Origin of the sequence: Mycobacterium kyogaense, from assembly GCF_003254575.1 — a bacterium.
GTDB classification, from domain to species: Bacteria; Actinomycetota; Actinomycetes; order Mycobacteriales; family Mycobacteriaceae; genus Mycobacterium; species Mycobacterium kyogaense.
Map to the genome: position 1 here is coordinate 1 of NZ_QJUA01000029.1, position 56,683 is coordinate 56,683.

At 67.1% G+C, this 56,683-nt stretch carries 55 protein-coding genes and 2 pseudogenes (1 of these 57 cut by a window edge); 31 read left to right on the top strand and 26 right to left on the bottom strand.

Annotated elements, in window-relative coordinates; translation table 11 throughout:
- The 5 genes from DMB80_RS18725 to DMB80_RS18745 all read right to left on the bottom strand — a co-directional run.
- On the bottom strand, positions 1 to 1,246 hold a 1,246-nt coding region (locus DMB80_RS18725; RefSeq protein WP_240431264.1), incomplete at its 3' end, for a cell division protein PerM.
- 96 nt (positions 1,247 to 1,342) lie between these two features.
- Positions 1,343 to 2,287, bottom strand: coding sequence for a DUF5336 domain-containing protein (locus tag DMB80_RS18730; RefSeq protein WP_111511241.1), 945 nt, complete (start codon positions 2,285 to 2,287; stop codon positions 1,343 to 1,345).
- Positions 2,288 to 2,430: 143 nt separating this feature from the next.
- Entirely contained in the window at positions 2,431 to 3,561 is a 1,131-nt protein-coding gene (gene sfnG / locus DMB80_RS18735; protein WP_111511242.1) for a dimethylsulfone monooxygenase SfnG, read from the bottom strand.
- A gap of 62 nt (positions 3,562 to 3,623) precedes the next feature.
- Positions 3,624 to 4,784 carry a type III PLP-dependent enzyme gene (locus tag DMB80_RS18740; RefSeq protein WP_111511243.1) on the bottom strand — a complete coding sequence of 387 codons (1,161 nt, stop codon included), beginning with the start codon at positions 4,782 to 4,784 and terminating at the stop codon, positions 3,624 to 3,626.
- Positions 4,753 to 5,280 carry a hypothetical protein gene (locus DMB80_RS18745; RefSeq protein ID WP_111511244.1) on the bottom strand — a complete coding sequence of 176 codons (528 nt, stop codon included), beginning with the start codon at positions 5,278 to 5,280 and terminating at the stop codon, positions 4,753 to 4,755. The genes DMB80_RS18740 and DMB80_RS18745 overlap by 32 nt, the downstream gene beginning before the upstream one ends.
- 133 nt (positions 5,281 to 5,413) lie before the next feature.
- Between DMB80_RS18745 and DMB80_RS18750 the strand changes: the two genes are divergently transcribed.
- The 3 genes from DMB80_RS18750 (at position 5,414) to DMB80_RS18760 (ending at position 8,392) form a co-directional block, all read left to right on the top strand.
- Positions 5,414 to 6,262 carry an LLM class F420-dependent oxidoreductase gene (locus DMB80_RS18750; RefSeq protein ID WP_048423992.1) on the top strand — a complete coding sequence of 283 codons (849 nt, stop codon included), beginning with the start codon at positions 5,414 to 5,416 and terminating at the stop codon, positions 6,260 to 6,262.
- 64 nt (positions 6,263 to 6,326) lie between these two features.
- The gene (locus tag DMB80_RS18755) at positions 6,327 to 7,826 is read left to right on the top strand and encodes a DUF4185 domain-containing protein (protein ID WP_111511245.1); all 1,500 of its coding nucleotides are present in this window, start codon (positions 6,327 to 6,329) and stop codon (positions 7,824 to 7,826) included.
- Entirely contained in the window at positions 7,826 to 8,392 is a 567-nt protein-coding gene (locus tag DMB80_RS18760; protein WP_162938610.1) for a hypothetical protein, read from the top strand. The genes DMB80_RS18755 and DMB80_RS18760 overlap by 1 nt, the downstream gene beginning before the upstream one ends.
- Here DMB80_RS18760 and DMB80_RS18765 read toward each other — a convergent pair.
- The 3 genes from DMB80_RS18765 to DMB80_RS18775 form a co-directional block, all read right to left on the bottom strand.
- Positions 8,389 to 9,918, bottom strand: coding sequence for an acetyl-CoA acetyltransferase (locus DMB80_RS18765; protein ID WP_111511247.1), 1,530 nt, complete (start codon positions 9,916 to 9,918; stop codon positions 8,389 to 8,391). The two genes, DMB80_RS18760 and DMB80_RS18765, sit on opposite strands and share 4 nt — an antisense overlap.
- A 92-nt stretch (positions 9,919 to 10,010) precedes the next feature.
- Positions 10,011 to 10,829, bottom strand: a complete 819-nt coding sequence (locus DMB80_RS18770) for an IclR family transcriptional regulator (protein WP_048424025.1) — start codon at positions 10,827 to 10,829, stop codon at positions 10,011 to 10,013.
- A gap of 87 nt (positions 10,830 to 10,916) precedes the next feature.
- Entirely contained in the window at positions 10,917 to 12,137 is a 1,221-nt protein-coding gene (locus tag DMB80_RS18775; RefSeq protein WP_111511248.1) for a M24 family metallopeptidase, read from the bottom strand.
- Positions 12,138 to 12,486: 349 nt separating this feature from the next.
- Between DMB80_RS18775 and DMB80_RS18780 the strand changes: the two genes are divergently transcribed.
- Genes DMB80_RS18780 through speB form a run of 3 tightly spaced genes read left to right on the top strand, consistent with a single transcriptional unit; the run spans position 12,487 to position 15,838 of the window.
- Positions 12,487 to 13,950 (top strand): purine-cytosine permease family protein, encoded by a 1,464-nt coding sequence (locus DMB80_RS18780; RefSeq protein ID WP_111511292.1) that lies wholly within the window; start codon positions 12,487 to 12,489, stop codon positions 13,948 to 13,950.
- A complete protein-coding gene (locus DMB80_RS18785; protein ID WP_205538779.1) occupies positions 13,947 to 14,876 on the top strand; it encodes a polysaccharide deacetylase family protein in 930 nt (309 codons plus the stop codon). The genes DMB80_RS18780 and DMB80_RS18785 overlap by 4 nt, the downstream gene beginning before the upstream one ends.
- Entirely contained in the window at positions 14,873 to 15,838 is a 966-nt protein-coding gene (speB, locus tag DMB80_RS18790) for an agmatinase (RefSeq protein ID WP_111511250.1), read from the top strand. The genes DMB80_RS18785 and speB overlap by 4 nt, the downstream gene beginning before the upstream one ends.
- Before the next feature lie 76 nt (positions 15,839 to 15,914).
- Here speB and sucD read toward each other — a convergent pair whose 3' ends face one another.
- Together sucD and sucC are read right to left on the bottom strand one after the other, a co-directional pair.
- A complete protein-coding gene (gene sucD, locus DMB80_RS18795; protein ID WP_111511251.1) occupies positions 15,915 to 16,817 on the bottom strand; it encodes a succinate--CoA ligase subunit alpha in 903 nt (300 codons plus the stop codon).
- A 12-nt stretch (positions 16,818 to 16,829) separates the two neighbouring features.
- On the bottom strand, positions 16,830 to 17,993 hold the full coding sequence (sucC, locus tag DMB80_RS18800; protein WP_046364471.1) for an ADP-forming succinate--CoA ligase subunit beta: 1,164 nt from the start codon (positions 17,991 to 17,993) through the stop codon (positions 16,830 to 16,832).
- Positions 17,994 to 18,260: 267 nt separating this feature from the next.
- On the opposite strand from sucC, the gene DMB80_RS18805 reads away from it, so the two are divergent.
- Together DMB80_RS18805 and DMB80_RS18810 are read left to right on the top strand one after the other, a co-directional pair.
- The gene (locus tag DMB80_RS18805) at positions 18,261 to 19,331 is read left to right on the top strand and encodes a M23 family metallopeptidase (protein ID WP_046364470.1); all 1,071 of its coding nucleotides are present in this window, start codon (positions 18,261 to 18,263) and stop codon (positions 19,329 to 19,331) included.
- Positions 19,332 to 19,931, top strand: a complete 600-nt coding sequence (locus DMB80_RS18810; RefSeq protein ID WP_111511252.1) for a hypothetical protein — start codon at positions 19,332 to 19,334, stop codon at positions 19,929 to 19,931.
- On the opposite strand, the gene pcrA is transcribed toward DMB80_RS18810, so the two are convergent.
- On the bottom strand, positions 19,928 to 22,240 hold the full coding sequence (gene pcrA, locus DMB80_RS18815) for a DNA helicase PcrA (protein ID WP_111511253.1): 2,313 nt from the start codon (positions 22,238 to 22,240) through the stop codon (positions 19,928 to 19,930). The genes DMB80_RS18810 and pcrA overlap by 4 nt on opposite strands.
- A gap of 199 nt (positions 22,241 to 22,439) precedes the next feature.
- Between pcrA and DMB80_RS18825 the strand changes: the two genes are divergently transcribed.
- Positions 22,440 to 22,760, top strand: a complete 321-nt coding sequence (locus DMB80_RS18825) for a chorismate mutase (RefSeq protein ID WP_111511254.1) — start codon at positions 22,440 to 22,442, stop codon at positions 22,758 to 22,760.
- Positions 22,761 to 22,815: 55 nt separating this feature from the next.
- Here the strand turns inward: DMB80_RS18825 and DMB80_RS18830 are convergent, their stop codons facing one another.
- Positions 22,816 to 24,831, bottom strand: a complete 2,016-nt coding sequence (locus tag DMB80_RS18830; protein ID WP_240431266.1) for an SGNH/GDSL hydrolase family protein — start codon at positions 24,829 to 24,831, stop codon at positions 22,816 to 22,818.
- A 72-nt stretch (positions 24,832 to 24,903) separates the two neighbouring features.
- Positions 24,904 to 26,361 (bottom strand): NAD-dependent succinate-semialdehyde dehydrogenase, encoded by a 1,458-nt coding sequence (locus DMB80_RS18835; RefSeq protein ID WP_111511256.1) that lies wholly within the window; start codon positions 26,359 to 26,361, stop codon positions 24,904 to 24,906.
- A 49-nt stretch (positions 26,362 to 26,410) separates the two neighbouring features.
- On the opposite strand from DMB80_RS18835, the gene pgi reads away from it, so the two are divergent.
- Complete coding sequence (gene pgi / locus DMB80_RS18840; protein WP_111511257.1) at positions 26,411 to 28,063, top strand: glucose-6-phosphate isomerase; 1,653 nt, start codon at positions 26,411 to 26,413, stop codon at positions 28,061 to 28,063.
- 49 nt (positions 28,064 to 28,112) lie between these two features.
- On the opposite strand, the gene DMB80_RS18845 is transcribed toward pgi, so the two are convergent.
- The 7 genes and pseudogenes from DMB80_RS18845 to DMB80_RS18870 all read right to left on the bottom strand — a co-directional run bounded on the left by DMB80_RS18845 (position 28,113) and on the right by DMB80_RS18870 (position 31,879).
- Positions 28,113 to 28,946, bottom strand: coding sequence for a glycoside hydrolase family 16 protein (locus DMB80_RS18845; RefSeq protein WP_162938611.1), 834 nt, complete (start codon positions 28,944 to 28,946; stop codon positions 28,113 to 28,115).
- Positions 28,947 to 28,984: 38 nt separating this feature from the next.
- On the bottom strand, positions 28,985 to 29,512 hold the full coding sequence (locus tag DMB80_RS18850) for a hypothetical protein (RefSeq protein WP_111511258.1): 528 nt from the start codon (positions 29,510 to 29,512) through the stop codon (positions 28,985 to 28,987).
- Positions 29,505 to 29,795 carry a helix-turn-helix transcriptional regulator gene (locus DMB80_RS18855; protein ID WP_111511259.1) on the bottom strand — a complete coding sequence of 97 codons (291 nt, stop codon included), beginning with the start codon at positions 29,793 to 29,795 and terminating at the stop codon, positions 29,505 to 29,507. Before DMB80_RS18855 ends, DMB80_RS18850 begins: the two co-directional genes overlap by 8 nt.
- A gap of 41 nt (positions 29,796 to 29,836) precedes the next feature.
- Complete coding sequence (locus DMB80_RS18860; protein WP_111511260.1) at positions 29,837 to 30,586, bottom strand: SDR family oxidoreductase; 750 nt, start codon at positions 30,584 to 30,586, stop codon at positions 29,837 to 29,839.
- Between the two features lie 47 nt (positions 30,587 to 30,633).
- The gene (locus DMB80_RS28655) at positions 30,634 to 31,107 is read right to left on the bottom strand and encodes a zinc finger domain-containing protein (protein WP_240431269.1); all 474 of its coding nucleotides are present in this window, start codon (positions 31,105 to 31,107) and stop codon (positions 30,634 to 30,636) included.
- A gap of 141 nt (positions 31,108 to 31,248) precedes the next feature.
- Positions 31,249 to 31,491 (bottom strand): annotated as a pseudogene (locus tag DMB80_RS28660) (DNA-formamidopyrimidine glycosylase family protein); the annotation flags it as partial.
- 4 nt (positions 31,492 to 31,495) lie between these two features.
- Positions 31,496 to 31,879 carry a phage holin family protein gene (locus tag DMB80_RS18870; protein ID WP_046364482.1) on the bottom strand — a complete coding sequence of 128 codons (384 nt, stop codon included), beginning with the start codon at positions 31,877 to 31,879 and terminating at the stop codon, positions 31,496 to 31,498.
- Positions 31,880 to 31,998: 119 nt separating this feature from the next.
- On the opposite strand from DMB80_RS18870, the gene DMB80_RS18875 reads away from it, so the two are divergent.
- The 5 genes from DMB80_RS18875 (at position 31,999) to DMB80_RS18895 (ending at position 36,161) form a co-directional block, all read left to right on the top strand.
- The gene (locus DMB80_RS18875) at positions 31,999 to 32,871 is read left to right on the top strand and encodes an LLM class flavin-dependent oxidoreductase (RefSeq protein WP_111511261.1); all 873 of its coding nucleotides are present in this window, start codon (positions 31,999 to 32,001) and stop codon (positions 32,869 to 32,871) included.
- Positions 32,872 to 32,895: 24 nt separating this feature from the next.
- Entirely contained in the window at positions 32,896 to 33,606 is a 711-nt protein-coding gene (locus DMB80_RS18880) for a class I SAM-dependent DNA methyltransferase (protein ID WP_111511262.1), read from the top strand.
- A gap of 67 nt (positions 33,607 to 33,673) precedes the next feature.
- On the top strand, positions 33,674 to 34,000 hold the full coding sequence (locus DMB80_RS18885) for a hypothetical protein (protein ID WP_111511263.1): 327 nt from the start codon (positions 33,674 to 33,676) through the stop codon (positions 33,998 to 34,000).
- A gap of 69 nt (positions 34,001 to 34,069) precedes the next feature.
- A complete protein-coding gene (locus tag DMB80_RS18890) occupies positions 34,070 to 35,488 on the top strand; it encodes a sugar porter family MFS transporter (RefSeq protein ID WP_111511264.1) in 1,419 nt (472 codons plus the stop codon).
- 34 nt (positions 35,489 to 35,522) lie between these two features.
- Positions 35,523 to 36,161, top strand: a complete 639-nt coding sequence (locus tag DMB80_RS18895) for a VOC family protein (RefSeq protein WP_111511265.1) — start codon at positions 35,523 to 35,525, stop codon at positions 36,159 to 36,161.
- A 7-nt stretch (positions 36,162 to 36,168) separates the two neighbouring features.
- Here the strand turns inward: DMB80_RS18895 and DMB80_RS18900 are convergent, their stop codons facing one another.
- Positions 36,169 to 37,341 carry an aromatic ring-hydroxylating oxygenase subunit alpha gene (locus DMB80_RS18900; RefSeq protein WP_111511294.1) on the bottom strand — a complete coding sequence of 391 codons (1,173 nt, stop codon included), beginning with the start codon at positions 37,339 to 37,341 and terminating at the stop codon, positions 36,169 to 36,171.
- 70 nt (positions 37,342 to 37,411) lie between these two features.
- Between DMB80_RS18900 and DMB80_RS18905 the strand changes: the two genes are divergently transcribed.
- Both DMB80_RS18905 and rnhA read left to right on the top strand, forming a co-directional pair.
- Positions 37,412 to 38,026, top strand: a complete 615-nt coding sequence (locus DMB80_RS18905; RefSeq protein WP_111511266.1) for a TetR/AcrR family transcriptional regulator — start codon at positions 37,412 to 37,414, stop codon at positions 38,024 to 38,026.
- Positions 38,027 to 38,076: 50 nt separating this feature from the next.
- Positions 38,077 to 38,550: a ribonuclease HI gene (gene rnhA, locus DMB80_RS18910; protein ID WP_111511295.1), complete on the top strand. Its 474-nt coding sequence runs from the start codon at positions 38,077 to 38,079 to the stop codon at positions 38,548 to 38,550.
- Between the two features lie 10 nt (positions 38,551 to 38,560).
- Here rnhA and DMB80_RS18915 read toward each other — a convergent pair.
- A pseudogene (locus DMB80_RS18915) lies at positions 38,561 to 40,002 on the bottom strand (HNH endonuclease signature motif containing protein).
- Between the two features lie 67 nt (positions 40,003 to 40,069).
- Here DMB80_RS18915 and DMB80_RS18920 point away from each other — a divergent pair.
- The gene (locus DMB80_RS18920; protein ID WP_111511267.1) at positions 40,070 to 41,254 is read left to right on the top strand and encodes an alpha/beta hydrolase family protein; all 1,185 of its coding nucleotides are present in this window, start codon (positions 40,070 to 40,072) and stop codon (positions 41,252 to 41,254) included.
- A gap of 6 nt (positions 41,255 to 41,260) precedes the next feature.
- On the opposite strand, the gene DMB80_RS18925 is transcribed toward DMB80_RS18920, so the two are convergent.
- Positions 41,261 to 43,540 carry an ATP-dependent DNA ligase gene (locus tag DMB80_RS18925; protein WP_111511268.1) on the bottom strand — a complete coding sequence of 760 codons (2,280 nt, stop codon included), beginning with the start codon at positions 43,538 to 43,540 and terminating at the stop codon, positions 41,261 to 41,263.
- 75 nt (positions 43,541 to 43,615) lie between these two features.
- On the opposite strand from DMB80_RS18925, the gene DMB80_RS18930 reads away from it, so the two are divergent.
- The 12 genes from DMB80_RS18930 (at position 43,616) to DMB80_RS18985 (ending at position 53,929) form a co-directional block, all read left to right on the top strand.
- Positions 43,616 to 45,031: a mannitol dehydrogenase family protein gene (locus DMB80_RS18930; RefSeq protein WP_111511269.1), complete on the top strand. Its 1,416-nt coding sequence runs from the start codon at positions 43,616 to 43,618 to the stop codon at positions 45,029 to 45,031.
- Positions 45,028 to 45,984, top strand: coding sequence for a carbohydrate kinase family protein (locus tag DMB80_RS18935; protein ID WP_240431267.1), 957 nt, complete (start codon positions 45,028 to 45,030; stop codon positions 45,982 to 45,984). Before DMB80_RS18930 ends, DMB80_RS18935 begins: the two co-directional genes overlap by 4 nt.
- A 9-nt stretch (positions 45,985 to 45,993) precedes the next feature.
- Entirely contained in the window at positions 45,994 to 46,944 is a 951-nt protein-coding gene (gene ku, locus DMB80_RS18940) for a non-homologous end joining protein Ku (RefSeq protein ID WP_111511271.1), read from the top strand.
- 55 nt (positions 46,945 to 46,999) lie between these two features.
- Complete coding sequence (locus DMB80_RS18945) at positions 47,000 to 47,791, top strand: SDR family oxidoreductase (RefSeq protein ID WP_046364373.1); 792 nt, start codon at positions 47,000 to 47,002, stop codon at positions 47,789 to 47,791.
- 8 nt (positions 47,792 to 47,799) lie between these two features.
- Entirely contained in the window at positions 47,800 to 48,876 is a 1,077-nt protein-coding gene (locus tag DMB80_RS18950; protein WP_111511296.1) for an NAD(P)H-dependent amine dehydrogenase family protein, read from the top strand.
- Positions 48,877 to 48,896: 20 nt separating this feature from the next.
- Entirely contained in the window at positions 48,897 to 49,145 is a 249-nt protein-coding gene (locus DMB80_RS18955; RefSeq protein WP_046364374.1) for a hypothetical protein, read from the top strand.
- Between the two features lie 31 nt (positions 49,146 to 49,176).
- On the top strand, positions 49,177 to 49,386 hold the full coding sequence (locus DMB80_RS18960; RefSeq protein WP_046364375.1) for a hypothetical protein: 210 nt from the start codon (positions 49,177 to 49,179) through the stop codon (positions 49,384 to 49,386).
- A 93-nt stretch (positions 49,387 to 49,479) separates the two neighbouring features.
- Positions 49,480 to 50,706, top strand: a complete 1,227-nt coding sequence (locus DMB80_RS18965; protein WP_111511272.1) for an Nramp family divalent metal transporter — start codon at positions 49,480 to 49,482, stop codon at positions 50,704 to 50,706.
- Positions 50,707 to 51,771, top strand: a complete 1,065-nt coding sequence (locus DMB80_RS18970) for a poly-gamma-glutamate hydrolase family protein (protein ID WP_111511273.1) — start codon at positions 50,707 to 50,709, stop codon at positions 51,769 to 51,771.
- Positions 51,772 to 51,826: 55 nt separating this feature from the next.
- Entirely contained in the window at positions 51,827 to 52,585 is a 759-nt protein-coding gene (locus DMB80_RS18975; protein WP_162938612.1) for a DUF1365 domain-containing protein, read from the top strand.
- Positions 52,586 to 52,601: 16 nt separating this feature from the next.
- Entirely contained in the window at positions 52,602 to 53,210 is a 609-nt protein-coding gene (locus DMB80_RS18980) for a sigma-70 family RNA polymerase sigma factor (RefSeq protein WP_111511274.1), read from the top strand.
- Complete coding sequence (locus tag DMB80_RS18985; RefSeq protein ID WP_111511275.1) at positions 53,207 to 53,929, top strand: anti-sigma factor; 723 nt, start codon at positions 53,207 to 53,209, stop codon at positions 53,927 to 53,929. Before DMB80_RS18980 ends, DMB80_RS18985 begins: the two co-directional genes overlap by 4 nt.
- Here the strand turns inward: DMB80_RS18985 and DMB80_RS18990 are convergent.
- Positions 53,926 to 55,020 (bottom strand): glutamate--cysteine ligase 2, encoded by a 1,095-nt coding sequence (locus DMB80_RS18990; RefSeq protein ID WP_111511276.1) that lies wholly within the window; start codon positions 55,018 to 55,020, stop codon positions 53,926 to 53,928. The two genes, DMB80_RS18985 and DMB80_RS18990, sit on opposite strands and share 4 nt — an antisense overlap.
- 134 nt (positions 55,021 to 55,154) lie before the next feature.
- Between DMB80_RS18990 and DMB80_RS18995 the strand changes: the two genes are divergently transcribed.
- A complete protein-coding gene (locus DMB80_RS18995) occupies positions 55,155 to 55,979 on the top strand; it encodes an LLM class F420-dependent oxidoreductase (RefSeq protein WP_111511298.1) in 825 nt (274 codons plus the stop codon).
- Positions 55,980 to 55,983: 4 nt separating this feature from the next.
- On the opposite strand, the gene DMB80_RS19000 is transcribed toward DMB80_RS18995, so the two are convergent.
- Together DMB80_RS19000 and DMB80_RS19005 are read right to left on the bottom strand one after the other, a co-directional pair.
- Entirely contained in the window at positions 55,984 to 56,253 is a 270-nt protein-coding gene (locus DMB80_RS19000) for a cytochrome C oxidase subunit IV family protein (protein WP_111511277.1), read from the bottom strand.
- A 2-nt stretch (positions 56,254 to 56,255) separates the two neighbouring features.
- Positions 56,256 to 56,683, bottom strand: partial view of a cytochrome c oxidase subunit 3 gene (locus tag DMB80_RS19005; protein WP_111511278.1) — the 3' portion only. The gene runs 139 nt beyond the window's last position; the window shows 428 of its 567 coding nt (coding positions 140–567); its start codon lies off the right edge, out of view; its stop codon occupies positions 56,256 to 56,258.

A 56,683-nucleotide genomic window follows, 5' to 3' on the forward strand; every position in this document is an offset into this window, starting at 1 on the left:
GGACGGGGGCGGCGTCGATGCTCTCGGGCGGGAGCACGACGGTGTCGGGCGGCTCCAGATCGTCGTCGAGATCCTCCGCAGGTGGCGCCGGTCTGGGCGTGCGGACACGGGGCGCGAAGCCGCCTGACATGGCGACCGTCAGCGCGCCGATGCCGGCGAACCACACGAAGACAGCGGGACCGAAGGTGGCCTGGTCCACCTTCACATCGCCGAAGTTGCCCAGGGGCCCACCACCGGCGTAGCCCAGCAGCGCCATCGCCGCAGCGCCAAGAGTCGCGGCGACCAGCACCTTCGCCAGCGCCTGCACCGGCGGCAGCGCCCGGCGCGCACACTGCTGGCCCAGCGCGACCCCAGACACCGCACCGACGATCAGCAGCGCCACCCAGACCGGGCCCAGCGGCGGAGTGGGCGCGGCGGCCAACACGGGCAGCGCGGGCACGTCTCCGCCCAGCACCGTGAACGCGCTGAAGGTGGCCAGGCCGACGTGCGCGCTCGAGCCGACGGCGACGGCGGCGGCGCCGACCACCACGTTGGGCAGGTACAGCAGCGAGAGCACCGTCAGGCTCAGCTGCCCGAACAACGAATCGGTGATCGAGTAGAGGTCGTGCATCGTCGACCAGTGCACGACCAGCGAGCCCGCCACCACCGCCGCCGACAACGCGGTCAGCGCCAGCACACCGACCGCTGCGGCACGGAACGCGTCGGGCAGCCAGGCAGGTAGCGGGGGCCGGATCAGTCGCCTGCCCAGCCGCGACCCGACACCGAGCACCGCCCCCAGCAGGTGCACAGTCAGCACGCTGGCGAAGGCGCGCGAGGCGTCCGGTGTCTGCAGCTGCGTCAGCACCGAGGCGGCGTCGTGGATCACCGCCAGGCACAGCGCCGCGATCAGCAGGGGTCCACCCAACGCCGAGGCCACCACCCAGCGGGTCACGAACCACGACGTGTGCGTCACCGCGGCCGCGGTGGTGCGCGCCGTGCCGTAGACCATCGCCAACGCGGGCAGCAGCGGCATCACTCCCAGTGCGCTGCCCGCGATCGACACCGGCACCTGGTGCACACCCAGCCACATGCTCGCGATGGCGCCGAGCGCGCCCGTCATGTCGCTGTTGGCGATCACCAGCTGCAGCAGCACCACCGCCGCGATGACGACCAACGCGACCAGCGACGGCCCGAACGCCACCCGGAGCAGCTCACGCGCCTGGCGTGGGGCCGCTGGCGTACTACCCGCGCGTGGGGCTGTGTTCACGGGTCGGGCCGCTCCTGGAAAGACGCTCTCGGACGCGCGACGGTCACGCACGCGCGGTTGAGACTACGACGCGCTTCAACTACGACGCGCTCGACACTACGACGAGGACTGGCCCGACTGCGAGGACGGCGACGACGGCGACGACGGGTGCTGCGTGGGGACCTGCGTCGTCGGAGTGTTGCTCGACGGAGGCTGTCCGTAGGTCGGGTAGCCGGTGGGCGGCGTCGGGGAACCCGACTGCGCGCCGGAGGGCTGCTGCCCCGACGTGGCGCCCGATGACTGCTGGCCCGACGGCTGCTGTCCGGACGGGGACGTGGCGGGGAACCCGCCGGTGGAGGGACCCGAGCCGGGGTAGCCGCCGTAGGGCGTCGGGTAGCCGGGGCGCTGCTGCTGAGGTTGGCCGTGCTGCGGCTGCCCCTGCTGGCCCGGCTGACCGTAGTAGGAGCCGGGGTACTGGCCGTACTGCGGCTGATCGTATGGCTGCTCGTACTTGGGTCGCGGCGTCGGCGCGGTGAGGATTCCCGAGTCGAACAGCAGCACCACGACGGCGACGGCGGCCTGCAGCAGCGTGAAGGCGGTCACCAGCCACAGGCCCCAGGCGACGCTGGTACCGCTGGGCTTGTTCAGCACCTCCGAGATCACCAGCAGGAAGCCCAGCACCGATGCGACGGCGGCCAGGGCGACGCGGCTCTTCTGCTTGGGCAGCAGACCGACCCCGGCGACGAGCGCACCGACGAGCGACGCGACGACGGCGATGCCGAGGCCGACGGAGCTGCCGCTGAGCTCGCCGAGACCCGGGAAGTCGGAGGACTCCACGGTGAACTGCGGCGCGAAGTACGACAGGTACGCGAGCAGGCCGAGACCTGCGGTGGCGGCGCTCAGGTACTCGGGGAGCTTGCTCGGACCCTCGGCGCCGGGGCCGGGGCCGGGGCCGGGCTCATTGACCCGGGCGAACTGCTGTGTCGGAGCGCTGAACTGTGTGGTGGGCTGCTGACCCGGCTGATAGCCGTGGCCTCCGGTCGGGCCTTGCGGATACGACATGACCTCTCCTGTGGTGTGCGGGCCCCCGCATCGACAACCAACGATGTCAACGCAGGTGACTGCGATCCCGACGGACCGCCTGAGCGATTCGATGAACCACGCTAGCGCACATCGCTGGGGACCCCGAGCGGCGGAGGCGGCCGCTAGGCGGGGACCAGCACCGGCGTGTCGGCCGTCGAGCGCTCAGCTGCCTCGATCTCACGGACGAGCGGCAGCACCTTCGCGCCGAAGTACTCGATCTCCTCCTGGAAGTGCAGGAACCCGCCGAGGATCAGGTCGACGCCGCGCTTGCGATAGGCCGCGATGCGCTCGGCGATCTGTTCCGGCGTGCCGATCAGTTGGGTGCGGAAACCGTCGTTGTACTGCACGAGGTCCTCGAAGCTGGAGTCGGCCCACATCCCCGTCTTGTCACCGGTGGAGTTGCCGGCCTGCTGTACGGCCGAGCGGAATCCCTCGACCGCGGGACGGTTGGCCTTCTCCACGATCTCCCTGAGGGTCTCCTTCGCTTCTTTTTCCGTGTCTCTGGCGATGATGAAGCCGTTCAGACCGAACTTGACCTCACGCCCGACGTCGCGGGCGTGGTCGCGGACGTCCACGATCTGTTCGGTGACGCCGTCGAAGTCCTTGCCGTTGGAGAAGTACCAGTCGGCATAGCGGCCCCCGTTGCGGCGGGCCGCGGTGGAGTTTCCGCCTTGGAAGATCTCCGGGTTGGGCCGTTCGGGCGTGTTGACCGGTTTGGGCTTGAGGGTGAACTCGTGGATGCGGTAGAAGTCGCCGCGGAAGTCCACGTCGTCCTCGGTCCAGATCTTGCGCAGTACCTGGAGGAACTCCGCACTGCGCCGGTAGCGCTCGTCGTGTTCGAGCCAGGGCTCACCGAGGTGGGTGAACTCGTCTTTGAACCATCCGGACACCACGTTGACGGCGAACCGGCCACCGGAGAGCTGGTCGGCGGTGGCGCCCAGCTTGGCCAGCACACCGGGCTGCCAGAGGCCCGGGTGGACGGCCGCGATCACTTTCAGCCGCTGGGTGGCCAGGAGCAGCGCGAGGCTGAAGCTGGTGGACTCGTGCTGGTATTCCGCGCCGTAGCTGGCTTCGTAGCGCACCTGGGACAGCGCGTAGTCGAAGCCGTTGTTCTCGGCCGTCTGCGCGAGCTTGACGTTGTAGTCGTAGTTCCAGTCGGTGCGCTGCTCGATGTCGCTGACCACGAGGCCGCCACTGACGTTGGGCACCCAGTAGGCGAATGAGACGTTCTCGGCGATGCGTTCGGTCGTCATGGTGTGCCATCGAAGCGCTGCGATGGCGGTCCGTCATCGGTATGGATCGCGGTGAGGCGAAGTCAGCCCATGACGATCGGGGTGGCCTCGATGCCGTTGAACCGCGATGCGGTGACCGCGGTGTAGGCGCCCATCAGCGGACTGAGCAGGACATCGCCCACTGCCAGGCCAGGCATCGGGTAATCGCGAGCGATCACGTCGGCGCTGTCACACGTGGGCCCGGCCAGCGTGACCGGCTGCAGAGTCGGCTCGATCTGCCCGGTCAGCTCCGGCAGCGCGAGGATCGGCGCGTGCACGTCCTCGGTCATCACGTTCGAATAGCTCCCGTAGAGCCCGTCGTCGAGGTAGTGCCACGTCCGGCCGGCGCGTTCGGCGGTGCCCACGACGGTGGTCAGCAGTGTCATGCAGTCGGCGGCGAGGAACCGTCCGGGCTCGCACAGCAACCTGAATTCGCCGCGCCGCGCACCGAGGACGTCGTCGACGATGTCGCCGATCTCGGTGATGGGCGGCTCCTGTTCGCGATAGCTCACCGGGAATCCCCCACCGATGTCGATCGTCCGCGTGGGCACTCCGAGGGCGGCCTCGATGTGACCGGTCAGGTCGAGGGTGTGCTGCAGCGCGCGCCGGAACGGCTCGGTCGAGCTGCTCTGGCTGCCGACGTGGAAGCTGAACCCGGCGAATCCGACGCCACCGGTCAGCACGTGCTTGACCAAGAGCTCGGCGTCGGCGGGCACCACCCCGAACTTCGACGACAGGTCGGATTTCGCTGAAGGGTTACCGAAGGCCAGGCGCACCAGCAGGTCGATGTCGCCGGGTCGGCCCGCGAATTTCTGTACCTCAGCGACGTTCTCGACCACGAACGTGCGGATGCCGGCGGCGTAGGCATGGTCGATGTCCGCCGGCTTCTTGATCGGATTTGTGTGGATGCTGCGATGCAGAGGCAGGCCGAGCCGGCCGAGAAGGTCCACCTCGCCGCGTGTTGCCACGTCGAAACCGGCGCCGCAGATCGCGACGGTGGACAGCACCACCGGATGAGACAGCGCCTTCACCGCGTAGTGCACCTCGAAGCCCGGGAGCGCGGACTGCAGTTCACGTAGGCGTCGCGCGACCCGCTGCGGTTCGAGCACGAGCAGCGGTGTGCCGTGCGCCTGGGCCAGCTGCGTCCAGCGTGGCGCGGTGGCGCGCAGCTGCTCACGCAGCTGGGACCGTCGGTGCAGGTTCATGACCGGTTCCTTTCTCGGCCGGAAGGCGCTGCGCGACGAGGGCTGTGAAGCGCTCGTAGCTGAAGACTGCGCATCCGTAGAACGCCACGTCGGAGACCAATTTCCCGAAGATCCAGCCGGCGGCGACGTTGCCGAACAGCAGGGGTCCGACGTAGAACGCCAGGGGCCGCACGGCGATGCTGTCGATCAGTTCGGCGGGGCCGAACTCGATCGCGACACTGCGTAGCGCCAAGAGGACGGACACGACGACGCGGTCGCGCCGTGTCCGGTGACGATGGTCGCGGTATGTCCACCTCAATGCGGTCAGGAATGCCGTCGCGTAGTAACCCGCGGAGGCGCCGACGGTCGCCGCGACGGCCGCGGCAGCCAACGAGCCGGTGGCGCCGTAGGCCAGTGCTGCGGCCCCGAATTCTGCTGCCGTGCCGGCTATTTCGCAGGGTAGATAGCGCCGTATCCACTCCCCGATCCGGGACCGCACACGCGTTCGTGTCTTCATGGGATAACTGTCACGCGATCGAATCGCGTGGTCTTGAGTAGCGCGCTACGCAAGTCTGCGCGGCCGGCGAGGCAGTGCTACCCGGGGCACCCCCACTTGCGGACGCATATTGGAACACGTTCTAATTCTCGGCATGGACTTTGGGTTGGTGCTGTTCACCTCTGATCGCGGGATCACGCCTGCCGCGGCGGCCAAGCTCGCCGACGAGCACGGCTTCTCCACTTTCTACGTGCCCGAACACACCCACATCCCGATCAAACGGCAGGCCGCGCACCCGACCACCGGGGATGAGACCTTGCCCGACGATCGCTACATGCGCACCCTGGATCCCTGGGTGTCGCTGGGCACCGCCGCTGCGGTGACGTCACGGGTGCGGCTGTCCACCGCGGTCGCATTGCCCGTCGAACACGATCCGATCACGCTGGCGAAGTCGATCGCCACGCTGGACCACCTGTCCGGCGGCCGAGTGTCCCTCGGTGTCGGATTCGGTTGGAACACCGATGAACTCGCTGATCACAACGTGCCCCCTGCGCGCCGCCGCACGATGCTGCGCGAGTACCTCGAAGCCATGCGGGCGTTGTGGACCGAGGAAGAGGCCGCCTACGAGGGCGAGTTCGTGAACTTCGGCCCGTCCTGGGCGTGGCCCAAGCCGGTGCAGTCGCACATCCCGGTTCTCGTGGGCGCCGCGGGCACCGAGAAGAACTTCAAGTGGATCGCGAAGTCCGCCGACGGCTGGATCACCACCCCACGCGACTTCGACATCGACGCACCGGTGAAGCTCCTCCAGGACACGTGGGCCGCCGCCGGGCGCGACGGGGCTCCGCAGATCGTCGCGCTGGACTTCAAGCCCGACCCCGACAAGCTCGCGCGCTGGCGCGATCTGGGGGTCACCGAGGTGCTGTTCGGCTTCCCCGACCGCGGCCCCGACGAGGTCGCCGGGTACGTCGAACGGCTCGCGGGCAAGCTCACTGCGCTGGTGTGATTTGGTGCGCCGGAGGCCCCGGCGCCGGTCCTAGGCTGGTGAGCAACACCGGCTTGGGAGCCTGATGTCCATCTCGATGATCCGCGCGCAGGAGCCGCAGCGCGTCGTCGATTCCGGGCATGACCTCAGCCGAACGGCTTCGATGCTCGACGGGCTGATCGGCGAGCAGGTGCGCGCGGCCAACCGTATGCGGGAGAGCTGGTTCGGCCGGGCGGCGACGGGTGCCGCCGCGAAGTCTTATCGGAACATCCAGCAGGAGTATCTGGAGCGCGAGAAGCTGGTCGCCCTGGCTGCGGCCATGCAGTCCGGTGGCGAGGCGATGGTCGCGATCCGATCGGTGTTGTTGACTTGGGTGGGTATCGCCGCATCGATGTTCGACGTCAGCGACGCCGGCGTGGTGACTGTCCGGGCGCCGAACGACACGGCGCCGTGGGTGGCCATCGCCGCGGCGTACACGAGGATCATCCAGCAGCTCATCGAACAGTTCCTCACCGCCGACGGGACAACGGCCAAGGGTATCGGCGCCATCAACGCGGGCTGGCTGCCGGGCAACAATCCCGGGCCCGGCGGCATCGACCCCGACAGTCTGAACAGCGATCAGCTGAAGTGGCTGCAGAGCCTGGCAGGTTCGGGGGATCCGAAGACCGGTGACGGCGGGGTCGGCGTGCCCAACACCGACCTGTCGATCATGGGGATGACGCCCGACGGGCGCATGTTCACGATCCAGGGCGACACCGCGAAGAACATGGGAGAAGGCGGAGGCCCGGGACCTCGGACCGATCAGGGCGGCTTCAACAACATCATCTTCTGGACGATGGACGAGCACGGGAAGTGGGTGGTGGACGAGGTCGTCAACGATCCGTTCCCCAACACCCCTGGTGACGCGTCGACGATCCCGACGTCGACGTTCAGCGACGGGGACACCATGTACGCATCGGTGATGAACGTCAAGAACTGGGAACGGGGGACGTGGCAGACGCGCAGCTCTGAACTGTACAAATCCGTCGACGGCGGCAAGACATGGACGAAGGCAGGCCCGGTGTGGACGAACAATGCCGCGTCGAACAACCCTTTTCAGGTGCAGAGCTTCACTCCTCGCGACGATGGATATGTGTACATGTACGGCTCCGAGAACGGTCGAACCAACGACGGCCTTCATGTCGCGCGTGTCCCCGTCGCCGATGTCGAGAACCCCGCGAAATACGAGTACTGGGATGGGAACTCGTTCGCTGTGGGGGCGGCCGGCGCCGGCGGAAGCCCACCTGTGCTACAGCCACCGGCAGGCTACAGCGGCGTCGGCGAACCCAACGTGCACTTCTACGACAACAAGGCGCTGCTGACCTTCAACGACGATCAGGGCAACATCTTCACCAGCTCGTCGACGGACGGCGTGAACTGGTCCACGCCGCAGGTGGTCACGTCGCAACCAGGCGCCTACGGCGTGTTCCAGTCCCCGCTGTCCGCGGGGAATTCCGTCGACGCCTCCGTATCGTTGTGGAACCCCTACGGGACACAATTGGTCACCATCGAAAACTCCGATACGACAGGGCTGGGCGGCTACTGATGACCAGGTCTACCCGCTCTGCGAACGTCGTGATCTGTGCGGCGACGCTGGCCATCGTCGCAGCACTGGCAGCGTGCGGCGCCACCACTGACAGCCGCGCAGAAACGCCTACGCCTACGTCGTCGACCAATGCACTCCCGGCGACCTTCCCCGACCTGATGTCCATGACACCGGTCGACGTTGCACAGTTTCAGCAGAGCTACCCGTACTTCACGGGCGTGCAATTCAGTACCCCGGATGGCCAGCAGTGCTACAGCAACGACATGAATTCGCGCAACGATCCCGCGATTCGGACGCTCACCTGCGAAGGGCCGCGCCCCGACAAGGGCCCGGGCTCATGGGAGATCGACGTCGCGACCAACACACCGGCCACCAGCGAGCCGGCGGCCCCGTCACTCAACCCCAACTACCAGCCGCCTGAGAACGAGCGCCCGAAACCTCTTCCACCACAACACAGCATCGAATACAAAGGCATCCGATGCGGTGTCGACGACAAGGGCACCACCGGGTGCGTCGCCGGCGACCACGGCTTCGTGCTCACCCCCACCAGCACCACGCTGTTCTAGCGCAGAATCGCCCGGTTGCCGTTATCCGTAGTCTTTACAACAATTTTCGTACCCAGCGGGTCACCGTCGGACATCAACGCGACCAGCTCGTCGTCGGCGGTGGTCGCCATGAAGCGGGAGCCGTCGGTGTCGAGACGCCCGACGATGATGCCGGTGCGCACCGGCCAGTCGTAGCGCACCGAGTACGTCTCGACCACGCCTGACCCCTCCGGCTGCTTGGTCACTGGAACCGTCGGCAGCGCGGCCACCTGCTCGGTGAGTTCCGCGCTGCGCGACGAACGCCATTCGACGGGTTCGGTCGAGTAGATGCCGACCGAGTACTTGCTCATGATGCCGCCGTTGGCGCCGACGAAGCCGAAGTCACCTGGTGCGTCGCGCATCTGGGCGACAGTTTCGGCGATCGCGTGAGCCGAGTAGCTGTTGCCCGGTCCGCCGAAGTACGGCAGGCCCCCGGTGAGGGTCAATCCGCGAGGATCGTCGCCGGACACTCCGAGGGCCTCGCTCGCGACGAACACCGGGAACGGGAAGCAGCTGTACAGATCGAACGTGGCGATGTCACCGACGCCGAGCCCTGCCACCCGCAGCGCCTCCTGGACCGCGTGAACGGCTGCCGGGCTGGCTCCCATGTCCACCCGACTCAGCAGCGCCTGCTCGACGAGGTCCGAATACCCATGGACGAACACCCATTTGTCCTGGGGCACCCCGTGCCGGCGGGCCGCCTCGACCGACATCACGATCAACGCGGCGCCCTGGTTCACGGTGTCGCGAGCGACGAGATAGCGCGGATAGGGATCGCAGATCATCCGGTTGTCGTCGGTGACGGTCTCGATCTCCTCGACCGAGCGCTCGACCGGAGACGACGAGAACGGGTTCTTCGCAGCCACTTTCGACATCGGTGCGAACAGCTCGGCCATCGCGTGGCGGTACTCCTGAACACCCAGTCCCAGCCGGGCCCGGCGTGCGTTGTCGAGTAACCCGTATTGCACCGGCGCGCCCGTCAATCCGTGCGTCACGGTGTATTCGTCGATGTAGCTGTAGATCCCGTGCCCACGGTCCTCGAGCTGACCCTCGACGTGTTCGGTGAAGTCCGGCTTGTCGTCGCGGTCGGCGAAGTACTTGGCCGTCGACCCCGGTTCCGATCCCATGATCATCACCACGTCTGCGTCCCCTGCGACGATGGCCGCGCCGGCCTCAGCCACCAGCTTCTGGGGCCCCTGCCCGCCCACGGGTTCGAGCACGACGCGCGCCGGGTTTCCACCGAGGCGCTGCATCACCGACCGCGGATAGTTGTTCGACTTGCCGAGCGTGGCCGGCATCGGACCCGAGATCTCGAACTGCCGCATCCCGAAAACCGTGTCGATGGCTCCCGCCACCGACGATGCGTCGGCACCGGTGTCGGCCAGGGCGGCCCGTGCGGCCTCGGTCGCCAGCTCGACGGCCGACATGCCGCGGTAGCCGGGGTCGTCGATGCGTTCGGTGAACTGACCGACGCCGACCAGGATGGGGGTTCGCGGATCAACCGGCATACAAGCCTCCTGACGGGTGTTAATTCGAGAGGCTAATAGAACGGGTTACAGGTCACCAAAACGTGCCGAGCTGGGGCACCTTGCGCGTGCGGTCAGGAGGTGACCGCGCCGAGGCGTGCTGAGATCCTGCCCGCAGCGTCGGCGACTGCCAGCCCGAGTGGCTCGAGCATCGGCGCCGGTACGCGGAATCGCGGCGCCGACAGCATGATCGCGGCGACGAGCTCTCCGCGGTGATCGTGCACGGGCGCCGCGATGCCGACCTCCTCGATGGAGGTGAGGCCGTCATTGAGTGCGTAACCCCGGGTGCGGGCCTCGCGCAATTCGTCGAGCAGGGCGTCGACGGCATCGTCGACGGGACCGACGAGGAGACGTCGGTCGAAGAGCCTGCGTACCTCTGCGGCAGGCATCTCGGCGAGAAACACTTGCACAGAAGAGCTCTGGTAGGTGTCGTAGCGGGTACCGACCGCAGCGGTGTGCTTGACCTGCTTGGGGCTGGACACCTGGTCGACGACCACCGCCTCGTTCCCGTTCCACATCGTCAGTGCGCTCGTTTCGCCGGTGCGACGGGTGAGTTGATCGAGTTCCGGGTGCGCGAGACGGCGGACGTCGAGGTTGGCCAGCAGAGGTCCGGTCAGCGCGATCAGACCGAGGCCCAGTCGGAAGCGACCCGTGCCCTCGTCGCGCTCGACGTAACCCGCCTTCTCGAGAGTGGCGAGGATGCGCGAGACGCTGCTCTTGTGCAGATCGACCTTGCGGGCGATCTCGGTGACACCGAGTACCGGTTCGGCGATCGAAAAGGATTCGAGAACGCGCAGGCCGTTGAGCAGCACGGAGGAGGATCGGGCATCGCTGTTGCGCTCCGGTGAGCCGTTGCGCTCCGCCGAGAGCACGCCGCCGTCGTCGGTACTCACGACTACCACCCCTTCGCCTTCTGTCGCCGATGTCATTGTGACCGACGCGTAGGCCGGGTCCCGTCTGACCGGAACCCGGCGCTGCGCTCACGCGTCGATGATGTTGTGCTCGGGACCGAAGGGGAACTTCGTGATGTTCTCCGCGCCGTCCTCGCCGATGACGAGAATGTCGTGTTCGCGGTAGCCGCCGGCACCGGGCTGCCCCTCCGGGATCATGATCATCGGCTCCATGGAGACCACCATGCCGGGCTGGAGCACGGTGTCGATGTCCTCGCGCAGCTCCAGGCCGGCTTCTCGCCCGTAGTAGTGCGACAGCACGCCGAACGAGTGGCCGTAGCCGAATGTGCGGTTCGGCATCAGGCCCTCCGCCTCGTAGATCTCGTTCAGTTCGGCGCAGATGTTCTTGCACACCGCGCCGGGCTTGATCAGCTCGAGCCCGCGGCGGTGCACGGCGACGTTGACCTCCCACAGCCGCAGGTGCTCCGCGGACGGCCGACCGTAGAACAGAGTGCGTTCGAGTGCGGTGTAGTAACCCGCGATCATCGGAAAGCAGTTGAGGGACAGGATGTCTCCGCGCGTAACGGTGCGGCTGGTCGCCCAGTTGTGCGCGCCGTCGGTGTTGATCCCCGACTGGAACCAGACCCAGGTGTCGCGCAACTCGGCGTGCGGGAAGGTGCGTGCGATCTCGCGGATCATCGCGTTGGACCCAGCGATGGCGACCTCGTATTCCGGTACCCCCTCGGCGATCGCCTCGCGCACCGCCGCACCACCGAGGTCGGCGATCCGGGCGCCGTGGGTGATGAGTTCGATCTCCTCGGCCGACTTGATCATTCGCAGTCGCATGGTCGCCGCGGCCACATCGACAGCCTGCATCCGGGGCAGCGCGCCCATGATCCGCGCGAGCAGGTCGGGGTTGATGTGGTCGTTCTCGACGCCGACCCGGCCCTCGGTGATGCCGTGCTCGGCGAGCACCTGCGCAACGCCGTATTCGAAGTTGTCGCGCCGCCAGTCGGTGTAGACGAGGTTGTCACCGAAGGTGCGCCGCCACGGCATGCCGGCATCGATGTTGGCCGACACGGTGGTCGCACTCTCCTCGGTCACCACCAGCGCGTACGGCCGACCGAACGCGGTGTAGAGGAAATCCGAGTAGTAGTTGATGTTGTGGTAGCTGGTGAAGATCACCGCAGCCAGCCCGTCGTCGGCCATCTGCTTGCGCAGGGTCGTCAGCCGCGACTCCATCTCCGCGGCGCTGAACGTGGGGGTGACCTTGTCACCGTTGGGGATCCGCTTGAGGCGCTCCAGGTTCATCAGTCGTTCCTCTCAATCGTCGACGGTCGGGGCGTGACACCCGACTCCCCACACAGTGCAACAGTGTTGCGTTCAAGTCAACACGCGGAGGTTCGGGGTCGGCGGGATCATGCGGATTGGCCACATGTAAAAACGGTGTTAACGATGTTGTTTGCTTTGACTGCGCCTCAATCGACGAATGTCCGGTTCGTGTTGACAGGTGGTAGGCCTCACATTAGGTTCTGAATCAGTGCATCCCTGTTGCATTAGACGCAACTATGCTTCACCGGTTGGGTCGCCGACACCCGAAGGAACGTTCATGAGCACAGAGCAACCCGTGCCCGTCGAGCTCCAGGGCCGGAGCGCCGACATGCCCGGATCCGGGGACATCCATCAGATCGAAGACGTGTTGCAGCCGATCCCCGAGTCGGTGCGCACCTCACGCGTCTCCGGACAGTTCTGGATCTGGGCCGGCGCCAACATCGCTCCGATCAACTGGGTGCTCGGCGCACTGGGGATCGGCCTCGGCCTGGGGCTGCGCGACACGCTGATCGCGCTGATCGTCGGCAACGTCGTCGGCATGGCGCTGTTCGGCGTCTTCGTCCTGATCGGCCAGCGCACAGGTGTGACCGGGATGGTGCTCTCCCGCGCTGCGTTCGGCCGCCGCGGCGCCTACGTACCGGCCGCCATCCAGGCCGCCCTCGCGATCGGATGGTGTGCGGTGAACACCTGGATCATCCTGGACCTGGTCATGGCGTTACTCGGGCAACTGCACCTGGTCGATCCGGCGGCGCCGAACATCGCGGCCAAGGTCGCCGTCGCGGCAGTGATCATGGGCATCCAGGTCACGATCGCGTGGCTCGGCTATCGCGCGATCGCGACCTTCGAGCGCTGGACGGTTCCGCCCACGCTGGCCGTACTGATCCTGATGTCGGCCGTCGCGTGGTTCCACCTCCCGATCGATTGGTCCTACGCCGGCCCCGACGGAAACGTCCTGCAGGGCACCGAACGCATCGCGGCGATGTCGGCGGTGATGACGGTCATCGGAATCGGTTGGGGCATCACGTGGTTCACCTACGCGTGCGACTACTCACGGTTCGTCAGCACCAAGGTGCCGCCGCGCAAGCTCTATCTGGCGAGCACCCTGGGACAGTTCATCCCCGTGGTCTGGCTCGGCGTGCTCGGCGCCAGCCTGGCCACCACCAACGGTGACGTCGATCCCGGCGAACTGATCGTGTCGAACTTCGGATCACTCGCCCTACCGGTGCTGTTCCTGGTGATCCACGGCCCGATCGCGACGAACATCCTCAACATCTACACGTTCTCGGTCGCTACCCAGGCACTGGACGTGAAGCTGTCCCGACGCACACTGAATCTGCTCGTCGGCGCCTTCGCGCTCGTCGTCGTGGTCTTCTTCGTCTTCCAGTCCAGCCTGGCCACGGTGCTCAGCACCTGGCTCGGCGCGATCGTGGCCTGGATCGCCAGCTGGGCGGGCATCATGGGTGTCCACTACTTCGTCATCGAACGCAGCAGCCTCGACGCGCAGCGCCTGTTCGACCCGGTCGGCTCCCGCAGTCTGCCCGACGTCAACTGGACGACCATGGGCTGCTTCGTCGCGGGCATCGTCGGCACCTGGATGTTCATGTACGGCTCACTACCGGTCATGCAGGGCTTCGGGTCCAGGGCGATGGGCGGACTCGATCTGTCATGGCTGGCGGGCGGCTTGGTCGCTGGTGGCCTGTACGCGGTGTTCGGCCCTCGGGCCTACCGGCGCCGCGCCGAGACCGCCGTCGCTGCGCCACCCGTCCAGACCGCAGAGGGAAGCGCCCTGTGACAAGCCCGGCCCCCACCACTACCCGACGCGACGACCTCGGCTGGCCGAAGGGTCACCGTGCCGCAGCCGCGTTCACGTTCGACGTCGACGCCGAATCCTGTGTTCTGGCCCATGATCCGGGTGCTGCGAGCCGGATGTCGCTGATGAGCCACCAGTCCTACGGACCCAGGGTCGCCGTGCCACGGATCTTGAGACTGCTGGCGCGTCAGGACATTCGGGCCACCTTCTTCGTGCCGGGCTTCACGGCCGATTGCTACCCCGACACCGTTCGGGCGATCGTCGACAGTGGCCATGAGATCGCCCACCACGGGTATCTGCACGAACCGATGCAGGGTATCGACGCCGCTACCGAGGCGCGCTACCTCGACCGCGGACTCGACGCCCTCGAACGGGTGGCCGGTATCCGCCCCGTCGGGTATCGCGCACCGTGGTGGGAAACCAACTGGCACACACCGGCACTGCTGGCCGAACGTGGCTTCCTCTACGACTCGAGTCTTCTCGACGGCGACAAACCCTACCGGTTCGCGGTGGCACCCGACTCCGCCGAGACGCTCATCGAGATCCCTGTCGACTGGGCCCTCGACGACTGGGAGCAGTACGCCTTCTACCCCGGGGTGACCGGGAGCGGTGTCATCGAGAGTCCGGCAAAGGTTCTCGAGATGTGGACCCTCGAGGCGGAGGCCCACCACCTCGAAGGAGGCTGCTTCGTGCTCACCAACCATCCGTTCATCTCAGGTCGACCCTCCAAAGCCGTTGCACTGGAACGCCTCATCGAGAACGTCCGCAGCATGGACGGAATGTGGGTGACCACGCTGAGTGACATCGCCGCACACGCCCAGGAGGCGTGCACGGAAACCTATCTGCACACCCGGTTCGAGGTGCCCGCATTCCCCGACGTCGACATCCGCCCGACCGGGCGCCGATGAACCCGCCCGAGACCGGCGCCGAGCAGCCGCCCCTGGGGGCGATTCCCTCGACTGTGGTGCCGCGGTACGCCGGCAAGTCGACCTTCGCCAGGATTGCCGACATCGGTGAGGTGACCGACTACCAGATCGCCGTGCTCGGAGTGCCTTTCGACGGCGGAACGTCCTACCGTCCGGGTGCCCGCTTCGGTCCCATGGCCGTTCGACAGGCTGCGCGAACCCTGCGCCCCGGTTACCACGTCGAGTTGGGGGTGACGCCACTGCAGGAGGTCCAGATCGTCGACGCCGGAGACATCACCGTGACGCCCTTCGACATCGACGAGGCCTGCCGCCAGATCCAGCAGCACATGCGCGAGGTGATCGGCGCACGGGAGCGACGGGTGGTGGCGATCGGCGGCGACCACACGATCGCGCTGCCCGCACTCCGCGCGCTACACGGTGTGCACGGTCCGCTGGCCCTGGTCCACTTCGACGCACACCTCGACACCTGGGACACCTATTTCGACGCCCCGGTCACGCACGGCACGATCTTTCGGCGTGCGTTCGAGGAGGGACTGCTGGTTCCCGACCACTCGATCCACGTCGGCATCCGCGGGCCGGTGTACGACCGCATCGACCTGAACGAAGACGCCCGCATGGGGTTTCGCACCATCCGCGCAGGCGATCTCGACGTGATGGGGGTCGACGCGGCGGTCGACGCCGTCAGGCGCCGCGTCGGAGACGTTCCCGTCTACCTGTCCATCGACATCGACGTCCTGGATCCCGCCTTCGCACCGGGCACCGGGACGCCGGAGTCCGGCGGACTCACGGCCCGCGAATTGCTGCGCATGCTGCGAAACCTGCACGGCCTCAACCTCGTCGGCGCCGACGTCGTCGAGGTGTCCCCCGCCTACGACCACGCCGAGATCACCTCGATCGCCGCGGCCACCGTGGTGTTCGACCTCCTCGCACTGATGACCGCCTGACACCCCAAACGACACTGCGGCCAGATCGCCGATTCCCGAAGGATGGCGATCTGGCCGCAGTCTCGGCGTGCTGGGGCTACAGGGTTTCGAAGATCTCCCGGGCCAGCTTGGCGGTCTCGGACGGCGTCTTGCCGACCTTGACGCCCGCGGCCTCGAGGGCTTCCTTCTTGCCCTGCGCGGTGCCCGCACCGTCGGAGACGATGGCGCCCGCGTGTCCCATGGTCTTGCCCTCGGGCGCGGTGAAGCCGGCGACGTACCCGACGACCGGCTTGGTGACGTTGGCCTTGATGTAGGCGCCCGCCTTCTCCTCGGCGTCGCCGCCGATCTCGCCGATCATGACGATGAGCTTGGTCTCGGGATCCTTCTCGAACGCCTCGAGGGCGTCGATGTGGGTGGTGCCGATGACCGGGTCGCCGCCGATGCCGATCGCGGTCGAGAAGCCGAGATCGCGCAGCTCGTACATCATCTGGTAGGTCAGCGTGCCCGACTTCGACACCAGCCCGATCGGGCCCTTGCCGGTGATGTTGTTCGGCGTGATGCCGACCAGCGACTCGCCCGGGGTGATGATGCCGGGACAGTTCGGCCCGATGATCCGGGTCTTCTGACCTTTCTCCACGTTGTAGGCCCACGCATAGGCGCTGTCCTGCACCGGGATTCCCTCGGTGATGACCACCAGCAGCGGGATCTCGGCGTCGATGGCCTCGATGATGGCGTCCTTCGAGAAGGCCGGCGGCACGAAGGCGATCGACACGTCGGCGCCGGTCTCCTTCATCGCCTCGGCGACACTGCCGAACACCGGCAGCTCGATCTCCTTGCCATCCTTGTCTTCGTGCTTGACGGTCGTGCCCGCCTTGCGCGCATTGACACCGCCGACGACCTGGGTGCCGGCCTTGAGCATCAGCTTGGTGTGCTTGGTGCCCTCGCCACCGGTGATGCCCTGGACGATGACCTTGCTGTCCTTGTTCAAAAAGATCGACATCGTGTGTGTCCCTTACTTGTTCGCCAGCTCGGCGGCCTTGTCGGCGCCGGCGTCCATGGTCTCGGCCTGGATGACCAGGGGGTGGTTGGCCTCGGCGAGAATCCGTCGGCCCTCGTCGACGTTGTTGCCGTCCAGACGCACGACGAGCGGCTTGTTGGCCTCGTCGCCGAGGATCTCCAGCGCCTTGACGATGCCGTTGGCGACCGCGTCGCAGGCGGTGATGCCGCCGAAGACGTTGACGAAGACGCTCTTGACCTGGCTGTCGCCCAGGATGACGTCGAGCCCGTTGGCCATCACCTCCGCCGAGGCACCGCCACCGATGTCGAGGAAGTTCGCGGGCTTCACGTTGCCGTGCTTCTCGCCGGCGTAGGCGACGACGTCGAGGGTCGACATGACCAGACCCGCGCCGTTGCCGATGATGCCGACCTCGCCGTCGAGCTTGACGTAGTTGAGGTCGTTCTCCTTGGCCTTGAGCTCGAGCGGATCCGTGGCGTCCTTGTCCTCGAACTCCGCGTGGCCGGGCTGGCGGAAGTCGGCGTTGGCGTCCAGGGTGACCTTGCCGTCGAGCGCGAGGATCTGGTCGTCCGGGGTACGGACGAGCGGGTTGACCTCCACCAGGGTGGCGTCCTCGCCGGTGAAGACCTCCCACAGCTTCTGGATGGTCACAGCTGCAGCATCGAGGACCTCGGCCGGCAGGTGGCCCTTCTCGGCGATCTCCCGAGCGAAGGCCAGGTCGACACCCTTGACGGCGTCGACGGGCACCTTGGCCAGGCGGTCGGGCTTGGTCGCGGCGACCTCTTCGATCTCCATGCCGCCCTCGACCGAGCACATGGCCAGGTAGGTGCGGTTGGAACGATCGAGCAGGAAGGAGATGTAGTACTCCTCGGCGATGTCGCTGGCTTCGGCCACCAACAACTTCTTGACGACGTGGCCCTTGATGTCGAGGCCGAGGATGTTCTGGGCGTGGGTGAAGGCGTCGTCGGGCGTCGCGGCGTACTTCACGCCACCGGCCTTGCCGCGGCCGCCGACCTTGACCTGCGCCTTGACCATGACCGGCTTACCGATCTCCTCGGCGATGGCCTTCGCGTCCTCGGCGCTGTCGGTGACGCGGCCGGGCGTGGTGGGAACGTTGTGCTTGGCGAAAAGTTCTTTCGCTTGGTACTCGAAGAGGTCCATGGACTCTCAGACCATCCCTGTCTGTCGGCGGCTTGTAGGTGTGTGCCCGACGGGCTCCAGGGGGACTGTATAGACCTCGCGAACCGAAGTTGGCACCGCCTACCTGTCATGTGGTCGATCTCACCGGGCCCCTAATCGTGATTCAGGTCACATTCGACAGTGGATTACAGTCACGGGTTGGCACTTGCATTGGATTTTGGTTAACGTCCTGTGGTCTAGATAACGGTCTGATCACGACGGCACACGACAGATAAAGGACCTTTCAGGTTGGCTCAGCATCGATCGCCTCGCTTCTCTGAGGCTCTCGCAGCACCTGCAGCCACTGAAGTAACGGACATCATTCCGTTCAACGAGTTCGGCGCCCTGGGCGAGCTACACGATCTGGACTGCCCCGGCGACGGTGTGTTCGACCGCGACACCCAGGTCATCCACGCCCCCGAACTGGACGATCTGCTCGACACCGACGATCTGCAGCCGCTGCGCCTGGTTCCGGCCGAGTTCCGAGCCGAACCGCGCGCCGAATCACCTTCTGATGTCAGCTCGTTGCGCAGCTCGCGCGCCTATCGCGACAGCCACACCGACCGCAGCGACGGCACGGCCACCACCGACGTCATCGACATGCGCGGCCGCACGGGGCAGCACCGCAAACCCGAGGTCCCCGTCAAGGGCCGGCTGATGGTCGCAGCGATGGCCGTCGGCGCAACGGCCGCCGGGGCATACAGCGTGACCACCGCTGCGGAGAAGCAGCCTGCCGAAACCGTCCTCGCATCCGACACCACGACACTGGGTGGCTCCGGTGTCGTCACCGGTTCCACGGATGGCATGCAGATCGTCACCGTGACACCGGCAGCAAACTCCGCCATCCACGCCGAAGAGATCACCAAGGCCGCGGCGTTCGCGCAGGAGCGTGCCGAGCGTGAGGCGCGCCTGGCCCGCCCGCAGTTCGTGATGCCGACGCGCGGAGTGTGGACCTCCGGGTTCGGTTTCCGGTGGGGCGTGCTGCACGGCGGCATCGACATCGCGAACTCCATCGGCACCCCGATCCTGGCCGCCGCCGACGGTGTCGTCGTCGACGTCGGCCCGACCGCCGGCTACGGCGCATGGGTCAAGATCAAGCATTCCGACGGCACCGTGACCCTGTACGGCCACATCAACACGTGGCTGGTCAGCGTCGGCGAGCGCGTCATGGCTGGCGACCAGATCGCCACGATGGGCAACCGAGGCAACTCGACCGGCCCCCACCTGCACTTCGAAGTACTTCTCGACGGCTCCAATCGGATCGATCCCGTCGGGTGGCTGGCCAAGCGGGGACTGTCCCCCGGCAGCTACGTTGGCTGAGTGGCCAGCGACCCCACCGATCGCCCCGAACAGCACGATGACGCAGAGACACGGATCCTGCGCCGGGCACCGCTGAACACCGGCTCGCAACCCGTCCCGGAATCGGCCGACCCGGCCACGTCAATCATCAGGCGTCACCCGACCGGTGAATTCCCCGCTTCGGCAGAGCCCGCCACCGGATACCTGCCTCGAGCCCAGCCCATCGCAGTCGGTCCACCGCACGCGCCGCGGGTGCCCGCCAGGTCGGCGATTGCGACCGCCGTCGTCAGCATCCTGTCCGGTTGGGCGACCGCGGTCATCGCGACCAATCTGATCTCCGGCTGGTCGGCAACCGACCCGCTGTTCTGTGTGGCGATCGGTTTCCTCGCCGCCATCTCCGCCGCAGCCACCATCGGCGGGCTGATCGCGCTGCTGCTACGGCGCCGCATGGGCAGGCTGCTGGTGATCGTCGGCGCAGCGGTCGCGCTGTTGATCTTCGCGGGGTTGTTCGTCGCGGGCGCCGCACTGCCTGCCCTCGTCTACGGCATGCCGGTGCTGCCGGTGGCCTCGATCGTGCTGGCGCTGCTGCCGGAGACGGCGCGCTGGGGTCGCTCCGGTTAGAGCTTGCTGACGGGTGCGTGGTTGTGCATGAGCTTGACGCGCCCGGCGCTGCCGAAGTCGATCAGCGACATCGCCGACTCCCCCATGCCCGACACCTCCTCCACGCGACCGAGGCCGTACTTGTCGTGCGTGACGCGGTCGCCGGGCTCGAGCACCAGCAGCGGCCTCTTGCCTGCCGATGAGCGCGCGGGTGACGGGCGCGGCGTACCGAACCGGCCCGCCCCGCTCACCGGCGCCGAGAAGTGCGATGCCGGCGCCTCGACGCGGCGCCAGTTGATCAGCTCCTGCGGAATCTCCCGGAGGAAGCGCGATTCCGGGTTGAGCATCGGCTGTCCCCACGACGAGCGGACCTTGGCCCGGGTGAGGTAGAGCCGCTGGCGGGCCCGGGTGATGCCGACGTAGGCCAGCCGACGTTCCTCCGACAGCTCGACCGGGTCACCGAGGGCGCGCATGTGCGGGAACATGCCGTCTTCCCATCCGGTCACGAACACGACGGGAAACTCGAGTCCCTTGGCGGTGTGCAGCGTCATCATCGTCACCACGCCGGACCCGTGCTCGGGGATGTCGTCGGCGTCGGCCACCAGCGACACCCGTTCGAGGAACGAGGCCAGCACGCCGGTGTCGGGCACGTCTTCGTCCTGGGGCTCGGCGTCCTCCTCGGCCAGAGCCCGCGCGTTGGCCAGATCGATACTGAATTCGTGAGCGACGCTGACCAATTCGTTGAGGTTGTCGAGCCGGGCCAGATCCTGGGGATCTGTGGAGGACTCGAGTTCGGCGCGGTAGCCCGTGCGGTCGAGGACCGACTCGACCAGCTCGCCGAGTTCCCCGTCGAGGCCGCCCCGCAGTTCGTCGAGCATCTCGACGAAGCCGGCGATCGCCTTCTCCGCGCGGGTGTTGAGCATCGGCACCTTGCCCTCGGCGGCCGCTACGAGCGCGTCGTTGAAGCTCGCCCCGGTGTTCTCGGCGTACACCGCCACACACGCCTCGGCGCGGTCCCCGATGCCGCGGCGCGGGGTGTTGAGGATGCGCCGCATGCTGACCGAGTCGCCGGGGTTGTCGAGCACCCGTAGGTAGGCGACGACGTCGCGGATCTCCCGGCGCTCGTAGAAGCGCACGCCGCCGACGACCTTGTACGGGATGCCGGCGCGGATGAAGACCTCTTCGAGGGCACGCGAGGAGTTGTTGGTGCGATAGAACACGGCGACGTCGTTGTACGAGAAGTCGCCGACGCTGTCTGCGAGTGCGTCGATCTCCTGCGCGACGAAGCGGGCCTCGTCGTGTTCGTTGTCGGCGACGTAGCCGACGATGAGCTCCCCTTCACCGGCATCCGTCCACAGCCGCTTCTCCCGCCGCCCGGCGTTGCGCGCGATGACGGAGTTGGCCGCGTTGAGGATCGTCTGCGTGGAGCGGTAGTTCTGTTCGAGCAGAATGGTTGTGGCGCTGGGATAGTCGCGCTCGAAGTCCTCGATGTTGCGAATCGTCGCACCGCGGAACGCGTAGATCGACTGGTCGGCATCGCCGACGACGCACAGTTCCGCAGGCGCGACCCCATCGACCGTTTCGGTGCCGACGAGCTCACGCACCAGCACGTACTGCGCGTGGTTGGTGTCCTGGTACTCGTCGACGAGGATGTGCCGGAAGCGACGCCGGTAGTACTGCGCGATCTGCGGGAACGCTTGCAGCACGGCCACCGTCTCGCCGATCAGGTCGTCGAAGTCCAGCGCGTTGGCCGCGCGCAGACGGCGCTGGTATTCGGCGTAGACCTCGGCGATGATGCGGGCCAGGTCCTCGGCCGCCTCGGAGGCCTCGGCAGCGGCCTGCTCGGGCCCGATCAGCTCGTTCTTGAGGTTGGAGATGCCGTTGGACAGCAGCCGCGGCGAGAACTTCTTGGTGTCCAGGCCCATGTCCTTGCCGATCATCAACAGCAGGCGACGGGAATCGTCGGCGTCGTAGATCGAGAAGTTGGAGTTCAGCCCGGGCAGCAGCGACGCCTGGTTGCGCAGGATGCGCACGCAGGTCGAGTGGAACGTGGACACCCACATGTTGCGGGCGCGCGGACCGACGAGCTGCGCGACGCGCTCACGCATCTCGGCAGCGGCCTTGTTGGTGAACGTGATCGCGAGGACCTGGCCGACGCCGACCTCACGAGCCGCGAGCAGGTAGGCGATGCGACGGGTGAGCACCGCGGTCTTGCCGGAGCCCGCTCCGGCGACGATGAGCAGCGGCGTGCCCTCGTGCAGGACGGCCTGGCGCTGCTGGGGGTTGAGCCCGTCAAGGAGCTCGTCTGTTTCAGTGCTGACGATCGACATACTGTCTCAAACCTACCGCTGAACAGTGACACTCTTTGCGCAGCCACCGCACGTAGTGGCACACTCGTTGAGTGCTTTGTCAGCAGCGGCGATTTTTCTACGGGTACCGGCCAGCGGTGCCCGTGGTCTAGCTGCTTCCCCAGAGCCCCGCGGTCCACTTCCGGACCCGGGGCTTGTTTTCTGTGAGGCCCGGAACCGGATGAGACCAGACCAGTCACACGACGAGAATCCGGAGAACGACATGACGACAGACACCGCACAGGCCGCCAAGACCGATAGCCCCGACATCGACGAGCTGCGCCAGGAGATCGATCACCTCGACGCGACGATCCTCGAGGCGGTCCGGCGGCGCACCGAGGTCTCGCAGATGATCGGGAAGGCCCGGATGGCATCCGGCGGCACCCGACTCGTGCACAGCCGCGAGATGAAGGTCATCGAGCGCTACAGCGTGCTGGGTCCCGAGGGCAAGAACCTCGCGATGCTGCTGCTGCGTCTGGGCCGCGGCCGCCTCGGCCACTGATCCCTTGCGATTTCGGCGTGATTGCCGTCGCTGAGCGACGACAGGCACGCCGAAGTCACCGACGCGTGACGGCGTCCATCAGCCAGGGCGTGAGCCACTGCACCGCCTCCGGTGTGGGGTGCACGCCGTCGGCACGCACGACCATCCCGTTGACCTTGGCCTGGTAGTAGCCGTTGGGGCTGAGCTTGTCGTTCAGATCCAGCACGGTGACATTGCGGCGGGCCTCGGCGACGCTGCGCAACAGGCTGTTCCACGCGTTGACGCGCTTGGGCTGGTCCTCGGGATAGAGGCTGCCGTCGGCTTTCTCGGCCCGACGGTTGTACGGCTCGGTCGTGACGACGATGCGGGCCCCTGTCGAGCCCAGGATGTCGAGCGCCCGGGTGAGCTCACCGCGCAGATAGGCGTCATAGGCGGGCTCGCCGATGTGCGTCCACCGGCCCTCGTTCATCCGGTCGACGACCTCCCACCGGCCGACCATCAGCAAAACCACATCGGGCTTCTCGTACCCGATGCGCTGTGCCCACCGCGCCGGCCACGAGTCGCATTCGGGCTTCTGCGGCAGTTCCTGACCCACGTACTCGTACGGCCCGCCACGTGCGATTCCGCAGCCGATGGTGGTGAAGTCGGCGAAGTCGACGCCAGGGGTGTCGGGCAGGTACCGCATGATCGTCCATGCGATCGAATCGCCGAAGACCGCGACCCGCACGTCCCCCGGCGCGCGCTGACGTACCGGTGTGGTGACCGCGACGGGAATCTCCGGTGCGACGAGTGCGGCCGAGTCGATCAGCGGACCGGCGCCCGGCCTGGGGAACGTCACCCCGGACGGAAGCACGGTCATCGCCACGACCGCTGCTGTCGCAGCCGTCGCCGCGGACAACCGCAGCATCGGCACGAACGTCGGCCGCCAATCGCGGATCGGCTGCTCGATCAGCCACCAGGAGACCGCCGCGACCGCGATCGTCGCAGCGCAGCGCAGCGCGAACAGCTTCCAGCCCTCCGACCCGGTCCGTTCGCCGTTGAGCAGCAGGAAGATCGGCCAGTGCCACAGGTAGACGCCATAGGAGATGGCACCCAGTCCGACCAGAGGCCCCATCGAGAGCATGCGCGCGGCCGGACTGGTCTGGTCCAGCGCGACCGGAGCGATCACCAGCACGGCCGCCACGGCGACGACGATCAGCAGGCCGCCGCGGAACTCGGCCGCCGTCCCGACCGCCAGATGCGCCGCGGTGGCCAGGATCAGGAGCCCGACGATCGGGAGCAGCCAGGCCAGCCAGCGGGCCCAGTGGGAGCGCAGCGTCACCAGGCCGGCGGTCATCCCGCGCCAGTCCCGCACCACCAGTGCCGCTGCGGCAGCGCCGACGAGCAGAGCCTGCATGCGGGTGTCGGTGCCGAAATACACCCGGTGCAGCGAGTCGTCGGTCGCCAGCGCGACCGATGCGACCGCCGAGCCGAGCACGCCGAGCGCGGCAAGCACGAACACGGCGGTGCGGATCATCGATGCGCTGACCGGCACACCGCGGCGGTAGGCCAGGGCACCCAGCGCCGCGACGATGCCGGCGATCAGCAGCGGCCACAGCAGGTAGTACTGCTCCTCGACGCCGAGTGACCACGTGTGCTGCAGCGGTGACGGCGGGGCGCCTGTCGAGAAGTAGTCGGTGTGCTGGGCGACGAACATCCAGTTCGACATCCAGAACAGCGCAGCGACGGCCTCCTCGCGCAGACCGGCGACCGATTCGGGGGCGAACAGGTCGCGGGCGGCCACCACGGCCAGCACCATCACTACGAGCGCGGGAAGAAGCCGTCGCGCGCGGCGCACCCAGAAGCCGCGCAGGCCGATCCGCCCCGTCCGACTGGTCTCCTCGATCAACAGCGAGGTGATCAGGAATCCACTGAGCACGAAGAACACGTCGACGCCGAGGAATCCCCCCGGCAATCCCGGCACGCCTCCGTGATCGGCGAGCACCAGCCCGACCGCGATGGCCCGCATCCCGTCCAGCGCCGGAATCCCCTGGCCCGAACCGACATAGCGGCGTGGGCCAACCCGGATCGGCGCCGCGCTCACGGCAGTCAACTCGTGTGGCCCTCCTTGCCTTCGAACAAGGAAGCCTAGGGAGGTCGGGGCGCCGATTCCGGAAGGCGCGCGCTACTTCGTCAGGGCAATGTATTTCGTGTCGAGATACTCCTCGATGCCCTCGCTGCCGCCCTCGCGGCCGAACCCGGATTCCTTGACCCCGCCGAACGGCGCGGCAGCGTCGGAGATCACACCGCGGTTGACGCCGACCATGCCGGACTCGATGCCCTCGGCCACCCGCAGGGCGCGGTCCAGCGACTGGGTGTACACGTAGGCGGCCAGCCCGTACTCGGTGTTGTTGGCCGCGGCCACGCCCTCGTCCTCGGTGTCGAAACCGGTGATGGGTGCGACGGGACCGAACACCTCCTCCTTGAGGATGCGCGCGTCGGCGGGCACGTCGGTCAGCACCGTGGCGGGGTAGAAGTTTCCGGGGCCGCCCGGTGCGACGCCGCCGACGGCGACGGTCGCGCCGCGGGACACCGCGTCGGAGACCAGTTCGGTGACGGTGGCGACCTGCTTGGCATTGATCAACGGCCCCAGCGTCGACGACGAGTCGAGTCCCTTACCGAGGGTGAACTCGCTCATCCGCTTGACCAGCTTCTCGGTGAACTCCTCACGCACCGCGTTGGCCACGTGGAAGCGGTTGGCCGCCGTGCAGGCCTCGCCACCGTTGCGCATCTTGGCCAATATCGCCCCGTCGACCGCGGCGTCGACGTCCGCGTCGTCGAACACGATGAACGGCGCGTTGCCGCCCAACTCCATCGACGTGCGCAGCAGCTTGTCCGCGGATTGCTTGACCAGTGCCTTGCCGACGCCGGTCGAGCCGGTGAACGTCAGCTTGCGCAGCCGGCCGTCGTTGATCAGCGCCTCGGTCACTCCGCCCGGGTTGCTGGTGGGCAGGATCGACAGCACACCCTTGGGCAGTCCGGCCTCGTCCATCAGCTTGGCGAGCAACAGCATCGTCAGCGGCGTCTCCTGCGCCGGCTTGACGATCATCGTGCAGCCGGCAGCAAAGGCGGGCCCCATCTTTCGAGTCCCCATGGCCAGCGGGAAGTTCCACGGCGTGATTGCATAGCACGGACCGACGGCCTGCTTGGTCACCAGGATGCGGCCGGTACCAGCGGGACTCGCGGTGTAGCGACCGTCGATACGGACCGCTTCCTCGGCGAACCAGCGGAAGAACTCCGCGCCGTAGGTGACCTCGCCTTTGCTCTCGGCGACCACCTTGCCCATCTCGAGCGTCATCAACGCCGCGATGTCGTCAGCGCGTTCGGTGATGGTCTCGAACACCGACCGCAGGATCTCGCCACGCTTGCGTGGCGCCGTCGCTGCCCACTCACCCTGCACCGCACAGGCGGCGTCGAGGGCGGCACGCGCATCGTCGGGGGTGGCGTCGGCCACCTTCGTGATCACCTTGTCGTCGCTCGGATCGAGCACGTCGAACGTCGACGAACCCTCCCGCTCCTCACCGCCGATCCACAGACCGGTGGGGACGGAGGCAAGCAGGGCGGAAACAGACGCAGAATCCATGGCCCCATCATTTACCCTCGGTCAAGTCGACCGCACTAGGGTTCTTTTCATGGGCTCTTCCGACATCACGGCCACACCGGCATGGCAGGCACTGTCCCGGCATCACGACCAGATCCGCGGGGCTGATCTGCGTCAGCTGTTCGCCGAGGATCCCGACCGGGGTACGGAGCTGACGCTGACGGTCGGCGACCTCTACATCGACTACAGCAAGCACCGCGTGACCCGCGAAACGTTGAGCCTGCTGCTCGATCTGGCGCGCACCGCCGGTTTGCCCGAGCGGCGCGACGCCATGTTCTCCGGCGAGCACATCAACACCTCCGAAGACCGCGCCGTTCTGCACACCGCGCTGCGACTGCCGCGCGACGCCGAGTTGAGCGTCGACGGCCAGGACGTGGTGGCCGACGTGCACGAGGTGCTCGACCGGATGGGTGAGTTCACCGATCGGCTGCGCAGCGGCGAGTGGCGCGGCGCGACAGGTGAGCGCATCACGACGGTGGTCAACATCGGCATCGGCGGCTCCGACCTGGGGCCGGTGATGGTGTACCAGGCGTTGCGCCACTACGTCGACGCAGGCATCACGGCACGCTTCGTGTCGAATGTCGATCCGGCCGACCTCGTCGCCAAGCTCGACGGACTGGACCCGGCCGCAACACTTTTCATCGTCGCGTCGAAGACGTTCTCGACACTGGAGACGCTGACCAACGCGACGGCCGCACGACGCTGGCTGACCGAGGCCCTGGGCGATGATGCGGTGAGCAAGCACTTCGTCGCGGTGTCGACGAACGCGAAACTGGTCGACGAGTTCGGCATCGACACCGCCAACATGTTCGGCTTCTGGGACTGGGTGGGCGGCCGGTACTCGGTCGACAGCGCCATCGGGTTGAGTGTGATGGCCGCGATCGGCAAGGAGCGGTTCGCCGAGTTCCTGGCCGGCTTCCACCTCGTCGACGAGCATTTCCGCACCGCCCCGCTGGAGGCCAACGCGCCGGTGCTCCTCGGACTGATCGGGCTCTGGTACAACAACTTCTTCGGCGCGGAAACCCGTGCGGTGCTGCCGTATTCGAATGACCTGTCCCGGTTCGCCGCGTATCTGCAGCAGCTGACGATGGAATCGAACGGCAAGTCGGTGCAAGCAGACGGCACCCCGGTGACGACGAGCACGGGCGAGATCTTCTGGGGCGAGCCCGGCACCAATGGTCAGCACGCCTTCTATCAGTTGATCCACCAGGGCACCCGACTGATTCCCGCGGACTTCATCGGGTTCAGCGAGCCCACCGACGACCTGCCCACCGCCGATGGCACCGGCAGCATGCACGACCTGCTGATGAGCAACTTCTTCGCCCAGACCCAGGTGCTGGCGTTCGGCAAGACCGCCGAGGAGATCGCGGACGAGGGCACGGCGCCGAATGTGGTGCCGCACAAGGTGATGCCGGGCAATCGGCCGAGCACCTCGATCCTGGGTACAAAGCTGACCCCGTCGATCGTGGGCCAGCTGGTCGCGCTCTACGAGCACCAGGTGTTCACCGAGGGCGTGGTGTGGGGCATCGACTCGTTCGACCAGTGGGGTGTGGAGCTGGGCAAGACTCAGGCCAAGGCCCTGCTGCCCGTGCTGACAGACGATGAATCGCCTGCGCCGCAGTCGGATTCGTCGACAGACGCGCTGGTGCGGCGCTACCGAGCGGAGCGCGGCCGCCCAGCGTGACTTCGGCGTGGTTGTCGTCGCTGAGCGACGACAACCACGCCGAAATCGCTCACCAGACGCGGACGTAGTCGATCAGCATCTCGGCCGGATAGGTGCCGCCGCTGGGGTCGCCGCCGCCAGAGCCCGCGACGGCCAGGTCGAGGATCGGGAACAGCTGATAACCCGGCTCGTTGAACTGCCAGTCGGGCAGCGCATGTGCCGGCACGTCGAAATATGGTGCGGCGCCATCGGTGTAGTCCCGCCAGAACCGCATGCCGGCGTCGTCCCACTGCACCCGCCAGGTGTGCCAGGCGCTGTCCACACTGATCGTCTGGCTGACGTGTTCGCCGCCGTTGAGCTTGGCGTGCACGGCGGTGCCAGGGGCCCAGTGGCCGTTGCCGTACCACTCCATGATGTCGACCTCGCCACCGTTGACGGGGTTGTTGTTGGCGAGGTACCACGCCGGCCAGCAGCCGGGGGTCAGGCAGTTCAGCTTGATGCGGGCTTCCCAGTTGTGGCCGATGCCGCCGCGGAAGGTGCCGAAGATCTTGCCGCTGTAGTAGGTGTCACCGTCCTTGGCGGCGTGGAACACCAGGTTGGACTTGCCGTCGAGGTAGACGTTGCGGCGGTCGTCCCGGTACTGGCCGACGTTGCCGGGCAGCTCCCAGTACGTCGGGTCCTCCATGGATTCGCGCGCGGTCGCGATCTCCCACTTCGACCGGTCGGGCGCCGAGCCGGCGGGCCCGTCGAAGTGGTCCTCGAACAGATACTTTCCGGTCGGCGGGGGTGCTGCGGGAGGGGGTCCGGACCAGGGCGTGGCCCGGGCGGTGCCGGTCGGGAGTGCCGCGCCGAGCAGGCCGACCCCCGTCATCACCATCATGCTGCGCCGGTCGATGTAGGGCATCGATACATGAAAGCATCCCGGCCTGTGAGCAGCGGGCCTCAGGCGTCAGGGTCGGGCCGCGTCCAGCCGAGAATCATCGCCGGGGAGCAGCCACCGATCAACAACATCGTCAGAGCCATCAGTCCGCCGGCGTAGGCCATGTCCGTGTCGGCGCCGCGGGTGATCACCGAACCGAAGATCAGGTAGCCGATCGGGATGAGCATCAGGTTCTGCGTGATGGTCAGGCCGATCGATCGGGCGTTGTTGCGCTGGGCCAGCTCGTACTCGTCCAGAGCGGCGTCGGGTGCGTCGCCCTGCCGGCCGGACACGATCTGCAGCGTCACCCACATCGGGAAAAAGGCCAGGCATGCCGGCAGCCACAGCAGTGGCGCCCACTGTAGGCCGAAGGCGCACAACAGACTCACCACGAACATGAACACGAAGGTGGCGGCCAACCCACGAACTAGAAGGCGACGACGTCGCCGGGTTCGCCACGTCGGCAACGAATCAGCGTATGTGCGTTCGTGTTTGGCGAATCGCCGAGTGCGGTAGTTTTGGTAGCGGTCGAGCAGGGTGGCGTCAGACACGAGTGCCTCCTATGGATCGTCCGTCTTTTCGGTAGAGCTCGGTCGACAACGGGCCGAAAGGTTCGCGGGAGAACACCGCTTCAACAGGCAGATCGAAGATCTCGCAGATTCGGAATGCCAGGTCGAGGCTCGGATAGTGGTCGCCCCGCTCCAGCGCACCGATGGTCTGCGGATTGACCTCGATCAGTGCGGCGAGCTCGGCCCGTGTCATTTTCCGCTCGGCGCGCAACACGGCCAGACGGTTGTGAATGGGGCGGACATCCCCACGTCGTACCGGACTCATGCAACCCATCGTTAGGAAAACCCAACGATCTGTCAAGAATGTCAGGCGAAACGTTTCGTGTACTTCGGCGGCAACAGCTTCATCACCTCGACGAGCGGCCACCACGGCCAGCCGGGGACGACGGCCCGACCCTTTTCCTTCTCGATCGCGTCGACCATCGCCTTGACGCCGGTTTCGTTGTCCACCATCAGCATCGTCGTGTTCGACTTGGCGGTCATCTCCGATTCGATGTAGCCGGGCTCGAGCACGGTGATCTTGATGGGTCCCGACGGATACTCCGCGCGCAGAGACTCCCCGAGTGATGTCACGCCGGCCTTACTGGCTGCGTACGCCGCCTTGTGACCGGGAACTCCGACATTGCCCAGGACGGACGAGACGAGAACGAGGTGACCCTTGCCCGCCGCCTTGAACATCTCCATCGCGGTCTCGATCTGCACGAGTGCGGCAACGAGATTGGTCTCGATGGTGGCCTTGTTGGCCCACATCTTGCCCCCGCCGAGCGGATAGCCCTTGCCGATGCCGGCGTTGACGATCACGCAGTCGATGCCGCCGAGTTCAGAGGAGAGTTCGGCGAACACCTTGGGCACCTGGTCGTGGTCGTTGACGTCCAGCGCTGCGACGGCGACCTTGACCCCGGGATAGCGGGTGGTGATCTCGGCCCGGAGCTCGTCGAGGTTGTCCAGCCGGCGCGCGCACAGCGCGAGGTCGCGGCCCTTGGCGGCGAACTGGCGGGCCATACCGGCGCCCAGCCCCGAGCTCGCACCGGTGATCAGGATCTTCTGCCGAGTCATTGCGGCAGGATAACCGAGTTAGACAACTGCGCCGAAATCGACGGACGCTATTTCAGCAGGCGCGACATCCGCCGGTCGGCGAGCACCTTGCCCCCGGTCTGGCAGGTGGGGCAGTACTGGAACGACTTGTCGGCGAACGACACCTCGCGCACGGTGTCGCCACAGACCGGGCACGGCATGCCGGTCCTCGCGTGCACCCGCAACCCGGACCGCTTCTCCCCCTTGAGCGTGGCGGCCTGCTGCCCGACCGAGCGCGTCACGGCATCGGTGAGCACCGAGATCATCGCGTCGTGCAGCGCGGCGAGCTGCGCCTCGGTCAGCTTGTTCGCCGTCGCGAACGGCGACAGCTTGGCGACGTGGAGGATCTCGTCGCTGTAGGCGTTGCCGATCCCGGCGATCACCTTCTGGTCGGTGATCACGGTCTTGATGCGCCCGGAATTGCCCCGCAGCACGTCGGCCAATCCGTCGACGGTCAGCGCCAACGCGTCGGGTCCCAGCGATGCGATCTGCGGCACGGTCATCGGGTCCGTGGTCAGCCACACCGCCAACCGCTTCTGCGTGCCAGCCTCGGTCAGGTCGAAGCCGAGGCCCTCCTCCCCCAGATGCACCCGCAGCGCGATGGGCCCCTTACCCGGCTTCAACGGCGCGGCACCCAGCTTGTCCGACCAGCGCAACCACCCCGCCCGAGAGAGATGCGTGATCAGATGCAGGTCGCCCGCCTGCAATCCGAGGTACTTGCCCCAGCGGTTCGCGCCGGTCACCTCCTGGCCGTGCAGCGCGGACAGCGGCGGATCGAACGTCTTGAGCACCGACAGCGCGGCGACGTCGACGCGTCGCACGATCTGCCCGACCGCATGCCGGCGCAGATGATCGGCGAGGGCTTCGATCTCGGGCAGTTCGGGCATCTGTTCAGTCTGCCCTGACGATCAGCGACAGCGCCCAGCTCACGATCGACAGCACGATCGCCGCCCAGATGGCGGTCCACCAGAAGTCGTCGATGAACAGACCCCAGTGGGTGGTGTGCTCGGTGATCGACGACGTGATCCACAGCATCAGCGCATTGATCACGATGTGGATCAGCCCGAGGGTGAGGATGTAGAGCGGGATCGAGATGATCTGCACGATCGGTTTGATGACGGCGTTGACCAGCCCGAAGATGACGGCCACGACGAAGATGATGCCGATGCGCCCCGCGGTCGAATCGCCGCCGACGAACGCGATCCCCGGGACGACCAAGGTCACCACCCACAGCGCCACCCCGGTGAGCGCGGCCCGCAGCAGAAACGACGTCACGGTCGCCATCATCCCCTGCGGGGCCGCCCGGCGTCGACGTCTTCATCCCGTAAGACCGTCTCGCCCCGCAGGATCTAGAACACGTTCTAGTATTCGGTCAGCGACGACCAGGAGGCGATGTGCGGTTCACCTTTGCAGAAGCGATGACCGACCCGACGTTCTACATCCCGCTGGCCAAGGCCGCCGAGGCGGCGGGCTATCACGCGATGACGATCCCCGACAGCATCGCCTATCCGTTCGAATCGGATTCGACGTATCCCTACACCCCCGACAGGAGCCGCGAATTCCTCGAGGGGAAGGCCTTCATCGAGTCGTTCGTGCTCACCGCCGCCCTGTGCGCGGTGACGACCACGCTGCACTTCAACCACTTCGTGCTCAAGCTTCCGATCCGGCCGCCGGCGCTGGTCGCCAAGCAGGCGGGATCGCTGGCTGCCCTGTTCGACAACCGGTTGGGCCTCGGCGTGGGAACCAGCCCGTGGGCCGAGGACTACGAGTTGTTGGGTGTGCCGTTCGCGCGGCGCGGCAAGCGGATGGACGAGTGCATCGAGATCATCCGCGGTCTGACCTCCGGTGAGTACTTCGAGTTCCACGGGGAGTTCTACGACGTCCCGAAGACGAAGATGACCCCCGCACCGTCCCGCCCCGTGCCGATCCTGATCGGTGGGCACGCCGACGCGGCCCTGCGCCGGGCGGCCCGCAACGACGGCTGGATGCACGGCGGCGGCGACCCGGAGGAGCTCGACGCGCTGCTGGCGAAACTCGCCCGCTTCCGAGAGGAGGAGGGCAGCGCCGGCAACGGCGACTACCAGATCCACGTCATCTCGATCGACGCGTACACCCTCGACGGCGTGAAGCGGCTCGAGGACAAGGGCATCACCGACGTGATCGTCGGATTCCGGATTCCGTACATCACCGGTCCGGACACCGAGCCCCTCGACACGAAGATCCGCAATCTGGAGATGTTCGCCGAGAACGTCATCGCGAAGCTGTGACGGCACGTGGGTAGAGTTCGGTCGATGACACGCGGCGCCTACGACGTCCCCGACGCCTTCGATGCCGGCGCCGACGCCTACGACGGACTGGTCAGCGCGAACCCCGGCTATCACGACCACCTCCGGCTGTCGGCGCAGCGCATGCAGCTCCCCGATGAGGGCCGCGGGCTGCGGCTGCTCGACATCGGCTGCGGTACAGGCGCCTCCACCGCCGCGCTGCTGGAGGCGGCGCCCCACGCGGAGATCATCGGCGTCGACGGGTCGGCCGGGATGCTCGCACAAGCCCGGGCCAAGCAGTGGCCGGATTCGGTGAGGTTCGTGCACAGCCGCGCCGAGGGTCTCGCCGACGCCGGGGTCGCCGGACCGTTCGACGGCATCCTCGCCGCCTACCTCGTGCGCAACCTGTCGGACCCGGATCCGGTGTTGCAGACACTGCGCGGGCTGTTGACGCCGGGCGGCGTGTTCGCCGCGCACGAGTACTCGGTGCGCGATTCGGCGGTCGCCCGCGTGACGTGGAACCTCGTCTGCGCGGCCATCATCATCCCCAGCGGCAAGATCCGTTCCGGGGACGCCGGGCTCTACCGCTACCTGCGCACCAGCGTCAACGACTTCGACGGTGCGACGGCATTCCAAGAGCGCTTGCAGCGCAACGGTTTCGTCGATGTCCGCAGCGAGACGGTCTCGGGGTGGCAGCGCAACATCGTCCACACGTTCCTCGGTCACGCACCGCGCTGACACGCCGCGCGTCCACTTCCTCCGGTGTGACGGGATTAACACTGCCGAGGTTGGGGCACACACCGGCATGGCTTTCAAACTCACGTACTCGGACGGGCAGGAATCCACGCACGACGACGACACCGTCTGGGAGCTCGACGACGGTGTTCTGAAACTGGGCCGCGAGAAAGACAAGTGGTCGGTATTGCTGTCGCCCAGTCACTGGGCGGTCCTGGAACTCGTGGCGTCCTCGTCATCGGATTCTGACGACGACAAGGACGGCGACAAGGACGGCGACGACAAGGGCCGCGACGACAAGGACGGCGACGACAAGGACTCCGACAAGTCGGACACGTCCGACGACGACGACAAGTCGGAGAAGGACGACAAGTCCGACAAAGACGACGACAAGTAGCCATCACATCGCCTGCGCTGCAGCGACAGTCGTCGCTGCAGCGCAGGGTCGAGCATCAGGAGCACGCGGATGAGTTCGCATGAGACCGCCGCGGCGGACAACGACAGGTCCACTGCCCTGGGACAGTTGACGGGTGCGGCGATCATCGTCGCGCTCGTCTCGGCGGTGTCGGGCATGCTCTACGGCTACGACACCGGCATCATCTCCGGCGCACTTCTGCAGATCACCAAGGACTTCGGCATCGAGGAGTCGTGGAAGCAGGTGATCGCCGCGAGCATTCTGCTCGGCGCTGTCATCGGCGCTTTGACCTGCAGCTACCTGTCCGAGAAGCGGGGCCGCAAGGGCACCCTGCTGATGCTGGCCGTCGTGTTCGTCGTCGGTGCGCTCTGGTGCGCGGTCGCGCCGAATCCGTTCGTGCTCTCCCTGGGCCGGCTGGTCCTCGGGTTCGCAGTCGGTGGCGCGACACAGACCGCACCGATGTACGTCGCCGAGCTGGCTCCGCCGAAATATCGGGGCCGGCTGGTGCTCTGCTTCCAGATCGCGATCGGCGTCGGAATCGTGATCGCGACGATCGTCGGTGCTACCGAACACATTCCGTGGCGATGGTCGATCGGGGCTGCGGCCGTCCCCGCCGCGATCATGCTCGTGCTGTTGCTGCGCCTACCCGAGAGCCCGCGCTGGCTGGTGAAGAACGATCGCGGCGACGATGCCCGGGATGTTCTCGAACGGGTCCGCCCGTCCGGCTACGACGTCGACGGCGAGTTGGCGGAGATGGCGGAGCTGACCCGCAAGGAGCAGACCGCGAAGACCAGGGGGTGGCCGGGTCTGCGCGAGGCGTGGGTGCGTCCGGCTCTCGTCCTCGGTTGCGGCATAGCGATATTCACTCAGCTCAGCGGCATCGAGATGATCATCTACTACTCGCCGACGATCCTGACCGACAACGGCTTCTCGGAATCGGTGGCGCTCGAAGTGTCCGTCGCATTGGGGGTCAGCTATCTGGTCGCGCAGTTGGTCGGGTTGTCGATCATCGACAAGGTCGGCAGGCGCCGGCTCACGCTGATCATGATCCCGGGTGCCGCGGTGAGCCTGTTCGTACTCGGAACCCTGTTCGTGACCGGCAACAGCGGCCGGGATTCGGTGCCGTTCATCATCGCCTGTCTGGTCGTCTTCATGCTGTTCAATGCCGGCGGTCTGCAACTCATGGGCTGGCTGACAGGCTCGGAGACCTACCCGCTGGCGGTGCGGCCCGCGGGGACGGCGGTGCAGTCGGCGGCGCTGTGGGGAACGAATCTGCTCATCACGCTGACACTGCTGACGTTGATCAGTGGCATCGGGGTGGGGCCGGCGATGTGGCTCTACGGGTTGTTCAACGTGGCGGCGTGGCTGTTCGTGTACTTCCGCATGCCCGATCTCACCGGTCGCAGTCTCGAGGAGATCGAGAGCAAGTTGAGTGACGGGAAGTTCCGGCCCGCCGACTTCGCGCGCTGATCCGACACACCCTGATCTGCCACACTGAGCGGTCATGACGCTCCGCATCGACACGCTCGTGGTGGCCGACCCGCCGTCCGCCTGGGCGGAGGCAGGCTTCACGGTGGGCGACGACGCGATCTGCCGGATCGGCGGAGTCGGGGTCGAATTGGCCGGCCGTGACGGCGGATTCGGCATCGTCGGGTGGTCGCTGGGCGGCCTCCCTCAGGGCGTCGGTGCCGACGTGGACGGGATCCCGACCGGACGGTCCGACACCGCAGCGCCATCGCCGGCGGCTCACCGCAACGGCGTCATCGCCATCGATCACGTCGTACTGATGTCACCCGATCTCGATCGGACCGTCAGCGCGCTCGGCGACCTCGGCATGCAGCCGCGCCGAGAACGCGACGCGACGCTGGGCGACCGGCCGATCCGGCAGATCTTCTACCGATTCGGCGAGACGGTCGTCGAAGTGGTCGGCTCACCCGCGACGTCGGGTCCTGGCCCGTCGACGCTGTGGGGCATCACGTACGTCGTCGCCGACATCGAGCAGTCGGCCCGTTTCTTCGGCGATCGCACTGCGCCGATCAAGGCCGCGGTGCAGCCTGGCCGGTCGATCACCACGCTGCGCCATCAGGAGCTGGGCCTGTCGGTGCGCACGGCGCTGATGTCGGCGCGTCCGCCGCGCGCGTGATCAGGGTTCACGACAAGGCGATGCCGAGTTCGTCGGCGAAGACCTTGATCATGTGCTGAACGGCGATCTCGTTGCGGCCGATGATCATGTGGTCGTGCTGGCCGCGGCGTACGCCCTCGCCACACTGCGGCAGCATCGCGAAGTCCTCGTCGCGCACCGCGGCGTGCACACTGTCGTAGACGGTGTCGTAGGTCGCGCGCATGTCGTCGTTCTGCGCGGGGATGCGCGCCATCCAGCTGTGCCGCACCGTGCAGCGGGTCGGCTCGCCGGCAGGCAGGATGTCGATGATCTCCACTCCCACAGGGCTGTTGGCGAGAATGAGGTTCGGATAGATCCAGTAGATGACGCCCATGTTCGTCGACGGGTCGCGCGGCGCCGAGGGATCGGTATCGAGATTGCGGATCCAGGTGAACGGGAAACCGATGCGGTGATGTCGGCCGTATTCGTCGTAGATCGCGGTGTTGGCCAACGTGTTCTGGCCGATCACGCTCTGGCCGTGCACGAACGGGAAGTGGTAACCCTCGGCGAAGGCCTCGAGCGCGCCCTTCCACGAGACGTCCGAGGTGAATTCGCGTTCTGTGTGGTAGCCGTACGAGGCGTAGTCCCACCGCTCGAGATCCGATGCCACCGCCCCGAGGTGAGCGTCCAGGTCGATCGTCGCATCGGCCGACAGCACCGCCCAGATGAACCCGTACCGTTCCTCGGACGGCAGCTCGACCAGGCCGTAGTCGCTCAGGTTCATCGAGTCGAAGCCGGCGCGCCCGGGCACCATGAACAGTTCGCCGGTGTTCTTGTAGGTCCATGCGTGATACGGGCAGACGAATCGCGATGCGTTGCCGGATCCGCACGCCGGCATCGCACCTCGATGTCGGCAGTAGTTGAGCAGGACGCGGCTGGCGCCGGTGCGGTCACGGGTGATCAGCAGCGAATCACCGAGCACTGAGCGGACCACGTAGTCGTTGGCGTTCGGCAGTTGGGCCGACGGCACGATCGCGAGTGGGACCCGCCGCAGGATCTGCGACTCTTCGATCTCGGTGATCTTCGGGTCGCGGTAGTAGTGCAGCGGCACCCTCAGCTTGCGGTCGGCCATATCGGTGGTGCCGGCGAGCGAGTGCGTGAGCGCCCTCTCGGTCAACACTTCGTCATCGCAGGGGGCAGGGACGCCATGGGTGAGCACCATGACACTGACCATACATATGCGCACGAATGTATTGTCAAGATCCGTCCGCGTGGCGTGCGACGATCGCTGTATGCGCAGGCACGGATGGTCGGGTGACATCCCACGGTCCGACGAGGAGGCCGCCGAGCGCATCCTCGGGGCCGCCCGGCGGGTCATCGACGGCGGGCAGCCCGCCACCGTGTCCACGATTGCGCAGTCACTGGGCGTGACACGGCAGACCGTCTACCGCTATTTCCCTACCCAGGAGGCGCTGCTCGCCGCGACAGCGCTGTCGTCGATCGGCGGCTTCCTCGACCGGCTTGCCGACCAACTCGGCGCCATCCACGATCCGACGCAAGCTGTCGTCGAAGGCATCGTCTACACCCTCGAGCAGCTGTCGCAGGATCGCTATCTGCGTCTCGTCGTCGAACCGGGGAAGGCGTCCGCATTCACTGCGGGCGTGACGTCGGACATGGCGATCGGGTTCGGCCGCTCGATCCTGGAAAGGTTCGACATCGATTGGGCAGCAGCTGGTTTCGGCGGCGACAAGCTCGACGGGCTGGCGGAGTTCATGCTGCGGACACTCCAGTCGTTCATCGTCGACCCAGGCGGGCCGGGACGCCGGGGCGACGGCCTGCGCGAGTACCTGGACGATTGGATCGCGCCCGCCATCCGGTCGCGCGCCGGGACGACGACTCGCCGGTGACGCGGCGAGTCACCCTGCGTGCGGCTCACCCGATTGCCTATCCTCTGCGCATGCATGACGACACCCGAGACGATGTCGTGGTGATCCACACCGACGGGGGCTGCCGCCCCAACCCCGGGCCGGGTGGCTGGGGAGCGGTGCTGCGGCAGCGCCAGCACGTCCGCGAGATGTGCGGCGGCGAGTCCGGGGTGACGAGCAACAACCGCATGGAGTTGACGGCGCCGATCATGGCACTGGAGGCCCTGACCCGGCCGGTGTCGGTGCACCTCTTCACCGACAGCACCTACGTGCGCAACGGCATCACCAAGTGGGTGCTCGGTTGGGAGCGCAACGGATGGCTGACCGCCGCCAAGCAACCCGTGAAGAACGTCGATCTGTGGCAACGCCTCCAAAAGGCTTGTGCGCGGCACGAAGTCGAGTGGTTCTGGGTGAAGGGCCACTCCGGAGTCGACGACAACGAACTTGCCGACGTTCTCGCGACCCGCGGCATGACCGAGGCCATCGCTGCGGGGGTTGCGATCTAACGCCCGCCTGTCAGGCGGCTTCGTTGTCGGGTGGTGCGGGTCCGCCGGGTTCTGACGGGTCGGCCGAATCCCGAGTGGCCTCCTCCTCGTCGGGTGGACGCAGCAAGCGTTCGGGGGTGTGGTGGGTGTTGATCCGGGTTTGGCCGGTGTCGAGGTTCGGTGGTGGGGCCCATTCGACGTCGTGGCGGGCGTTCATCGACGTGGTCCAGCCGCCGTCTTTGACGCTGCGGTTGTCCGGTGGGCAGGCCAAGCCGAGGTCGTCAATGTTCGTGTGTCCACCGTCGGCCCAGTCCTGGGTGACGTGGTGGACCTGGCAGCCATACGCGCCGACGGGGCAGCCCGGTTTGGTGCAGCCGCCCTCACGGGCGATCAACATGATTATTTGCGCGGCAGAGGCCACTCTGCGGGTGCAGAACGGTCCAGTGCGGAGCCGGTGGCGCGGTCGAATACCGCCAGGTAGTGGCTGGCGTGTGCGCCCATGCGGATCACGTCCTTGATGGGCAACCGAGTGCCACCACCGGTGACGCCGATGCCGGCCCGCGATTCCAAGTCCTGCAGGGTGGTACGCACGATCACCGTCACCGGTAACCCATTCAATTGACCCAACTCGCCGCTCATCAGGACGATCCGCCCCACCGCGACCAGCGCGTCGTGCTGGCGTTGGGCCAGGCTGCGGTGATCCTTGTCGATCTGCGCCTGCGTCGGCGTCCCGGAAATACAGGGTTCGTCATCGTCGGGGTTGCACATACCCGGCGCGGCGTATTTGGCGAAGATCGCCTCCCACACCGCCGCCGCCTCCGGCGTGAGGTCGGCCCGCCACTGCGTCATCCCGTCGCAACGTTGCCGAGATTTCGTGAGCGATCGTTTCCGGACGCGTTCGGCGTCGTCGGGTTCGGGCCCGTCCTGATCGAGCAGGAACAACTCCAGTTCCGCGGCATCGTCGGTGGCCTTCGGGCCGGCACCACCGGCGATACGCACCACCTCAGCCTCGAACTGCTCAGCGGTCGTGGCGTCGACGAACGCGGGAAGTTTCTTGACCGCTTTACGGATCACCTCCACATGTTCGGGGGTAATCCGCCCCTCGGCCTGGGCGGCTGCGGTCGCCTCCAACACCGGCGGCAGCGGCGCTCCCGCCATCGACTGCCGCGGCGCCAACTGCGCCGCCTCACTCAACCGGCGGTTCGCCTCCGAACCACTGATCCGGTAACGGATCGCCAGCACGTCCTTCCAATTCTTCGCCCCCATCTGCACCGCAGACGTCTCCACCTGCAGTCGAGCCAACGCCCGATGCTGGGCCGCCGGAAGCCGGCACCCCGCGCTTTCGAGCTCGTCGAGCAGCTCCACCACCTCGGCAGCAGTGGACCGATCGAGGCTGCAGGCCAGCACAGCATCGACAGCGGCGCGTAACCCCGCGACCGCCTGCTGCACCTCCGACATAGTTCGAACATACATTCGACCACCGACATCTCTGAGCGGTCCGGCCGTCAGCACTTCGGCAGACCTGTGGTTGGCTGCCCCGATGCGGTGGAAGCAACGAATCGTCCTGGCGGTACTGCTCACAGCTGCGTTGGTAACCACTGCGGTGTCACCGGCCAACGCCGAGGCACCCGCCTGGTCGGGCTTGGATGCGACGTCATTCGCCGGCCCCATCCCGCCCGCCGGAACGACCATCGCCTCTGTCCCGCTGGACCCCGCGCTGTCACTCTCCGGCGCCGGTCCTGCCTACCGCGTGCTGTACTCGACCACCGACCAACACGATCGCCCCGCCGTCAGCACGGGGGCGGTGTTCCTACCGCCCGGTCCCGCGCCCGAGGGCGGATTCCCGGTCATCGCCTGGGCCCATGGCACTGTCGGCCTCGGCGACGACTGCACGCCCTCCGCGCATCCCCGGACACCACGCGACGACGAGTACCTGTCCCATTGGCTCGATCAGGGATACGCCGTCGTCGCCAGCGATTACGCCGGCCTGGGCACGCCGGGATTGATGAGCTACCTCAACAGCGTCACCACCGCTCACGCCGTCGTGGACTCGGTGGTCGCCGCCCATGACATGAGCCTGCCGCTCTCACCGAAGTGGGGCATCGTCGGCCAGTCGCAGGGCGGTGGCGCCGCAGTCAGTAGCGCGCGCTGGGCGACCGAGTTCAGCCGCGGCACCGGCCTGGATTACCGCGGCGCCGTCGCCACCGGCACGCCCGCCAACATCGACAAGCTGGTGGCGCAGGCCGGGCCGCACCTCGAATTGCCCGAACTGGCGCCCATTGCCAACGCCTACACCGCCTACATCGTGGCGGCCCTGCGTGAGGCGCGACCCGACCTGGACCTCAACCGTGTGCTGAGCCCGGCAGGAGCCGACGCCGCCACTCTCGCCGAGACACTGTGCGCCGCCGAGCTGTCGGATCGGTTGTCACACCTGACGCCGGCGTCGTTCTTCTCCGCACCACTGAGCTCGATACCCGGCATGGAAGAAGCGTTGAGGGACTTCATGGGAACGCCGTCCACCGGCTTCGACCGTCCCCTCTTCTTGGGCGTCGGGCTGCTCGATCGAGACGTTCCCCCGTCGTCGACGCTGTCGTTCTACGACCAACTGGTGGCCAACAACCAAGACGTCACCCTGCGGATCTACCCCGAAGACGACCACAGCGGAACAGTTCTCGCGTCGATGGTCGATTCCACGCCGTTTCTGAGTGACGCGTTCGGTAACTGAACCGACCTATTCCCACCGCACATCGGCGGGCTCCTTGTCGGGGCGCAGCCCACGCCAGCTCGGCTGACGCAACCGGTTGTCCCCTGTGCGCTCGCTGTAGCGGACCTCACCGACCAACTCGGGGCGCACGAACGTCACACCTTTGGCATCCTGTGTCGGAAGCTCCGTCGCAAAGGGTGATTCAGAAGTGTGCAACGGTTCGAGGGTCGCCCGCAGCATCGCCAGCTCCTTCTCGGTGAAACCGGTTCCGACCCGGCCCACGAACTGCAGACCATCCTCGTCGGGAATACCGAGCATCAGCGCGCCCAGACCACTCGTGCGGCCGCCAGTTCCCGCGCGCCACCCGCCGATCACGACTTCCTGGGTGAGCCAGAGCTTGTCCTTGATCCACGCCGACGAGCGTCGGCCGGGCTGGTAGGTGGCATCGCGCTTCTTGGCCACCACCCCTTCCCAATTCTGTCGTCGCGCGGTCTCCAGTGCGTCCGGACCGTCGCCGTCGAGTTGCGCCGGCACGATCAATCCCCCTTGTTCGGCCAGCGCCTCGAGGATGCGCCGTCGATCGGAGTACTTGGCCCGCAGCAGCGACCGGCCGTCCAGATAGAGGATGTCGAAGGCCCAGAACTCCACCCGGGTGGACCGCTTCCGATTCTGCATCTCGCGAAAGCTCGGCACCCCGGCGTCATCGAGGGCCACCGCTTCGCCGTCAAGAATCGCATGGTGCTCGGCGAGATCGGCGGCCAGCGCGCGAAATTGCGGGTATTCGGCGGTGACGTCGCGGCCGCGTCGCGACCGGACGCTGAGCGACCCGTGGTCGGCGTCGACCAGCACCCGGTAGCCGTCCCACTTGCCTTCGAAAGCCCACTGGGCCTTGGTGTATCGCGCAATGGAGCCCTCGGTCGCCAACATGGGGGCCAGATCGGCGAACGTCGGCTCCTGCTGCTCCTTCATCCGGTGCGCGAGCCAGTTCTTGCCGTCGGTCTGAATGAGCGCGTACCGCCCGCGGATCTTCTCGCCGTGCAAGGTCACGATCACCTCGCCCCCTTTGGCGGGGCCGTCGGGCGAGTGGTCGGTGAACTTCTCGGTGTCGTACGTGCCGGTGTCCCACACGTACACCTCGCCGCCGCCGTACTCACCTTTCGGTATCTCCCCGGCGAATGTCAGGTACTCTATCGGATGGTCCTCGGTGTGCACCGCGAGGTGATTGACCGACGGGGTGTCGGGCAGGTTCTTGGGTACCGCCCAACTGACCAGAACGCCATCACGTTCGAGCCGGAAGTCGTAGTGCAGCCGGCGCGCGTGGTGCTCCTGGATGACGAACTTGTCGTTGTTGCCGACCTGCGGCGCCTGCGCCGGCACCGGCTCCGGTGTCTTGGCGCTGTCCCGCATGCCACGGTAGGTGGTCAGCCGATCCGGCACCGGTAGCGGCTCGTCGAGCTCGCTGAGCAGATCCCCGTCGCGCGCCCAGCGCTCGAGGACTTCGGTGAACGTCAGGTGTCGCAGATCGGGGTCCTCGATCTCCTCCCAGGTCCGCGGGGCCGCGACGGTCGGATGTTCGCGTCCGCGAAGCGAATACGGTGCGATCGTGGTCTTGTTCCCGTTGTTCTGACTCCAGTCCAGGAAGACCTTGCCGTCGCGCAGGCTCTTCGTCATGGTTGCCGTGACCTTCTTCGGCATGACCTGCTCGAGCTGCACCGCCACCCGTTTGGCCAACACCGACGCGCCGCGCGAGCTGATCGGGTCATCGAGCGGAACGTAGAGGTGCAATCCCTTGCTACCGCTGGTCAGCGGGAACGTTCGCAGGCCGATGTCGGCGATGAGATCTCGGACCTCGTGCGCGACCTCGCAGAGCTGACGCATGCGCACACCCTCACCGGGATCGAGATCGAACACGATCCGGGTGGCCTGTCCCACCTCCTGCGTTCCGCTCCGCTCGCCGGGAACGAAACGCCATTGCGGCACATGGACTTCCAGTGACGCCTGCTGCGCGATCCAGGCCAGGCCCTCGGTGGTGTCGATGATCGGATACGTCGTGGTGCCCGATTTGTGGACGATGGTGCCACGGTCCAGCCAGTCCGGCGCCGAGGAGGCCAGCTGCTTTTCGAAGAACGCCGCCTCCGCAACGCCGTTGGGCCACCGCTTCCGGGTGACCGGCCGACCCGCGATGTGCGGCAGCATCGCCGCCGCGATCTCGACGTAGTACTCGAAGACCTCGGCCTTCGTGGTGCCCGTGGCCGGATACAGCACCTTGTCCGGGTTGCTCAGCCGAACCCGCTGGTAGCCGTCCATGACAGGAACGTATACCCGCTTTGACGCCGCTCCCAGCCTGCGTGCGGGTAGCGTCGAGACCGTGGCGGTGCCGGCATGAAACTCGACGACGAAACCCTCCCGCGGCTCGGCATTCCGGGCCCGACCTATGACCGGGCCCAAACCGGCATCGCCATCGTGCATTTCGGGGTGGGTGGCTTCCACCGGGCGCACCAGGCCGCTTACGTCGACCAGCTTCTCAACGCGGGCCTGGCCGACGGATGGGGCATCTGCGGGGTGGGCGTGCTGCCCGCCGACCGCAAGATGGCCGACGCGTTGGACGCGCAGAACGGCCTGTACACCTTGCTGTTGGAGCACCCGGACGGCACTCGGGAGGCACGGGTCATCGGATCGATCGTCGACTACCGGTTCGCTCCCGACGACCCCGAGGCTGTGATCGAGCTGCTCGCCGCGCCGAGCACCCGCATCATCTCGCTGACCATCACCGAGGGCGGTTACCAGCTCGACGACCTCCCCGAGGTCAATGTGTTCAGCCTCGTCACCGCTGCCCTGGAACGCCGACGCGAGCGCGGCGTGGCCTCCCCGACGATCGTCTCCTGCGACAACATCGCCGGCAACGGCGACGTCGCTCGACGCGCCTTCACCGCCTACGCCGACTCGGCTCACCCTGGGCTCTCGGACTGGATGGCCGAACACACCCGCTTCCCCAACTCGATGGTCGACCGCATCACGCCGGTCACCACGCCCGAGGTGATCGACACGGTGTCAAGCGAATTCGGTGTCGATGATCAGTGGCCGGTGATCGCCGAGCCGTTCACCGCATGGGTTCTCGAAGACGCATTCTCCGATGGCCGGCCGCCGTGGGAGGACGCCGACGTCCTTCTGGTCGACGACGTCACCCCCTATGAGCTGATGAAGCTGCGCCTGCTCAACGCCGGTCACCAGACGTTGTGCTATTTCGCCTACCTGGCGGGCTACCGGCTGGTCCACGACGCCGCCGCAGACCCGTTGTTCGCCGAACTGCTGCGGCGCTACTTCGCCGAAGCCACCCCGACCCTGGCCCCGGTGCCCGGTATCGACCTCGCGGACTACCAGCGCACCCTGATCGAGCGTTTCGCCAACCCGGGGGTGCGCGACACTATCGCCCGGCTCTGCGCGTACTCCTCGGACCGGATTCCGCAGTGGCTGGTCCCGGTGATCGAGGACAACCTCAAAGCCGAAAGGAGCGTGCAGATCTCGGCGGCGGTGGTCGCCAGTTGGGCACGCTACGCCGAAGGTGTCGACGAGCAGGGCGAGCCGATCGACGTCGAGGACAACCGCACCGAGACGCTGGCGCCGCTGGCCGAGGCCCAGCGTGACAACCCCACCGCGTTCATCGAGAACACAGCACTGTTCGGCGATCTCGCCCGGCAGCCCCGTTTCGCCGAGGCCTACCGAGATTCGCTGGCGTCGCTGCACCGCGTCGGCGCTCGCGCCACGCTGGAAGCACTCATCAACGGTGATGCGCAGTGAGCGGGCAACGGGCACTCGTGATCGGCGAAGCGCTGATCGACATCGTGATTCGCGACGGCGACATCACCGGCGAACACGTCGGCGGGAGCCCGCTGAATGTCGCCGTCGGGCTGGGCCGGCTCGGTCGCGGCGTCGACTTCCTCACCCACATCGGTGACGACCAGCACGGCCGTCGCATCACCGAGCACCTGCACGCCTCCGGCGTCGAGCTGGTGACCGGCAGCAGCACTGCCGCCCGCACGCCGACCGCGCGGGCGATCCTGGACGAGCTCGGCGGAGCCACCTACGAATTCGACATCGAGTGGCAGCTGAGCGGTATCCCCGAGGTGCCCCCACCGCTGGTGGCGCACACCGGTTCGATTGCTGCGGTACTGGAACCGGGATGTCGGGCGGTGGCTGCACTGCTCGACACGTACCACCCGTCGGCGACGGTGACCTTTGACCCCAACGTCCGGCCCTCGCTGATCGACGACGCCGACGCTGCGCGCAACCGCATCGACCGCCTGATCGAGCGCAGCGACATCGTCAAGGTCAGCGACGAAGACCTGGCCTGGTACGACAAGGAACACTCCCCCGAGGAGATCGCGCGCACGTGGCTCGACCTCGGGCCGGCCGTCGTCGTCGTGACGCGGGGCGAGCGGGGTGCGTTCGGGCTCGTCGCCGGCGGCAGCGTCACCGTTGCGGCACCCGCGGTCGACGTGGTGGACACGGTGGGTGCCGGAGATTCGTTCATGGCAGGACTCATCGATGCGCTGTGGGACATGGACCTGCTGGGCGCCGAGCGCCGGCCCGACCTGCGCCGACTCTCTGAGTCAGCGCTGACCCATGCGCTGGAGACGGCCGCGCTGTCGTCGGCGCTGACCGTCGCGCGGGCGGGTGCCGATCTTCCCGATCGGGCGACCCGCGACGCGGCCGCGGCGAGGTCCGGCCCGCGGGAGGGTGGACCCGGCTAGCCTGGGGTGATGCGGTCCATCTGGAAGGGTTCGATCGCCTTCGGGCTGGTCAACGTCCCCGTCAAGGTCTACAGCGCCACCGAGGACCACGACATCAAGTTCCATCAGGTGCACGCCAAGGACAACGGGCGCATCCGGTACAAGCGCGTGTGTGAAGTCGACGGCGAGGTCGTCGAGTACCGCGACATCGCCAAGGCCTACGAGTCCGATGACGGCCAGACGGTGATCATCACCGACGACGACATCGCCTCCCTGCCCGAGGAGCGCAGCCGCGAGATCGAGGTGCTGGAGTTCGTCCCAGCCAGCGATCTCGACCCGTTGATGTACGACCGTAGCTACTTCCTCGAACCCGACGGGAAGTCGTCGAAATCCTATGTGCTACTTGCCAAGACGTTGGCAGAGACCGACCGCGTGGCGATCGTGAACTTCGCGCTGCGCAACAAGACCCGGCTGGCCGCGCTGCGGGTCAAGGACTTCAGCAAGCGCGACGTGATGATGATCCACACCTTGCTGTGGCCCGACGAGATCCGCGACCCCGACTTCCCGATCCTGGACAAGGAGGTCGAGATCAAGCCCGCGGAGCTCAAGATGGCCAGCCAGGTCGTCGACTCGATGACCGACGACTTCAATCCCGACCGGTATCACGACGACTACCAGGAGCACCTGCACGAGCTGATCCAGGCGAAGCTCGAAGGCGGTGAGGCATTCACCACCGAGGAGCAACCCACCGAACTCGACGAATCCGAGGACGTCTCGGACCTGCTGGCCAAGCTCGAGGCGAGTGTGAAGGCCCGCAGGGAGCAGGGGTCCAGCACCGAGAAGGACTCCAGCTCCGAGAAAGAGGGGGAGCCTGCCAAGAAGGCCCCCGCGAAGAAGGCAGCCAAGAAGGCACCGGCCACACAGGCGGCGAAGAAAACCCCGGCCAAGAAGGCTGCGAAGAAAGCAGCGACCAAAAAATAGAACGTGTTCCAGAAACGCCCACCGAGGTGGCGGTGCGCTTGCTAGCGTGACGCCCGTGATTCTGGACAGATTCCGGCTCGACGATCAGGTGGCCGTGGTGACGGGCGCAGGCCGCGGCCTCGGCGCGGCGATGGCTGTCGCCTTCGCGGAAGCGGGCGCTGACGTGCTGATCTCCGCACGAACACAGGCCCAGCTGGAGGAGGTCGCCGAGCAGGTCGCCGCGGCCGGCCGGCGTGCGCACATCGTCGTCGCCGACCTCGCTCACGCCGAGGACACCGCGGCGCTGGCAGCCCAGGCGGTGGAGGCTTTCGGCCGACTAGACATCGTCGTCAACAACGTCGGCGGGACCATGCCGAACGCGCTGTTGAACACCTCCACCAAGGATCTGCGCGACGCATTCGCCTTCAACGTCGCCACTGCCCATGCACTGACGCTCGCCGCCGCGCCGCTGATGCTCGAGCACTCCGGCGGCGGCAGCATCATCAACATCACCTCGACGATGTCGCGGGTCGCCGGGCGCGGATTCGCGGCCTACGGCACCGCGAAGGCCGCGCTGGCGCACTACACGCGCCTGTCGGCACTCGACCTCGCACCCCGCATTCGCGTCAACGCGATCGCGCCCGGCTCCATCCTGACCTCGGCCCTCGACATCGTCGCGAGCAACGACGACCTGCGGACGCCGATGGAGAAGGCCACCCCGATGCGCCGGCTCGGCGATCCGCTCGACATCGCCGCGGCCGCGGTCTACCTCGCGTCCCCGGCCGGCGCCTACCTCACCGGCAAAACCCTCGAGGTCGACGGTGGCATCACCTACCCGAACCTCGAACTGCCCATCCCCGATCTGTGAAGGACACCATGACGATTCGCGTCGCCGCCATCGGAACCGGAAACGTCGGCAGACACGCTCTGGCGCAATTGATCTCGAATCCGCAGTTCGAACTCACCGCGGTATGGGTGTCGTCGGACGCCAAGGCGGGCACCGACGCCGGCGAACTCGCCGGACTCGGGGTGTCGACCGGGGTGCTGGCCACCACCGATCTCGAGGCCGTCATCGCCACCGCCCCCGACTGCGCGGTCTACACGGCGATGGCCGACAACCGGTTGCCCGAGGCTCTCGAGGACTACCGGCGCATCCTGGCTGCCGGCATCAATGTGGTCGGAAGCAGCGCGGTGTTCCTGCAGTACCCGTGGGGCGTCTTGCCGGATGACATGGTGAACCCGATCGAGGACTCGGCGAAGGCCGGTAATGCCAGCGTGTTCGTGAACGGGATCGATCCCGGTTTCGCGAACGATCTGCTACCGATGGCGTTGGCAGGCACCTGCCAGAGCATCAGCCAGATCCGCTGCATGGAGATCATCAACTACGACACCTACGACAGCGCGACCGTGATGTTCGACGTGATGGGTTTCGGCGGCAGCCTCGACGAGACGCCGATGCTGTTGATGCCCGGCGTGCTGAGCCTCGCATGGGGGTCGGTGGTGCGGCAGATGGCCGCCGGCCTGGGCCTGGAACTCGACGAGGTGACCGAGACCCACACTCGCGTGCCCGCACCCGAGGACTTCGACATCGCCTCCGGCCATATCGCCGAAGGCACTACGGCGGCAATCCGTTTCGAGGTGCGTGGAATGAAGGACGGCGAGGTGGCGGTGGTTCTCGAACACGTCACGCGGCTGCGCGACGATCTGTGTCCGGACTGGCCGCAGCCCGCTCAACCCGGCGGTTCGTACCGGATCGAGATCACCGGCGAACCGTCCTACACCGTGGATCTGTGCCTGAGCAGTCCCCACGGCGACCACAACCACGCCGGCCTGGTCGCCACGGCCGCTCGCGTGGTGAACGCCATCCCCGCGGTCATCGATGCCGCGCCGGGAATCGTGACGGCGCTCGACTTACCTCCCGTGACTGGCAAAGGTCTGTACGCTAAGCCCTGAACCTGCTGAAAGGACTCCGCATGAAGGCCCGCCTGACCACTTTCGCCGCTGTGCTCGTCGCCGGCGGAGCCTCTCTCGCGATCGCCGCCGCACCTGCTGCGCTGGCACAGCCGTCCTGTGTTCAGACCGGTGAGGGCGGCGGCTTCCAGGGTGGCGCGAACACCGTGTGCGAATCACCGGGCAACTCCCAGATCGATTCCCGCCCCGGCGTGTATGCCGAGCCGTGGGAGGGTGGCTTCGGCTGGGGCTACGGCCCCTACGTGCTCTGAGCCGACGATGATGCGTCGAGTACTCGGCTGTGTGGCACTTGCCGGTGCGGGTGTCGCGATCGCCTGGGGCGGAGCGGGAGTCGCGACGGCGATGCCGAAGTGCAGCGACGTCGGCAAGACCATCACGTACTGCGAGACCAACGGCAGCACCCAGATCACCGCGACGCCGCCACCCTGGAATTGGGGCGGCTGGCAGGGCGGTGGCTACTACCCCTTCGGCGCATTCGGCTACCTGCCCTGACCTGCTCCGCGTCACCGCAGACATTGCGGTGCCCGCCAAGTTTCGTCTAACCTAACTTTTCTCTTCGTACCGACGAACAGAAAAGGCTCCCGGGTGAAGCCCGACGTCGCAGCACCGATCCGTCCCCTGTGGTTGTTGCTCGGGCCCGCCTTCGTCGCGGCCATCGCCTACGTCGACCCCGGCAACGTCGCGGCCAATGTCAGCGCGGGAGCCCAGTACGGCTTCCTCCTCGTATGGGTGATCGTCGCCGCCAACCTGATGGCATGCCTGGTTCAATACCTGTCCGCCAAGCTCGGAGTGGTCACGGGCCGATCGCTGCCCGAGGCAGTGGCCGACCGGATGAGCACCCCGACCCGGGTGGCCTACTGGGTGCAGGCCGAGCTGGTGGCGATGGCGACCGATCTGGCCGAGGTCGTCGGTGGTGCCATCGCGCTGTATCTGCTGTTCGATCTGCCGCTGCTGGTGGGTGGCGTGATCACCGGCGCTGTGTCACTTGTTCTGCTGCTGGTCAAGGACCGCCGCGGCCAGACCGTGTTCGAGCGCGTCATCACGGGCCTGTTGGCGGTCATCGCCGTCGGCTTCTTCACCAGCTTGTTCGCGGCGCCACCGCCCGTCGGCGAGGCCCTCGGCGGTCTGGTGCCCCGCTTCGACGGGCCGGAGAGCATCCTGCTGGCGGCCGCGATGCTCGGGGCGACGGTGATGCCCCATGCGGTCTACCTGCACTCGGGGTTGACGCGCGACCGACACGGGCATCACGCGCCAGGTCCCCGACGCAAGGCTCTCCTGCGTGCCACCCGCTGGGACGTCGGTTCAGCGATGCTCGTGGCCGGCGCGGTGAATCTGTCGATGCTGCTGGTCGCCGCGACCACTCTGAAGGGAATCGCGGACACCGACTCCATCGAGGGAGCGTTCACCGCGGTGCAGAACACGCTCGGCCACACCGTGGCCCTGCTGTTCGCGATCGGACTGTTGGCGTCGGGGCTCGCCTCGTCATCGGTCGGCGCCTATGCCGGCGCGATGATCATGGACGGTCTGCTGCGCCGGTCGGTGCCACTGCTGACCCGCCGTCTGATCACCTTGCTGCCCGCGCTGGCGGTGCTGGCGGCAGGGGTGGACCCGAGCCGCGCCCTGGTGTTGTCGCAGGTGGTGCTGTCGTTCGGAATCCCGTTCGCGCTGATTCCGCTGATCCGGCTGACCAGTGACCGGGCGCTGATGGGCGTCGACGTCAACCGCGCGCTGACCACGGCCCTGGGGTGGCTCGTCGCCGGACTGATTAGTGTGCTGAACGTGGCGCTCATCTATCTGACGTTGACGGGCTGAATGACCGCGCGGCACCACTACTTCGCGTACGGCTCGAATCTGTCGGTGCGCCAGATGGCGCAGCGATGCCCCGATGCCACCGATCCGCAGCCCGCCACGCTGGCCGACCACGACTGGCTGATCAACGAACGCGGGGTCGCCACCGTCGAACCGCAGCCGGGAGGGGTGGTGCACGGCGTGGTGTGGCGCATCTCCGACCACGACCTGAAGACGCTGGACAGCGCCGAGGGGGTGCCGGTGCGCTATCGGCGCGACGCGCTGACCGTGGACACCGCCCACGGCCAGCGCACCGCCTGGGTCTACATCGACCACCGCGTCGAACCGGGCCCGCCGCGCCCCGGTTACCTGGAACGGATCCTCGAGGGCGCCCAGCACCATCGCCTGCCACATCGCTGGATCGACTTCCTCCAGCGGTGGGACCCGACGCGGTGGCCGCGCCGCGATACGGCCCCCAATTCTGCTGCCCCGCAATCACTGTCAGAGCTCCTGGCCTCCCCCGGGATCTCCGAGGAGAGCGCACTGCGGTCGCGGTTCGGGTTCCTGGCCATCCACGGTGGCGGACTGGAGCAGATGACCGACGTGATCGCACGCCGCGCCGCGGATGCCGCGGGTGCGTCCCTCTACGTCGTCCACCACCCGGACCGGTATCCCCACCACCTCGCGTCAGCGCTCTACGATCCGACGCACTCACCCCGGCTGAAGGACTTCCTCGACCACGTCGACGTCGCCGTATCGCTGCACGGATACGGCCGGATCGGGCGCAGCACGGAGCTGCTGGCGGGCGGCCGGCGTCGTGAGCTGGCGCAGCACCTCGCCGATCACATCGAGATTCCGGGCTACCGGGTCATCACCGAGCTCGATGCGATCCCGCGCGAACTTCGCGGCCTGCATCCGGACAACCCTGTCAATCGCCCCCGCGGCGGGGGCGCCCAACTGGAACTCTCCTCGCGGGTGCGCGGGATCAGCCCGCGCAGCGGCCTGCCGGGCGACGACGGTCTCGCTCCCGCGACCTCGGCCCTGGTCCAGGGATTGGTGCAGGCCGCCCGGTCCTGGCGACAGGACTGACAGAGAGACACCATCGGGGCGCAATCCGCAACCCCGCCCGCTCCGAATACAGGGTGTGGAACAACAGGGCGGCGCTGCGGACACGACCGCGGCGCTCTACCGCACCCGGATCACGCACCTGCGGCGTGCACCGGTGCATCACTATTTCGAGCACCGCAGCTACAGCTGGCTGGTCGATCTCGACCACATGCCTCACGTGCCGGGATGGCTTCGCGCGTTCGCGACCTTCGACCCCGCCGACCATCTGTGGCCGGCTCCCGTCGACACTCTGCGCGGCCGCGTCGACGCGTTCCTCGCCGACAAAGGCATCGACCTCGCCGACGGCCGGGTCACCGCATTGCTGCAACCTCGAGTCCTCGGTTCGGTGTTCAACCCGTTCACCTTCTACTGGTGCCACGGCCCGGACGGCATGCTCCGGCATGTCATCGTCGAGGTGCAGAACAGCTGCGGTGAGCGGCACGCCTACCTGCTCCCGCCGTCGGGTGACTGGCCCGCGATGGTCACGAAGAAGCTGTACGTCTCGCCGTTCAACGACGTCGACGGCCACTACCTGATCAATGCGCCGCACCCGAACGAGCGTCTGGACCTGCGCATCTCGCTGCACCGCGAGAACCATCCGGCGTTCGTCGCGACCATGCGCGGCGACCGCAAGGCTGTCGGAACCGCACAGATCCTGGCGCTGCAGGTGGTGTCGCCGCTGGCACCGAAGATGAACTCGCTGAGCATGCGGGTCCAGGGCACCCTGTTGCGCCTGCGCCGCGTTCCGGTGGTGCCGCACCCCTCCGAGGAGCGGGAGAAGGTGTATCACTCGTGATCGTCTGGCACACCTGATGACGGCATCCTTGCTCACGACTTCAACTGACGGCCCGCGGGCAGCCGCTAGGCTACCGCTCGTGACCGCCGAACTCGACGCTTTGCTGCGCCAGGTGGCCCGCCAGGACGTGGACGCCTTCGCTGCTCTCTACGACCAGACCCGGTCGCGGGTCTTCGGTCTGGTTGTGCGAATCCTGCGCGACCCGGGATACAGCGAGGAAACGACGCAGGACATCTACCTGCAGGTCTGGCGCAACGCACACACCTACGACCCGTCGGCGGGGTCGCCGCTGGCATGGCTGATGACCCTGGCGCACCGGCGCGCGGTGGACCGGGTGCGCTCCGAGCAGGCCGCCAGTACCCGGGAATCCCGGTACGGCGCCGCCAACGTCGAGCCGCCCACCGATCACGTCGCCGACGAGGTGATCCTCGACGAGGAGCGCCGCCAGGTGGCGGCGTGCCTCGGGTCGCTCACCGACACCCAACGCGAATGCATCCAGCTCGCGTATTACGACGGTCTTACCTACGTGCAAGTTTCCGAGCATCTCTCGACGAACCTTGCCACCATTAAGTCCCGGATGCGTGACGCGATCCGCGGTCTCCGCCGATGCCTGGGGGTGACATGACCAGCCCGGAAGAACTACTGACGTTTGCAACGCCCTATGCGCTGCATGCGCTCAGTGACCACGAAGCCGACGACATCGACCGCCGGCTCCACGACGCCCCGCCGGAGGTGGCCGAGGCGTTCCGCGCCGAAGTCCGCGCCGTGCGCGAGACCATGGCGGTGATCGCCGAAGCCACGGCCGTCGAACCGCCGCCGGAACTGCGCGCTCAGGTGCTGCGCCAGATCCAACGCGGTGGCGGTGGTGGTGCAGCGGTCCGTTCGCTCGGCCCGAAACGGCGACGGTGGGCGACGGTGATGCTCGCCGCGGCGGCCGTGGTCGCCGTCGGACTCGGCGCTCTCGGCGTCGGAGTCGCGATGCGTCCGAGCGCTTCGGAGTCCACGACCGACCAGATCTTCGCAGCGCCCGACGTGCGCACCGTGTCGGGTGACATCCCCGGCGGAGGCACCGCGACCCTGGTGTTCTCCCGGGAACGCGACTCCGGCGTGCTCGTGATGAACAACGTGACGCCGCCCAAGCCGGGAACCGTCTACCAGATGTGGCTCGTCGCCGCCGATGGTCCGCACTCGGCGGGCACGATGGACGCCGGCGCGGTCACACCGTCGACGACGGCGGTGCTGCCGGACCTCGGCTCGTCGCAGTCACTGGCGTTCACCGTCGAACCGCCCGGCGGGTCCAAGGAACCGACCACGCCAGCGTTCGCCCAGCTCCCGCTGGCCTAGAACTCCAGGGTCGCGTCCGCGACGACGGCGAGCACGTCACGCATGTCGTGTCGGCGCCGCCATGCCCGTCGCTGCCGCATCGCCCCGTTGCCGTGCTCGACGACGGCGCTCAGGCTGCGGTGCACCAGGTCCTCGTCGCCGGCGACCTCGAGCGCCGGTCGCACCCAGTCGACCAGGTTCTGCAGCAATGTCTGCACCGGCGCGGCAGTGTTGCTGCGTAGGTCGACGCCGTGTCCGTCCAGGCCGTCCCGCGCGGCCTTCCAGTAGGCCGCCTTCAATGTCCAGGCATCCACCGTCGGTTGCGGGTCGCCGCGGTCCTCCTCCGCGAGCGCGGTCATCACCGCGGCGCGGGCCAACGCCGCGAGCAGGACTGTCTCCTCCACTGTCGCGGGCACGTCGGCGACCCGGATCTCGACGGTCGGGAAGTCGGCCGAGGGCCGCACGTCCCAATAGACCATGCCGTCGTCGCGGATCACCTCGGACTGCACCAGCATCTGCACCGCGGCGTCGTACTCCGCGGCGGAGTCGAAGTGCGGTGGCGGGCCGGCGCTCGGCCAGCGCGCCCACAGGACGCTGCGCCAGCTCGAGTGGCCCGTGTCGGCATTGCGGTAGATCGCCGAGTTCGCGGTCAACGCGAGCAACGCCGGCAGCCACGGGCGCAGGCGGTTCGACACCGCGACCGCCGCGTCCCGGTCCGGGACGGCGACATGCACGTGGCACCCGCTGATGCCTTGTTCATGGGCGATCATCCCGAACCGGTCGCCGATGTCCCGATAGCGCGGAGTGTCGGTGATCGGGAAGTCGTGCGGCAGTGTCGGGGGCAGTCCAGCCGCCAGCAGCCGCGCGCCGGCCTGATCGGCGGCGTCAGCGGCGGTGCGTCGCAGCCGGACCAGGGAGGTGTGGAGTTCGTCGGCGGTGTGCGCGACGTCCGTGGCCGTCTCGATCTGGCAGCTGGTGAGCTCGAGTTGCAGGTCGAGCCCCAACTGGGCGGCATGGTCGGCGACGTCGCGGTTACGGGGCAGCGGTGCGCCGGACTCCGGATCGACCAGGAGGAATTCTTCTTCGACGCCGATCGTCGGGATGTCTGCCATGGCCGTGCACAACCTGCTAAAAATTTTGATCCGGCCCGTCGGATGTGTTCAACGACGGGCCGGATCGGCGGGAAAAGTCTGCAGCGTTAATGCCCCTGCCGGATCCGGTTCAAACCTGTCCCTACGATCGGATCGTGGCCGATGAGTTCCGATTTGGTATCGGCGTGATGCGCGGTACGTCACGCCGGCAGCTGCACGATTTCGCACGTCAGGCCGAGGACCTCGGCTACGACGTGGTGCACGTGCCCGACCACCTGGGTGGCCCGGCACCGTTTCCGGTGATGACGGCGCTCGCGATGGCAACGTCGACGCTGCGGGTCGGCACGTTCGTCCTCAACGCGGCGTTCTATCGGCCGGCACTACTGACGCGTGACGTAACGGCGCTGCACGACGTGTCCGAGGGCCGCCTCGACCTCGGATTGGGCACGGGCTACGTCAAGGAAGAGTTCGACGCCGCAGGTATTCCGTTTCCGAGCGCCGGCGCGCGGGTCGAGCACCTGCGAGACACCTGCGCGTATCTGGCCGAGCACGCGCCCGATGTGCCGATCATGATCGCCGGCAACGGGGATCGGGTCCTGCGGATCGCGGCTCGAATGGCCGACATCGTGGGGCTCACCGGAGGGGACCGGGCGCCCGACGCCGACGAGGATCCGCTGGCAGATCGGATCGCGTTCGTGCGCGACGCTGCCGGTGACCGCTTCGACGCCCTGGAACTGAACATCGCGGTCACTGCGATGCCGCTGGACGGTTCCGGCATGCCGGACCTGACGATTCCGCGGCATTTCCTGCCCGGCCTGTCCGACGACGAACTGCTGCGCCATCCGGGGGTGCTGTCAGGGTCCGCGGCCGACATGGCCGACCGGATTCGCAGCTACCGCGACCGCTACGGCATCAGCTACGTGACGGTGCAGGATCGGCATGCCGAAGCCTTCGGCGAAGTCATCGCTCTGTTGAAATAGCTTGCTAGAGCCACAGATACAGCCCTGAGAGCAGCGCCCACATCCCCACGCAGTACGCCTCGAACGCGGCACGCAGCGCGATCGGCGCGTGCCGCAACTCCATGAAGTCGAGGCCGACGAGGCGCACCTTGATCGCGGCGATGCCGAGCACGAGGACGCCGACCGTCGAGCCGGTGCCGTGTTCGGCGCCCACCGCCCAGGAGACCACGGTGGCGGCGATCAGAACCAGCCAGCTCAGCCCGGCGCGGTTCGCGAGCAGCTTCAGCACCGTCATCGTCAGCTCACCAGATACAGGAGTGCGAACAGGAAGATCCACAGCAGGTCCACCAGATGCCAGAAGCATGCGGCGCCTTCGACCAGTGCGGTGCGGGTGGCGCTGAGCTCGTCACGTCGGGTCTGCGTGAGCAGAAACGTCAGTGCACCCACACCGAGGCAGACGTGGAACAGGTGCAGTCCGGTGAGGATGACGTAGTAGAGGTAGAAGTGATTGGCGCCCGGGCCGCGTCCCGCGTGGGCGAGCGAGACGTATTCGGTCACCTTGAGGGCGATGAAGATCAGACCGCAGGCTATCGCCGCACCGGCCGCGCGGGTGGCGATGGTGCGCTGCGCGGCGCGCATCGCGTTGAGAGCGAGCACGACGCACAGCGAGCTGGTCAACAGCACCAGCGTGTTGGTCACCCCGACGCCGATGTGCAGGGTGGTTC

Coding starts and splice junctions, on each gene's coding strand:
- DMB80_RS18880 (WP_111511262.1), top strand. CDS start 32,896: ATGACACGCGGCGCCTACGACGTCCCCGACGCCTTCGATGCCGGCGCC.
- sfnG (WP_111511242.1), bottom strand. CDS start 3,561: ATGACGACCGAACGCATCGCCGAGAACGTCTCATTCGCCTACTGGGTG.
- DMB80_RS19000 (WP_111511277.1), bottom strand. CDS start 56,253: ATGACGGTGCTGAAGCTGCTCGCGAACCGCGCCGGGCTGAGCTGGCTG.
- speB (WP_111511250.1), top strand. CDS start 14,873: ATGAACCCGCCCGAGACCGGCGCCGAGCAGCCGCCCCTGGGGGCGATT.
- sucC (WP_046364471.1), bottom strand. CDS start 17,993: ATGGACCTCTTCGAGTACCAAGCGAAAGAACTTTTCGCCAAGCACAAC.
- rnhA (WP_111511295.1), top strand. CDS start 38,077: ATGCATGACGACACCCGAGACGATGTCGTGGTGATCCACACCGACGGG.
- DMB80_RS18920 (WP_111511267.1), top strand. CDS start 40,070: ATGCGGTGGAAGCAACGAATCGTCCTGGCGGTACTGCTCACAGCTGCG.
- DMB80_RS18750 (WP_048423992.1), top strand. CDS start 5,414: ATGGACTTTGGGTTGGTGCTGTTCACCTCTGATCGCGGGATCACGCCT.
- DMB80_RS18745 (WP_111511244.1), bottom strand. CDS start 5,280: ATGAAGACACGAACGCGTGTGCGGTCCCGGATCGGGGAGTGGATACGG.
- pcrA (WP_111511253.1), bottom strand. CDS start 22,240: ATGTCGATCGTCAGCACTGAAACAGACGAGCTCCTTGACGGGCTCAAC.
- DMB80_RS18930 (WP_111511269.1), top strand. CDS start 43,616: ATGAAACTCGACGACGAAACCCTCCCGCGGCTCGGCATTCCGGGCCCG.
- DMB80_RS18855 (WP_111511259.1), bottom strand. CDS start 29,795: ATGAGTCCGGTACGACGTGGGGATGTCCGCCCCATTCACAACCGTCTG.
- DMB80_RS18895 (WP_111511265.1), top strand. CDS start 35,523: ATGACGCTCCGCATCGACACGCTCGTGGTGGCCGACCCGCCGTCCGCC.
- DMB80_RS18825 (WP_111511254.1), top strand. CDS start 22,440: ATGAGACCAGACCAGTCACACGACGAGAATCCGGAGAACGACATGACG.
- DMB80_RS18905 (WP_111511266.1), top strand. CDS start 37,412: ATGCGCAGGCACGGATGGTCGGGTGACATCCCACGGTCCGACGAGGAG.
- DMB80_RS18755 (WP_111511245.1), top strand. CDS start 6,327: ATGTCCATCTCGATGATCCGCGCGCAGGAGCCGCAGCGCGTCGTCGAT.
- DMB80_RS18775 (WP_111511248.1), bottom strand. CDS start 12,137: ATGAACCTGGAGCGCCTCAAGCGGATCCCCAACGGTGACAAGGTCACC.
- DMB80_RS28655 (WP_240431269.1), bottom strand. CDS start 31,107: ATGACCGTGCCGCAGATCGCATCGCTGGGACCCGACGCGTTGGCGCTG.
- DMB80_RS18730 (WP_111511241.1), bottom strand. CDS start 2,287: ATGTCGTATCCGCAAGGCCCGACCGGAGGCCACGGCTATCAGCCGGGT.
- pgi (WP_111511257.1), top strand. CDS start 26,411: ATGGGCTCTTCCGACATCACGGCCACACCGGCATGGCAGGCACTGTCC.
- DMB80_RS18955 (WP_046364374.1), top strand. CDS start 48,897: ATGAAGGCCCGCCTGACCACTTTCGCCGCTGTGCTCGTCGCCGGCGGA.
- DMB80_RS18980 (WP_111511274.1), top strand. CDS start 52,602: ATGACGGCATCCTTGCTCACGACTTCAACTGACGGCCCGCGGGCAGCC.
- DMB80_RS18925 (WP_111511268.1), bottom strand. CDS start 43,540: ATGGACGGCTACCAGCGGGTTCGGCTGAGCAACCCGGACAAGGTGCTG.
- DMB80_RS18890 (WP_111511264.1), top strand. CDS start 34,070: ATGAGTTCGCATGAGACCGCCGCGGCGGACAACGACAGGTCCACTGCC.
- DMB80_RS18950 (WP_111511296.1), top strand. CDS start 47,800: ATGACGATTCGCGTCGCCGCCATCGGAACCGGAAACGTCGGCAGACAC.
- DMB80_RS18900 (WP_111511294.1), bottom strand. CDS start 37,341: ATGGTGCTCACCCATGGCGTCCCTGCCCCCTGCGATGACGAAGTGTTG.
- DMB80_RS18860 (WP_111511260.1), bottom strand. CDS start 30,586: ATGACTCGGCAGAAGATCCTGATCACCGGTGCGAGCTCGGGGCTGGGC.
- DMB80_RS18740 (WP_111511243.1), bottom strand. CDS start 4,784: ATGAACCTGCACCGACGGTCCCAGCTGCGTGAGCAGCTGCGCGCCACC.
- DMB80_RS18835 (WP_111511256.1), bottom strand. CDS start 26,361: ATGGATTCTGCGTCTGTTTCCGCCCTGCTTGCCTCCGTCCCCACCGGT.
- DMB80_RS18780 (WP_111511292.1), top strand. CDS start 12,487: ATGCCCGGATCCGGGGACATCCATCAGATCGAAGACGTGTTGCAGCCG.
- DMB80_RS18765 (WP_111511247.1), bottom strand. CDS start 9,918: ATGCCGGTTGATCCGCGAACCCCCATCCTGGTCGGCGTCGGTCAGTTC.
- DMB80_RS18760 (WP_162938610.1), top strand. CDS start 7,826: ATGACCAGGTCTACCCGCTCTGCGAACGTCGTGATCTGTGCGGCGACG.
- ku (WP_111511271.1), top strand. CDS start 45,994: ATGCGGTCCATCTGGAAGGGTTCGATCGCCTTCGGGCTGGTCAACGTC.
- DMB80_RS18990 (WP_111511276.1), bottom strand. CDS start 55,020: ATGGCAGACATCCCGACGATCGGCGTCGAAGAAGAATTCCTCCTGGTC.
- DMB80_RS18985 (WP_111511275.1), top strand. CDS start 53,207: ATGACCAGCCCGGAAGAACTACTGACGTTTGCAACGCCCTATGCGCTG.
- DMB80_RS18845 (WP_162938611.1), bottom strand. CDS start 28,946: ATGCCCTACATCGACCGGCGCAGCATGATGGTGATGACGGGGGTCGGC.
- DMB80_RS18970 (WP_111511273.1), top strand. CDS start 50,707: ATGACCGCGCGGCACCACTACTTCGCGTACGGCTCGAATCTGTCGGTG.
- DMB80_RS18885 (WP_111511263.1), top strand. CDS start 33,674: ATGGCTTTCAAACTCACGTACTCGGACGGGCAGGAATCCACGCACGAC.
- sucD (WP_111511251.1), bottom strand. CDS start 16,817: ATGTCGATCTTTTTGAACAAGGACAGCAAGGTCATCGTCCAGGGCATC.